This is a genomic window from Streptomyces sp. JH14, assembly GCF_029428675.1.
In the GTDB taxonomy this organism is placed as follows: Bacteria; Actinomycetota; Actinomycetes; order Streptomycetales; family Streptomycetaceae; genus Streptomyces.
Genome location: NZ_JAJNEL010000001.1, coordinates 4240083 through 4297428, shown reverse-complemented (window position 1 = coordinate 4297428; position 57346 = coordinate 4240083). Strand labels below are relative to the sequence as shown.

The window sequence follows — 57346 nt, the reverse complement described above, 5'->3', positions numbered from 1 at the left end:
TCGAAGGCCGAGGCCTCGTTCAGGTCCGGGTACGCGTCGTGCAGCACCTTGGTAATGGCGGCCGTGAGGGTCGTCTTACCGTGGTCAATGTGACCGATGGTGCCGATGTTGACGTGCGGCTTAGTCCGCTCGAACTTCGCCTTCGCCACTGGGTCCTCCTGTGGAGTGGTTCTGTACGCCTTGCTTCATCGGCGCCAGGTGATCTTTGCTGGGATGCCGGGGCCGGGGGCATTCACCGCATTGCTTGCGCTCTGCGGCGAATGCCCCACCAGGCTCCGGTGACAAGCCTAAAGCGTGAGCTCGGGAGAGTTACTCGCCCTTGGCCTTCGCGATGATCTCCTCGGCGACGTTCCGCGGAACCTCGGCGTAGGAGTCGAACTGCATCGAGTAGCTTGCGCGACCCGAGGTCTTGCTGCGGAGGTCTCCGACGTAGCCGAACATCTCCGAGAGGGGCACGAGGCCCTTCACGACGCGAGCGCCGCTGCGCTCCTCCATGGCCTGGATCTGGCCACGGCGGGAGTTGAGGTCGCCGATGACATCGCCCATGTAGTCCTCGGGCGTGGTGACCTCGACGGCCATCATCGGCTCGAGGAGCACGGGGGACGCCTTGCGGGCACCCTCCTTGAACGCCTGCGAACCGGCGATCTTGAAGGCGAGCTCGGACGAGTCGACCTCGTGGTAACCACCGTCGAGAAGGGTGACGCGGACGCCGACCATCTCGTAACCGGCCAGGATGCCGAACTGCATGGCTTCCTGAGCACCCGCGTCCACCGAGGGGATGTACTCACGGGGGATGCGGCCACCGGTGACCTTGTTGACGAACTCGTAGGAGGCGTCGCCACCCTCGATGGGCTCGAGGGCGATCTGCACCTTCGCGAACTGGCCGGTACCACCAGTCTGCTTCTTGTGCGTGTAGTCGATGCGCTCGACGGCCTTGCGGATCGTCTCGCGGTACGCGACCTGCGGCTTGCCGACGTTCGCCTCGACGCGGAACTCGCGCTTCATGCGGTCGACGAGCACCTCGAGGTGAAGCTCGCCCATACCACCGATGATGGTCTGGCCGGTCTCCTCGTCGGAGTGCACCTGGAAGGACGGGTCCTCCTCGGAGAGGCGCTGGATGGCGACACCCAGCTTCTCCTGGTCACCCTTGGACTTGGGCTCGATGGCGACCTGGATGACCGGCGCCGGGAAGTCCATGGACTCCAGGATCACCGGGTTCTTGTCGTCGCACAGCGTCTCACCGGTGGTGGTCTGCTTCAGGCCCATGACGGCGATGATGTCACCGGCGCCCACCGACGCGATCTCCTCACGCTTGTTCGCGTGCATACGGTAGATCTTGCCGATGCGCTCCTTCTTGCCCTTGACCGAGTTCAGCACCGCGGTGCCGGCCTCGAGGCGACCGGAGTAGATCCGGACGAAGGTGAGCTTGCCGAGGTGCGGGTCGCTCGCGATCTTGAACGCCAGGCCGGAGAACGGCTCGTCGTCCGAGGGCTTGCGCTTGACGACAACCTCGGGGTCCTTGACGTCGTGGCCCTCGATGGCCTCGACGTCCAGGGGGGAAGGCAGGTAGCGGACGACCGCGTCGAGCAGGGGCTGGACGCCCTTGTTCTTGAACGCCGTGCCACAGAACACCGGGGTGACGGTGACGGAGCCCGCGCCGCCCTTCGATGCGAGGGTGATCCGGCGGATCGCCTCGTGCAGCTGCTCCTCGGTGGGCTCGACGCCCTCCAGGTACAGCTCCATCATCTGGTCGTCGTTCTCGGAGACGGCCTCGAGCAGCTTGCCGCGCCACTCCTGAGCCGCCTCGATGTGGGTGTCCGGGATGTCGACGGTGTCGTACATCTCGCCCTTGAGGGCCTCTTCCGGCCACACGAAGGCCTTCATCGACACGAGGTCGACGACGCCCCTGAAGTCGGCTTCGGCACCGATGGGGAGCTGCATGACGAGCGGGACCGCACCGAGGCGGTCGACGATCATGTCGACGCAGCGGTGGAACTCGGCACCCGTGCGGTCGAGCTTGTTGACGAAGCAGATACGCGGCACGCCATAGCGGTCCGCCTGACGCCAAACGGTCTCGGACTGCGGCTCGACGCCGGCGACACCGTCGAACACGGTGACAGCGCCGTCGAGGACGCGGAGCGAACGCTCCACCTCGACGGTGAAGTCGACGTGACCCGGGGTGTCGATGATGTTGATGGTGTGGTCAACATCATTGAGCGGCCAGTGACAGGTCGTCGCGGCGGACGTGATCGTGATGCCGCGCTCCTGCTCCTGCTCCATCCAGTCCATCGTGGCAGCGCCGTCGTGGACTTCACCGATCTTGTACGAAACGCCGGTGTAGAACAGGATCCGCTCAGTGGTGGTCGTCTTGCCCGCGTCGATGTGGGCCATGATCCCGATGTTGCGGACCTTGGCCAGGTCAAGCGAAGTGGTGGCCATAAGGCTCAATCTTCTCTCGGTCTCGATGTGGGTAGCGACTACCAGCGGTAGTGCGCGAAGGCCTTGTTGGACTCGGCCATCTTGTGGGTGTCCTCGCGCTTCTTGACGGCAGCGCCAAGACCGTTGGAGGCGTCGAGCAGCTCGTTCATGAGGCGCTCGGTCATCGTCTTCTCGCGGCGGGCGCGGGAGTAACCCACGACCCAGCGCAGCGCGAGGGTGGCGGCGCGACCGGGCTTGACCTCGATCGGCACCTGGTAGGTGGCGCCACCGACACGGCGGGACTTGACCTCGAGCGAGGGCTTGACGTTCTCAAGCGCGCGCTTCAGCGTGATGACCGGGTCGTTGCCGGTCTTCTCGCGGAGGCCTTCCATGGCGCCGTACACGATCCGCTCGGCAGTGGAACGCTTGCCGTTGAGCAGGATCTTGTTGATCAGCGAGGTGACAAGAGGAGAACCGTAGACCGGGTCGATGATGACCGGGCGCTTCGGGGCGGGGCCCTTACGAGGCATTCTTACTTCTCCTTCTTGGCGCCGTAGCGGCTGCGGGCCTGCTTGCGGTTCTTGACACCCTGGGTGTCAAGGGAGCCGCGGATGATCTTGTAACGAACACCCGGCAGGTCCTTCACACGGCCACCACGCACGAGCACGATGGAGTGCTCCTGCAGGTTGTGTCCCTCACCCGGGATGTAGGCCGTGACCTCGATGCCGGAGGTCAGGCGCACACGCGCGACCTTACGGAGTGCCGAGTTCGGCTTCTTCGGGGTGGTCGTGAACACACGCGTGCAGACGCCGCGGCGCTGGGGCGAACCCTCGAGCGCGGGCGTCTTGTTCTTCTCGACCTTGTCCTGCCGGCCCTTCCGGACCAGCTGCTGGATCGTAGGCACTACTTCTCCGGTTTCTGTGTGCCGTTCGTGAAACTAACCTGGAACGTCACCGACCCACGCGGTCGGGTGTGTCGAATGCTGCAGGCTCCTGCCCTAGGGACAGAAGGGGCGCAGATTGCGGTGGCCACTGACGGGCTCGCCATGCGGTTGAGGACACGCACACGAGCCCAGGCACACCCCAGGCACAAGGTCTGAGCGTACCTACCTCACGGACTCCGGTCAAAACAAATGCTGTCCACGGCGACGCGCCGCCTGTGAAATGGCCGACAGTACCGCCGTTCGCGTGCCGGCAGAGGGAACGCCGCAGGGCGGCCACCCCGTACGAAACGGGGTGACCGCCCTGCGGACGGGACATGCGCCTTACTGGTTGTACGGACCGTAGTCGTAGTCCTCCAGCGGAACGGCCTGGCCGGAGCCCGTGCCGAACGGCGAGTAGTCGATGTCGTCGTAGCCGACGGCCGAGTACATCGCGGCCTTGGCCTCCTCGGTCGGCTCGACCCGGATGTTGCGGTAGCGGGACAGACCCGTACCGGCCGGGATGAGCTTACCGATGATGACGTTCTCCTTGAGGCCGATCAGGGAGTCCGACTTGGCGTTGATCGCCGCGTCGGTCAGAACCCTGGTCGTCTCCTGGAAGGACGCCGCCGACAGCCACGACTCGGTGGCGAGCGAGGCCTTGGTGATACCCATCAGCTGCGGACGGCCGGAGGCGGGGTGACCGCCCTCGGTGACCACACGACGGTTCTCGGTCTCGAACTTCGACCGCTCGACGAGCTCGCCCGGCAGCAGCTCCGCGTCGCCGGACTCGATGATCGTCACGCGGCGGAGCATCTGCCGGATGATGATCTCGATGTGCTTGTCGTGGATCGACACACCCTGCGAGTTGTAGACCTTCTGGACCTCGCCGACCAGGTGGACCTGGACCGCGCGCTGACCGAGGATCCGCAGCACGTCGTGCGGGTTGGTGGCACCCACGGTGAGCTTCTGGCCCACCTCGACGTGGTCGCCCTCGCCCACCAGCAGACGGGCACGCTTCGAGATCGGGAACGGCGTCTCATCGCTGCCGTCGTCCGGGGTGACGACGATCTTCTTGGTCTTCTCGGTCTCCTCGATACGGATGCGGCCTGCCGCCTCCGAGATCGGGGCGACACCCTTGGGCGTACGGGCTTCGAAGAGCTCGACGACTCGGGGCAGACCCTGGGTGATGTCGTCACCGGCCACACCACCGGTGTGGAAGGTACGCATCGTCAGCTGGGTACCGGGCTCACCGATGGACTGGGCGGCGATGATGCCGACCGCCTCACCGATGTCGACCAGCTTGCCGGTGGCGAGCGAGCGTCCGTAGCAGAAGGCACAGGTGCCGACCGCGGACTCACAGGTCAGGACCGAACGGGTCTTGACCTCCTCGACGCCGGCGCCCACCAGGGCGTCGATCAGGACGTCACCGAGGTCGACGTTGGCAGGCGCGATGACCTTGCCGTCGACGACGACGTCCTCGGCGAGCATGCGGGCGTAGACCGAGGTCTCGACGTCGTCCGTCTTGCGGAGCACGCCGTCCTCGCCCTTGACCGCGATCTTCAGCTTGAGGCCACGGTCGGTGCCGCAGTCCTCCTCGCGAATGATCACGTCCTGCGAGACGTCCACCAGACGACGGGTCAGGTAACCCGAGTCGGCGGTACGCAGGGCGGTGTCCGCCAGACCCTTACGGGCACCGTGCGTGGAGATGAAGTACTCCAGAACGGTCAGGCCCTCACGGAAGGACGCCTTGATCGGACGCGGGATCGTCTCGTTCTTCGCGTTCGACACCAGACCACGCATACCCGCGATCTGACGCATCTGCATCATGTTTCCTCGGGCACCCGAGTCAACCATCATGAAGATGGGGTTCGTCTTCGGGAAGTTCGCGTTCATCGCCTCGGCAACCTCGTTGGTCGCCTTGGTCCAGATCGCGATGAGCTCCTGCGTGCGCTCGTCCTTGGTGATCAGACCGCGCTCGTACTGCTTCTGGACCTTCTCGTCCTGCGCCTCGTAACCCGCGACGATGGCCTTCTTGGCCTCGGGCACGACGACGTCGGAGATGGCCACGGTCACACCGGAACGCGTCGCCCAGTGGAAACCGGCCGCCTTCAGGTTGTCGAGCGTCGCCGCCACGATGACCTTGGGGTAGCGCTCGGCCAGGTCGTTGACGATCTCGGAGAGCTGCTTCTTGCCCACCGAGTAGTCGACGAACGGGTAGTCCTCGGGCAGCAGCTCGTTGAAGAGCGCGCGGCCCAGGGACGTACGCAGCCGGAACGTGTCGCCCTGCTGGTACTCCTGCTCGCCTTCCTCGGCGACCGGCGGCACCCAGCCACGCGGCGGGATGGTGCCCACCGGGAAGCGGATGTCGACCTTCGCCTGGAGCGACAGCTCCCGGGCGTCGAAGGCCATGATCGCCTCGGCCGTGGAACCGAAGGAACGGCCCTGGCCGACGACCTTGCGCTCCTCCTCGTCCGTGGTGAGGAAGAACAGGCCCAGCACCATGTCCTGGGTCGGCATGGTGACGGGACGACCGTCGGCCGGCTTCAGGATGTTGTTCGAGGACAGCATCAGGATGCGGGCCTCGGCCTGCGCCTCCGCGGAGAGCGGCAGGTGCACGGCCATCTGGTCACCATCGAAGTCCGCGTTGAACGCGGTGCAGACGAGCGGGTGGATCTGGATGGCCTTGCCCTCGACCAGCTGCGGCTCGAAGGCCTGGATGCCGAGGCGGTGCAGGGTCGGTGCACGGTTCAGCAGCACCGGGTGCTCGGCGATGACCTCTTCGAGGACGTCGTACACCACGGTGCGGCCACGCTCGACCATGCGCTTGGCCGACTTGATGTTCTGCGCGTGGTTCAGGTCGACCAGGCGCTTCATCACGAACGGCTTGAAGAGCTCCAGCGCCATGGCCTTGGGCAGACCGCACTGGTGCAGCTTCAGCTGCGGACCGACGACGATCACGGAACGCGCGGAGTAGTCCACACGCTTACCGAGAAGGTTCTGACGGAAACGACCCTGCTTGCCCTTGAGCATGTCGCTCAGGGACTTCAGCGGGCGGTTACCGGGACCGGTGACCGGGCGACCACGGCGGCCGTTGTCGAACAGCGCGTCGACGGCCTCCTGCAGCATCCGCTTCTCGTTGTTCACGATGATCTCGGGGGCACCGAGGTCAAGGAGACGCTTGAGGCGGTTGTTGCGGTTGATCACACGGCGGTACAGGTCGTTCAGGTCGGAGGTCGCGAAGCGGCCACCGTCCAGCTGCACCATCGGACGCAGGTCCGGCGGGATGACCGGCACGCAGTCGAGCACCATGCCCTTGGGCTTGTTGCTGGTCTGCAGGAACGCGGAGACGACCTTGAGGCGCTTGAGCGCACGGGTCTTCTTCTGGCCCTTGCCGGTACGGATGATCTCGCGAAGCCGCTCGGCCTCTTCATCCAGGTCGAAGGACTCCAGGCGCTTCTGGAGCGCGGCGGCGCCCATGCAGCCGTCGAAGTACGTGCCGAAGCGGTCACGCAGCTCGCGGTAGAGCAGCTCGTCGCCCTCGAGGTCCTGGACCTTGAGGTTCTTGAAGCGGTTCCACACCTCGTCGAGACGGTCGATCTCGCGCTGCGCACGGTCACGCAGCTGCTTCATCTCACGCTCGGCACCCTCGCGCACCTTGCGACGCACGTCGGCCTTGGCACCCTCGGCCTCGAGCTCGGCCAGGTCGGTCTCGAGCTTCTTGGCGCGGGCCTCCAGGTCGGAGTCGCGACGGTTCTCGGTCTGCTGACGCTCGACGGAGACGTGAGCCTCCAGCGACGGCAGGTCACGCGTACGGCGCTCCTCGTCCACGAACGTGATCATGTACGCGGCGAAGTAGATGACCTTTTCGAGGTCCTTCGGCGCGAGATCAAGCAGGTAGCCGAGGCGCGACGGGACGCCCTTGAAGTACCAGATGTGGGTGACGGGAGCGGCAAGCTCGATGTGACCCATGCGCTCACGACGCACCTTGGCGCGCGTGACCTCCACGCCACAGCGCTCACAGATGATGCCCTTGAAGCGGACACGCTTGTACTTGCCGCAGTAGCACTCCCAGTCCCGGGTCGGACCGAAGATCTTCTCGCAGAAGAGTCCGTCCTTTTCGGGCTTGAGCGTGCGGTAGTTGATGGTCTCCGGCTTCTTCACTTCGCCGTGCGACCAGGTCCGGATGTCGTCCGCGGTGGCAAGGCCGATCCGCAGCTCGTCGAAGAAGTTGACGTCGAGCACTTGTCGTCAATCCCTCTTTCGGGGGTTCGAGCCCCCTCGCATATGCGAGAAAACGGGGCACTTCAGCAATGGTCTGAACGGGTCCGGGGAGAGCCGGCCGGATCACAGGGATCCGGCCGGCCAACCCGTCAGACCTCTTCGACGCTGCTCGGCTCGCGCCGGGACAGGTCGATTCCGAGCTCCTCCGCCGCGCGGAAGACGTCCTCGTCCGTGTCACGCATCTCGATGGACATGCCGTCCGAGGAGAGCACCTCCACGTTGAGACAGAGCGACTGCATTTCCTTGATGAGCACCTTGAAGGACTCGGGAATGCCGGGCTCGGGGATGTTCTCGCCCTTGACGATGGCCTCGTAGACCTTCACGCGGCCGGTCACGTCGTCGGACTTGATTGTCAGCAGCTCCTGAAGGGCGTAAGCGGCGCCATAAGCCTCGAGCGCCCACACCTCCATCTCGCCGAAGCGCTGTCCACCGAACTGGGCCTTACCACCCAGCGGCTGCTGGGTGATCATGGAGTACGGGCCGGTCGACCGAGCGTGCAGCTTGTCGTCGACGAGGTGGTGGAGCTTGAGGATGTACATGTAGCCGACCGAAACCGGCTCGGGGAACGGCTCACCGGAGCGGCCGTCGAACAGGTTGGCCTTGCCCGAGGGCTGGACCAGCCGGTTGCCGTCGCGGTTCGGGATCGTGGCCTCGAAGAGACCGGAGATCTCGTCCTCGCGCGCACCGTCGAAGACGGGCGTGGCGACGTTGGTGCCGGGGGCGACCTGGTCGGCGCCGATGGTCTGCAGGCGCTTGGCCCACTCGTCACCGAGGCCGGAGACGTCCCAGCCGCGGCTGGCGAGCCAGCCGAGGTGGATCTCCAGGACCTGTCCCGGGTTCATTCGGGACGGGACACCCAGCGGGTTGAGGATGATGTCGACCGGGGTGCCGTCCTCCAGGAACGGCATGTCCTCGATCGGAAGGATCTTCGAGATGACGCCCTTGTTGCCGTGACGGCCGGCGAGCTTGTCACCATCGGTGATCTTGCGCTTCTGCGCGACGTAGACGCGGACCAGCTGGTTCACGCCCGGCGGCAGCTCGTCGCCCTCTTCGCGGTCGAAGACGCGGACGCCGATGACCTTGCCGATCTCACCGTGCGGCACCTTCAGCGAGGTGTCGCGCACCTCGCGCGCCTTCTCACCGAAGATCGCGCGGAGCAGGCGCTCCTCGGGGGTCAGCTCGGTCTCACCCTTGGGCGTGACCTTGCCGACGAGGATGTCACCGGCGACGACCTCGGCACCGATACGGATGATGCCGCGCTCGTCGAGGTCGGCGAGGACCTCTTCGGAGACGTTCGGGATGTCCCGGGTGATCTCCTCCGGGCCGAGCTTGGTGTCACGGGCGTCGACCTCGTGCTCCTCGATGTGGATCGAGGAGAGGACGTCGTCCTGCACGAGGCGCTGCGACAGGATGATCGCGTCCTCGTAGTTGTGACCCTCCCACGGCATGAACGCCACGAGCAGGTTCTTGCCGAGCGCCATCTCACCGTTCTCGGTGGCCGGCCCGTCGGCGAGGACCTGGCCCTCGATGACCCGGTCGCCCTCGGAGACGACGACCTTCTGGTTGACCGAGGTGCCCTGGTTGGAGCGCGAGAACTTGGCGATGCGGTACGTGGTGTACGTGCCGTCGTCGTTGGTGACGGTGATGTAGTCCGCGGAGACCTCCTGGACGACACCGTCCTTCTCGGCCTTCAGGACGTCACCGGCGTCGGTGGCGCAGCGGTACTCCATGCCCGTGCCGACGAGCGGAGCCTCCGACTTGATCAGCGGCACCGCCTGACGCATCATGTTCGCGCCCATGAGGGCACGGTTGGCGTCGTCGTGCTCCAGGAAGGGGATCATCGCGGTGGCGACGGACACCATCTGGCGCGGCGAGACGTCCATGTAGTCGACGTCGTCGCCCGGGATGTAGTCGACCTCTCCGCCACGACGGCGGACCAGGACGCGGGGCTCGGTGAACCGCATGTCCTCGGAGAGCGTCGCGTTCGCCTGGGCGATCACGAAGCGGTCTTCCTCGTCGGCGGTGATGTAGTCGACCTCGTCGGTGACCTGGCCGTCGACGACCTTGCGGTACGGCGTCTCGATGAAGCCGAACGCATTGACACGTCCGTACGAGGCGAGCGAACCGATCAGACCGATGTTCGGGCCTTCAGGGGTCTCGATCGGGCACATGCGTCCGTAGTGGGACGGGTGTACGTCACGGACCTCGAAGCCGGCCCGCTCACGGGAGAGACCACCCGGACCAAGAGCCGACAGACGGCGCTTGTGGGTGAGACCCGACAGCGGGTTGTTCTGGTCCATGAACTGCGACAGCTGGCTGGTGCCGAAGAACTCCTTGATGGAGGCGACGACCGGCCGGATGTTGATCAGGGTCTGCGGCGTGATCGCCTCGACGTCCTGGGTCGTCATGCGCTCGCGCACGACGCGCTCCATACGGGCCAGACCCGTACGGACCTGGTTCTGGATGAGCTCGCCGACGTTGCGCAGACGACGGTTGCCGAAGTGGTCGATGTCGTCGGTCTCGACGACGATCGAACGACCGGACTCACCGACCGTCTCGGTCTCCCCGGCGTGCAGCTTGACCAGGTACTTGATGGTCGCGATGACGTCGTCGGTGGTGAGCACGCCGGCGTCCAGCGGCTCTTCGGCGCCGAGCTTCTTGTTCACCTTGTAGCGGCCGACCTTCGCGAGGTCGTAGCGCTTCGGGTTGAAGTAGAGGTTCTCGAGCAGCGTCTGAGCAGCCTCGCGGGTGGGCGGCTCGCCCGGGCGGAGCTTGCGGTAGATGTCGAGCAGCGCGTCGTCCTGGCCCTGGGTGTGGTCCTTCTCCAGGGTGGCGCGCATGGACTCGTACTCGCCGAACTCCTCGAGGATCTGCTCGGTGGTCCAACCGAGAGCCTTGAGGAGAACGGTCACGGACTGCTTGCGCTTGCGGTCGATGCGGACACCGACCATGTCACGCTTGTCGATCTCCATCTCCAGCCAGGCACCCCGGGACGGGATGATCTTGGCGGAGAAGATGTCCTTGTCGGACGTCTTGTCGATCGAGGAGTCGAAGTAGACACCCGGCGAGCGCACGAGCTGCGACACGACGACACGCTCGGTGCCGTTGATGACGAAGGTGCCCTTGTTGGTCATGAGCGGGAAGTCGCCCATGAAGACCGTCTGGGACTTGATCTCGCCGGTCTCGTTGTTGGTGAACTCGGCCGTGACGAAGAGCGGGGCGGCGAACGTGAAGTCGCGCTCCTTGCACTCGTCGATCGAGTTCTTCGGGGGCTCGAAGCGGTGGTCGCGGAACGTAAGCGACATCGACCCGGAGAAGTCCTCGATCGGTGAAATCTCCTCGAAGATTTCCTCCAGGCCGGACTTGGTGGGGACGTCCTGTCCACTGTCCAGAGCAGCCTCGACGCGAGCCTTCCAGGCGGCATTGCCGAGGAGCCAGTCAAAGCTCTCGGTCTGCAGCGCGAGGAGGTTCGGAACCTCGAGGGGCTCCTTGATCTTTGCAAAAGAGATGCGCAGCGGGGCGGTGCTGGCACCGTTGTTCGTATTCGCGGTCGAGGCGTTGCGCGAGGCGGCCAAGAGGGGGTCCTTCCGAGGGCTCGGACTCACTACGCGCGTACCGGTCCCAAGTTGGACACCATGACGGAAATCCCTGGTCAGGGACTTTCAGCTATCGGTGCTCAAGCGTGGGCATGCCCCTGGTGACGGGCAGGAGGCAGCTAACAGGCAGCGCAAAGGGTCAGTGTAGCCAAACGGCACACTGATGTCCAGTCCGGGTTCTCAGAGACCCTCGAAGCTCGCAACAGCTGTTCTCAACACCTATGAATCGGCCTTGCGCGGATGCGCTCTTCTTTACTGCCCTCTTCGTCATCGATCCATGCCTCGGATCCGGATCGATGTGACGACGCGTCCTGAGAATTGCGCGCCGCGTGCGGTTCGTCAAGGCCCCCCCTGCCAGGACAGGGCCCCGAGACCCCCATCCGACGCCCCTCGGCACCGGCCGCAAGCCTCCGCCAGAGGCGTACGGCGAAGATCACCCTACTCGTCAGCCACGGAAGAGCAAGATGACCGCCTCGGGTACGCCGAAGGGCGACCACCCGGATGGGTGATCGCCCTTCGCGATGTGACGTCCGTGCCTTGCGGTACGGGTGTCCAGACGAGTCAGAGGACTCGCAGGGTCACTTGACCTCGACGGAGGCGCCGGCGCCCTTGAGGGACTCGGCAGCCTTCTCGGCGGCCTCCTTGGCGACCTTCTCGAGGACGGGCTTCGGGGCGCCGTCGACGAGGTCCTTGGCCTCCTTGAGGCCCAGGGAGGTGAGCTCGCGCACAACCTTGATGACCTGGATCTTCTTCTCGCCGGCACCCGTGAGGATGACGTCGAACTCGTCCTGCTCCTCAGCGGCCTCGGCGGGGGCGCCCGGGGCACCCGGGGCGGCAACGGCAACCGCGGCGGCGGCGGTGACGTCGAACTTCTCCTCGAAGGCCTTCACGAACTCGGAGAGCTCGATGAGGGTCATCTCTTCGAACTGCGCGAGCAGGTCGTCCTGGGTGAGCTTCGCCATGATGGGCGATCCTTCCACTAATTCGGCTGGTGCCGGGTGTACATGAAGGCGGGCGTACGTTGGGCCCGCTGCGATCGTCGCCCTAGCGGGTGGCGATCAATGCGCGAGCCGAATTACTCGGCACCGCCCTGCTCGGCGAGCTTGACGCGAAGCGCTTCCGCAGTGCGGACGAACTTCGACGGCAGCGCCTGGAAGAGCGAGGCAGCCTGAGACTGCTTGCCCTTGAAGGCACCGGCCAGCTTGCTGAGCAGAACCTCGCGGGACTCGAGGTCCGCGAGCTTCTTGATCTCATCGGCGGACAGCGCCTTACCGTCAAGGACACCGCCCTTGATGATGAGGTTGGGGTTGTCCTTGGCGAAGTCACGAAGACCCTTCGCCGACTCCACCGGGTCACCGGTGATGAAGGCAACCGCCGTCGGACCTGCGAACAGGTCGTCCAGCGTGTCGATCCCGGCCTCGTTGGCCGCAATCTTGGTCAGCGTGTTCTTCACCACGGCGTACTGGGCGTTCTCACCGAGCGAACGACGCAGCGTCTTGAGCTGCGCCACGGTGAGACCCCGGTACTCGGTCAGCACGGCGGCGTTCGAGCTGCGGAACTGGTCCGCGAGCTCGGCTACCGCGGCAGCCTTGTCGGGCCTTGCCATAGAGCGTCGGCCTCCTTCCGGGTGATGAGGACCGCTCAGAAGGGGCCGGGAAAGACGAAACGCCCCGGCGCAGGCGCCAGGGCGTAGCTCCACCGAACAGAGTCCGGGAGCTTTCCACAGTCACCTGCGCAGGTCGTCCGCACTCAACGGATCCTTCGGTCGCTACCCCCTCTTGCGAGAGCGCAGCAACGACCAGCGGTCTTTGGCTTCTCGAGGAGAATACGCGACCGGGGTCGCGTCGAGCAAATCCGTCCCGGTTCGGGCGGTGCGGGAGGTTTAAGACGCGCCCGCCGTGCTGACCTGCTGCCACTCCAGGAGCTTCTGCCGGCGTCACCGGGGGCGCTCCTCGTGGCCGGCTCGGGCAACGCCGACCGTGCCGAAGCAGGCATCGTGGCGACGCCCGTAGCTCCCCCGGCCGGCCTTCCTCACGTCGCCCGGGACCGGAAACAAGGACGGGCCCCGCACCTGGAGAGGTGCGGGGCCCGTCGAAGTCACACGTGACGCGGCGTTCGTACGAGCACGGGGGCTCAGACGGCGGCCGGGTCCTCCTCGACAAGGAGGTTACGGGTGCGGTTGGCGTCCAGCGGGATGCCGGGGCCCATCGTGGTGGCCAGGGTGGCCTTCTTGATGTAGCGGCCCTTGGCGGCGGACGGCTTCAGACGGAGGATCTCCTCCAGCGCCGCGGCGTAGTTCTCGACCAGCTTCGTGTCATCGAAGGAGACCTTGCCGATGATGAAGTGCAGGTTCGAGTGCTTGTCGACGCGGAACTCGATCTTGCCGCCCTTGATGTCGTTGACAGCCTTCACGACATCGGGGGTGACCGTACCGGTCTTCGGGTTCGGCATCAGACCACGCGGACCGAGCACGCGGCCGAGGCGGCCGACCTTGCCCATGAGGTCCGGAGTGGCGACGACGGCGTCGAAGTCCAGACGGCCCTTCGCCACCTCGTCGATGAGCTCGTCGGCGCCGACGATGTCGGCGCCCGCGGCTTCCGCGGCCGCAGCACGGTCACCGGTCGCGAAGACCAGGACCCGGGCGGTCTTGCCGGTGCCGTGCGGGAGGTTCACGGTGCCACGGACCATCTGGTCGGCCTTGCGAGGGTCTACACCCAGGCAGAACGCGACCTCGACGGTGCCGTCGAACTTGGTGCTGGCGGTGTCCTTGGCGAGACGGACGGCCTCGAGGGGGGCGTAGTTGCGCTCCCGGTCGATCTTGGCGTCCGCAGCGCGGAGGTTCTTGCTGCGCTTCACTGCTGCTCCTGTGGGAGTAACACCATGCGGCTGTCGCCGCGTGGCGGGTGTGGAGGCGTGGTGCGGGCCAGCGCTTGGCCCTACCACTGGGGGACTACGGGGCTGGTCAGCCCTCGACCGTGATGCCCATGGAACGGGCGGTGCCGGCGATGATCTTCGACGCGGCGTCCAGGTCGTTGGCGTTCAGGTCGGGCAGCTTGACCGTGGCGATCTCGCGGACCTGGGCGCTCGTGAGCTTCGCGACCTTGGTCTTGTGCGGCTCGCCGGAGCCCTTGTCCACACCTGCGGCCTTGAGGATCAGCTTGGCAGCCGGCGGGGTCTTCGTCACGAAGGTGAAGGAGCGGTCCTCATAGACCGTGATCTCCACCGGCACGACCATGCCACGCTGCGACTCGGTCGCGGCGTTGTAGGCCTTGCAGAACTCCATGATGTTGACGCCGTGCTGGCCGAGCGCGGGGCCGACCGGCGGGGCCGGGTTCGCCGCACCGGCGTTGATCTGGAGCTTGATAAGCCCCGTGACCTTCTTCTTCTTGGGAGGCATTGCTCTCTCCGGGTCCTAGTGAGAGTTTTTCGCCGTCATCCGGATCATCCGGATGCAGGCATACCGCACAACGATAACGGGTATAGCTGTGCGACCAAAAACCGAGCAGGTCAGAGGGGCTTTACAGCCCCTCTGACCTGCTCGGTAGGCATGTGTCCAGAAGTCGGTGAAAACCGTCAGTTCTTCTGGATCTGGTCGAAGCTGAGCTCGACCGGGGTCTCGCGACCGAAGATCTCGACGAGGCCCTTGACCTTCTTCGAGTCGGGGTTGATCTCGTTGATCGTCGCCTGCAGCGTCGCGAACGGGCCGTCGGTGACGGTGACCGAGTCGCCCACCTCGAAGTCCAGCACCTGGACCTCGACCTTGCGGGCCGGAACCGGCTTGCCCTCGGCCTCGGCGGCCTCGCGGGCGGCCTTCTCCTCGGCCTCCGGGGCGAGCATCTTGACGATCTCGTCCAGAGTCAGCGGGTACGGGTCGTAGGCGTTGCCCACGAAGCCGGTGACACCCGGCGTGTTGCGGACGACACCCCAGGATTCGTTCGTCAGGTCCATGCGCACCAGGACGTAACCCGGGAGCTTGTTCTGACGGACGTTCTTCCGCTCGCCGTTCTTGATCTGGACGATCTCTTCCTCGGGCACTTCGGCCTGGTAGATGAAGTCCTCGACATTGAGCGAAACGGCGCGCTGTTCCAGGTTGGCTTTCACGCGCTTCTCGTAGCCGGCGTACGTGTGGATGACGTACCACTCGCCGGGGAGACCGCGGAGCTCGTCGCGCAGAGCGGTGACGGCGTCGACCGGAGCGGCCGGCTCGGCCTCTTCCGCGGTCTCGTCGTCGTCCTCGGCGGACTCCTCCTCGACGGACTCCTCCTCGGAGTCGGCCGCAGGGGCCTCGTCCTCGTCGTCCTCGACGTTCACAGCGGCCTGCTCGGCGGGCTCGCCCGCGGCGTCGGCGTCGGCAGCTTCGGCCTGGTCCGACTCCACAGCGTCCGCCGCCTCGACGATCTCGAGCTCGTCCTCGGCGGACTCGAAGGCGCCCGCCGTCGGCTCGACGGCGTCGTTCAGGTTCGGGTCAGACACGGTGGCTGCTTCTTCCTGGATACAAATGGGTGGAACATGCGAAAGGGGCGCCCATGAGGCGCCCTCCGCCGGATCATCCGAAGACGTACTTGATGACCCGCTGGAATCCGAAGTCAATCACGGTCACAAGACCAATCATGACGACCACGAAGACAATGACCACGGACGTGTACGTCGTCAGCTGATTGCGAGTCGGCCAGACAACCTTGCGCAACTCGGCGATGATCTGGCGGTAGAACAGCGCGAGCCGGCCCATGGGGCCCTTCTTTCCGCGCTTGCCGCCCTTCCGAGTCTTCTTCTTCGACTCGGGCACTTCATCCTCGGCATCAGGCATGTCGATGGAGCCCACGGCGTCCGTCACGCTTCTCACCTGATTCCGGGTCATGGCCGCGCCGCGCCCGGTGGATCCGTCGCACGGCGGTGCATTGAAGTACGTACATGCGCACACATCCTGGCGAAGGAGTGTGTAGCAGGGCCGGAGGGACTTGAACCCCCAACCGCTGGTTTTGGAGACCAGTGCTCTACCAATTGAGCTACGACCCTTTGTGGTTTCCACCAACCTACCGCATCTTCCCCGATGCCTCGGGTGCAGGAACGGTGCGGCTGGTGAAGGCCAACGACAGGTGAGTGTACGTGCTCAGCGCCCCGGCGTCGAACAGATAGCTCCGGACAACTCCTGTCCGCTTCTTGTCCGCATCGTGTCCGAGTGCTGTCCGGTCCCTGAAACCCCTGTGCCGACGGGGATCGAGGTCTGGGACCATGGGCCTCATGAGCGCTGCAACTTCTCCCTCCGAGCGCCGGGTCTCCGCCCGCATCGGTGCAATCTCCGAGTCCGCCACCCTCGCCGTGGACGCCAAGGCCAAGGCCCTCAAGGCCGCCGGCCGTCCGGTGATCGGCTTCGGTGCCGGCGAGCCCGACTTCCCGACGCCCGGCTACATCGTCGACGCCGCCGTCGAGGCCTGCCGCAACCCGAAGTACCACCGCTACACCCCGGCGGGCGGGCTCCCCGAGCTCAAGGCCGCCATCGCGGAGAAGACGCTGCGCGACTCCGGCTACCAGGTCGACGCCTCCCAGATCCTGGTGACCAACGGCGGCAAGCAGGCCATCTACGAGGCGTTCGCCGCGATCCTCGACCCGGGCGACGAGGTCATCGTCCCCGCGCCGTACTGGACCACCTACCCCGAGTCGATCCGTCTCGCCGGCGGCGTCCCGGTGGACGTCGTGGCCGACGAGACCACCGGCTACCGCGTCTCCGTCGAGCAGCTGGAGGCGGCGCGCACCGAGCGTACGAAGGTCGTGCTGTTCGTCTCCCCGTCGAACCCGACCGGTGCGGTCTACAGCGAGGCCGACGCCAGGGCCATCGGCGAGTGGGCCGTCGAGCACGGACTGTGGGTGCTCACCGACGAGATCTACGAGCACCTGGTCTACGGCAGCGCGACGTTCACCTCGCTGCCCGCGCTCGTGCCCGAGCTCCGCGAGAAGTGCATCGTGGTCAACGGCGTCGCCAAGACGTACGCGATGACCGGCTGGCGTGTGGGCTGGCTGATCGGCCCCAAGGACGTCGTCAAGGCCGCGACCAACCTGCAGTCGCACGCCACGTCCAACGTCTCGAACGTCGCCCAGGTCGCCGCGCTGGCCGCCGTCTCCGGGAACCTGGACGCGGTCGCCGAGATGCGGACCGCCTTCGACCGCCGCCGGCAGACCATCGTGCGGATGCTCAACGAGATCGACGGCGTGCTGTGCCCGGAGCCCGAGGGCGCGTTCTACGCGTACCCGTCGGTGAAGGCGCTGCTCGGCAAGGAGATCCGCGGCACCCGCCCGGCCACCTCGGTCGAGCTGGCGGCGCTGATCCTGGACGAGGCCGAGGTCGCGGTCGTTCCGGGCGAGGCCTTCGGCACGCCGGGCTACCTCCGGCTGTCGTACGCCCTGGGCGACGAGGACCTCGTCGAGGGCGTGTCGCGGATCCAGAAGCTGCTGGGCGAGGCGAAGGACTGACCTCCGCCCTCCTTGCGCACAGGTGCCCCCGGCCGAGGCCGGGGGCACCTTTTTTGCGCCTGCCCTCCTCCAGACTGCCGTTCGAGCTCGCGTTCGATGGTCAACCCGATGGGGAAACCGGCTATCGCGACGGCACGCGGGTGCGGCAGGATCTTGGGATGGAGCGTGATGTTCGGCTGTTGCCCAAGGCCCACCTGCATTTGCATTTCACCGGGTCGATGCGGCCCACGACGCTGCTCGAACTCGCCGACAAGTACGGCGTACGGCTGCCCGAGGCGCTGACCGGCGGCGAGCCGCCCAGACTGCGGGCGACGGACGAGCGCGGCTGGTTCCGCTTCCAGCGGCTCTACGACATCGCCAGGTCCTGTCTGCGGGAGCCCGACGACATCCGGCGGCTGGTGCGCGAGACGGCCCAGGAGGACGTCGCGGACGGCTCCGGCTGGCTGGAGATCCAGGTCGACCCCACCTCGTACGCCCCGCTGCTCGGCGGACTCATCCCGGCGATCGAGATCATCCTGGACGCGGTGGACACCGCAGCGCGCGAGACGGGGCTCGGGATCCGTGTGGTGATCGCGGCGAACCGGATGAAGCACCCGCTGGACGCGCGGACGCTGGCCCGGCTCGCGGTGCGGTACGCGGACCGGGGCGTCGTCGGCTTCGGGCTCTCCAACGACGAGCGGCGCGGGATGGCACGCGACTTCGACCGGGCCTTCGCCATCGCGAGGGAGGGCGGCCTGCTGGCGGCCCCGCACGGCGGGGAGCTGGCCGGCCCGTCGAGCGTGCGGGACTGCCTGGACGATCTCGACGCGGCCAGGATCGGACACGGGGTGCGGGCCGCCGAGGACCCGCGGCTGCTGCGCAGGCTGGCGGAGCGCGGGGTGACCTGCGAGGTGTGCCCGGCGTCGAACGTGGCGCTGGGCGTCTACGAGAAGCCGTCGGACGTACCCCTGCGCACTCTGTTCGAAGCCGGGGTGCCGATGGCACTCGGCGCGGACGATCCGCTGCTCTTCGGATCCCGGCTGGCCGCGCAGTACGAGCTCGTACGGCGCCACCACGCGTTCACGGACGAGGAGCTGGCGGAGCTGGCGCGGCAGTCAGTCCGGGGGTCGGCGGCGTCCTCCGACGTACGGGAGCGGCTGCTGGTGGGGATCGACGACTGGCTGGCGAAGCCGGCCGGCGGCGAGGCCGCTCCCGTCGGCTCAGGCCTGCGTGCCGATCCCCTGCAGCACCGTGCGCGCAACGGACGCGGCGAACTCGTCGAGTGACTGCGGAGGGCGGCCCTCCGCCGTCGCGTCGTAGGCGAACGCACGCTGGGCGCAGGCGCCGAGCAGCAGCGACGCGGCCGCGTAGGTGTCGGCGCCCGACCGCAGGCGGCCGGCCACCTGTTCGCTGCGGAGATAGCCGGCGAGGCCCCGGATCGGCATGTGCGGACCTGTACCCAGCTCGCGCATGGCCGCGTCGTGGCGGTTCTTGAGCCGCGGTTCGGCGTAGAGCGAGGCGGCGATCGGGAAGCTCTGGGCGTAGAAGAGCGCGGCCTGGCGGGCGACCTCGGTGAGATTCTCCTCGACGGTCCGCTCCCCCGCCCCCGGGTCGGCGGTCAGCCGCTGCAGCAGCGGGTTGAGCTTGGGCAGCCGCTCCTTGAGCACGGCCACGAAGAGCTCCTCCTTGCTGGAGAAGTGCTTGTAGAGCGCCGCCTCCGAACAGCCCGCGGCCCGGGCGATCTCCTTGGTGGTCGCCCGGGCCAGGCCGATGGTGAGCATCAGCTGGTGGGCGGCGTCGATGATGCGGACGCGGGCCGGCTTCTGCTCCATGTGCACTCCGTGAGGCTTGACGCGTGGTGAGTATCCGCTCACTCTAGGGGTGAGTGAATACTTACCCACCCCAGGAGGGTGCGCAATGAGACTCACGGTGTTCGGCGCGACAGGCGGCATCGGCCAGGAGATCGTCCGGCAGGCAGTGGTCGCGGGCCACGACGTGACGGCGGTGGTCCGCGATCCGGCGCGGCTGCCGGTTCCCCTCTCCGGCCTCACGGTTCACACGGTGGCGCGGATCGACGATCCGGAGGCGCTGCGCGAGGCGGTCGCCGGGCGGGACGCGGTGCTTTCGGGGCTCGGCTCACGCAGCCGCAGGGCCGGCGGGATCGCCGAACGGCTCACCGGTGCGGTGATCCGGGCGATGGAGGCCGAGGGGGCACGGCGGCTGCTCGTGGTGAGCGCGGCCCCGGTCGCGCCGAAGCCCGCGGACGACCCGCTGCTGGACCGGATGATGCTGAAGGCGATCGGCGCGATCCTCAAGGAGGTCTACGCCGACCTGACGCTGATGGAGGCCGCGCTGGCCCGCAGCGCCACCGACTGGACGTCGGTACGGCCGCCGAAGCTCACCAACGGGCCGCTGACGGGGTCGTACCGGACGGTCCACGGCAGCAATCCGCGCAGCGGCCGGTCCATCTCGCGGGCCGATGTGGCGCACGCGATGCTGGCGCTGATCGACGATCCGGCTGCGGTGAAGCAGGGCGTGGGCGTGGCGTACTGACGCCGGCGCCCCGTGCCGGTGCCCGGACGGCCCGTGCGGCGGACCTCAGAGGCTGACGCCGACCGTCACGGGTTCATTGACGAGCGTGACCCCGAAGGCGTCGTGGACCCCCGCGACGACCTCGCGGGCGAGCGCGAGCAGATCCTCGGTGGTCGCCTCGCCGCGGTTGGTGAGGGCCAGCGTGTGCTTGGTGGAGATGCGGGCGGGGCCGGTTCCGTACCCCTTGGTGAATCCGGCCTTGTCGATGAGCCAGGCCGCCGAGGTCTTGGTGTGTTCCCCGCCCGCGGGGAAGGCGGGGGGCGTCACCTCGGGGCCGAGCCGGTCCTGGACGCGGGCGAGGAACGCTTCGAACTGCGCGCCGTCGAGGATCGGGTTGGTGAAGAAGGAGCCCGCCGACCAGGTGTCGTGGTCCTCCGGATCCAGCACCATGCCCTTGCCGGCGCGGAGCCGGAGCACGGTCTCGCGGGCGGCCGCCGCGGGCACCCGGTCGCCCTGCTCGACGCCCATGGCGCGGGCCGTTTCGGGGTACTTCAGAGGCGCGGAGAGCCCACCTGCGTCTTCCAGTGCAAACCGGACACGCAGCACCACGAAGCGGTCGGGTTCGGCCTTGAAGCGACTGTGCCGGTACGAGAATGCGCACTCGGCGTTCGGAATGGTGACCGTTTCACGGGTGTACCGGTCGTAGACGACGACCTCCGTGATGGTCGACGCCACCTCCTGGCCGTATGCACCGACGTTCTGGATCGGTGTCGCGCCCGCGGAGCCGGGGATTCCGGCCAGACACTCGATGCCGGCGAGACCGGCCTCGACGGTCCGGGCCACGGCGTCCGTCCAGACCTCACCGGCAGCCAGCTCCAGCGTCGTGCCGGCCAGCTCGAAGCCCTTGGTCGCGATGCGCAGGGCGGTGCCCTCGAAGCCCTTGTCGCCGATGACCAGATTGCTGCCGCCGCCGATGACGAGAAGCGGGGTGCCGCTGTCGTCGGCCTCGCGCACGGCCGCGACCACCTCGGCGTCGGTCGTCGCCGTCAGGAGACGGGCCGCGGGGCCGCCGAGCCGGAAGGTGGTCAGGGGGGCGAGGGGGGCATCGTGGAGTTCCTGCACGGGGACAAGAGTACGGTCCGTGGCCCCGCCGCTCGGGCGGGGCCACGGACCGCATGCGTACCGGGCCATGGATCAGGCGGCGACCGGGGCCCGCCCCTCGGCCGGCTCCACGCCCCCCTCCGGGTCGACCGCGGGCGCCGGTGCGGTGCGGCGTCCCGGGATCAGCAGGGCCGTGACCGCGGCGAGCGCCACCACCCCGGCGCCGATCCAGACCGCAGGAACGGTCCCGTCCGTGAAGGACTGCGCGGAGCCGTAACCGCCCCGAGCGGAGAAGACCGTGGCCAGCACCGCGACACCGAGGGTGCCGCCGACCTCACGCAGGGAGTTGTTGGCGCCGGAGGCGATGCCCTGCTCGGCGGGGCGGACGCTGGACATCACCAGGCTGGCGGCCGGCGCGAAGTAGAGCGCCATACCGATGCCGCCGATCACCAGGGCGGGCAGCTGGGCGGTGTACGAGGCGTCGGGGGCGATGACCATGGCGAAGAGCGCCAGTCCGACGGCCTGCAGCGCGAGACCGGTGACGACGACCGGACGGCCGCCGAACCGGTCGGAGAGATACCCGGCGACCGGGGCGACCAGCATCGGCATGCCCGTCCAGGGCAGCATCCGCAGCCCGGCCTGGGTCGGCGAGTAGCCCAGCACGCCCTGGAGGTACTGGCTGAGCAGGAAGATCGAGCCGAACATCCCGAGGAACATCAGCAGGCCGGCCATGTTGATCCCGAAGAAGCCGCGGCTGCGGAAGAGCCGCATGGGCAGCATCGGATTCTTCGCGTGAAAGCCGTGGTGGACGAAGCCGCCGATCAGTGCGGTACCGGCGATCAGCCCGGTGAGGACCGTGGGGCTGGTCCAGCCGTCGGCGTTGGCGTTGACCAGCCCGTAGACGATGCCGAAGAGGCCACCGCTGACGAGCAGGGTGCCGGGGATGTCGAGCCGGGCGTTCGGGGCGTACGACTCCGTCAGGCGCAGCCGGGCCAGCGGCAGCAGGGCCAGACCGATCGGCACGTTCAGCCAGAAGATCCACTGCCAGGAGAGGTGCTCGGTGAGACTGCCGCCGATCAGCGGCCCGCTGGCGACGGCAAGTCCGGTGACGGCGCTGAAGATGCCCAGTGCCATGCCGCGGCGGGCGGCGGGCACGGCGGCCGTGAGCAGCGTGAGCGTCAGCGGCATCATGATCGCCGCACCGACTCCCTGGACGGCCCGGAAGGCGATCAGCTCATTGATCCCGGACGACAGGGCCGCGGCGGCGGAGGCGCCCGTGAAGACGGCCAGGCCGGCGAGGAAGAGCCGCCGCCGGCCGAACCGGTCGCCGAGGGCGGCTCCGGACATCAGCAGGACGGCGAAGGTCAGGGTGTACGCGTTCACCGTCCATTCGAGCTCCGCCAGTTCGCCGCCGAGGCTCTTGCGGATGGAGGGCAGGGCGGTGGTGACGACGAGATTGTCGAGCGCCGCCATGAAACCGGCGGCGCTGGTGATGACGAGGGCCCAGATCGCTCCTGAGCGGCCTGTGCTGTGCTGGTTCACTGCTCCCCCTGAGGGTTAGTTATCAATTACTAACTTTGATGGGCAGAAAACCGGGCCGAACCCGGGTCGCACTGTTCAGACGGCCGGCCGCGCCGAGGCGTAGACACCGCCCCAGACCCGATGGCCGGCCGGGAAGCCGAGCGAGGCCAGGGTGTTGATGAGCATGCCGTACGCGAGGAACGTCGTGGTCTCACCGACATCGGCGCCGAGCGCGAGGTGGATCTCGTCCCACATCTGCAGCCAGCCGGCCCGCGTCGACTCGCCGAACTCGTGATCCCCGGCGGCCTCGGCCGCGGCGACCGCGGCGTACGTCTGCATCTGGAACAGCAGCTTGTCGGGGTCGTCGACGATGAGACGCTGATACGCCGCCGCCATGGCCTGGAGCGCCTCCTCGCCCTCCAGTCCCTCACCGGCCTCGGCGAAGACCTTCCGGACATCCGCCAGACAACGGTCGGAGGCGGCGAGGAACATGGCCTGCTTGCTCGGGAAGAGGCGGAAGAGATACGGCTGCGAAACACCGACCCGCTTGGCGATCACCTCGGTGGAGGTGGCGTTGTACCCCCCGCGGGCGAACTCGGTGATCGCCGCGAGGATGACACTCTCGCGCCGCTCTTCTGCACTCATCCTGACCATGCAGCTAAGTTAGTACTCAATCACTAACTTGGTCAAGCGCTGTACGGCGGCGTCACGGAAGCGACACAGGAGGCCGACGCGTAAGGGGCACCCACCCTGGGTGGATGCCCCTTACGCGCAGACCTCTGCAGTGGCTCAGGCGAGCTGCACGACGGCGCGGGACATGCCCAGCACCTTCTTGCCCTCACTCATCGCCGTCAGGTCCACCCGCACCTGGTTGTCGTCCAGCAGGGCGGCGACCTTGGCGCTGACCTCGACCAGCGCCCCCTTGTCGTCGTTCGGCACGACGACCGGCTTGGTGAACCGCACCCCGTACTCGACCACCGCACCCGGGTCCCCGGCCCAGTCCGTGACCACCCGGATCGCCTCGGCCATGGTGAACATGCCGTGCGCGATCACGTCCGGCAGCCCGACCTCACGCGCGAACTTCTCGTTCCAGTGGATCGGGTTGAAGTCACCGGAGGCCCCCGCGTACTGCACGAGCGTCGCCCGGGTCACCGGGAAGGACTGCGCCGGCAGCTCCGTACCGACCTCGACCGACTTGTACGCAACCTTCGCCGTCATCACGCCTCCTCGGCGGCGCGCGCCACCAGCTTCGTCCACGCGGTCACGACATGCTCGCCGGCCTCGTCGTGGACCTCGCCACGGACGTCGAGAATGTCGTTGCCCGCCAGGGACTTGATGCCCTCGATCGTCGAAGTGACCGTCAGCCGGTCCCCCGCGCGCACCGGACGCACGTACGCGAACTTCTGGTCACCGTGCACCACACGGCTGTAGTCCAGACCGAGCTGCGGGTCCTGCACCACCTGTCCGGCGGCCTTGAAGGTGATCGAGAAGACGAAGGTCGGCGGCGCGATCACATCGGAATGCCCCAGCGCACGGGCGGCCTCCGGGTCCACGTATGCCGGATTGGAGTCGCCCACGGCCTCGGCGAACTCACGGATCTTCTCCCGGCCGACCTCGTACGGCGCGGTGGGCGGATAGGTCCGCCCCACGAAGGACTGGTCGAGCGCCATGGGCTCGCTACCTCCTGATGGAAAGACGAATGGGCCGAAGAGCGGCCCTGCACAGAACAGCCCTGTACAACGACACGAGGCCGCCCCCAGTGGGGACGGCCTCGTGTACGAGCCTGATTCAGCGGGTTTCGCGGTGCGCAGTGTGCGAGTTGCAGCGCGGGCAGTGCTTCTTCATCTCAAGACGGTCCGGGTTGTTACGCCGGTTCTTCTTGGTGATGTAGTTCCGCTCCTTGCACTCCACGCAGGCCAGCGTGATCTTCGGGCGGACGTCGGTGGCAGCCACGTGAGTGCTCCTTGGACGGACGGATGGACGGATGAACGCAAAAAAGAGTAGCCGATCGAAGGACCGACCCCACAATCGGCTACCGTAAGTAGCGGTGACCGGACTTGAACCGGTGACACAGCGATTATGAGCCGCTTGCTCTACCGACTGAGCTACACCGCTTTGATGACGGATCCCCCCGCCGTGAGGCGGGGTTCTCCGATCACCAGAGCCCCAATACGGAATCGAACCGTAGACCTTCTCCTTACCATGGAGACGCTCTACCGACTGAGCTATTGGGGCGAGCGATGAAGACATTACACGGTCTCTCGCCGATCGCCCAAATCCGTTTCGCAGCCCCCCGTCCCGGCATGGATCCACCCCGCCCCGATCCCCGGACCGACGGCTCGCCCATGACCGGCCGAAGACCCCACAGGCCGCCTGATCAGCGACTTGATCCGCTCCCCGGCCACCCCCGCGCAGCCATTGCCCCGGCCGCCCGCACACGCCCCGTGCACCTCGTCGACCGCACTGGGCCACACCGGTACGACTATTTCGCTCCTGCCCGGACCGGCACGACCGCACCCCTAGGCTCGACTCACTCTGCGTGATCTTGTAACCCCGACCAGGAGCGCAATGCCCGACAGCCAGCCGCGGCAGCCGGACGACCCCGCCGCCGAAGCCACCGCGCTCGTGCTGTGCGGCGCCCGCCTCACCGACGGACGCATCGTGGACGTACGGCTGGGAGGCGGCCGCATCGAGGCCGTCGGCACCGCGGGCAGTCTCACCTCACCCGGCGCCCGCGTGGACCTCCGCGGCTACCTGCTGCTCCCCGCCCCTGCCGAACCCCACACGCACAGCGACACCGCCCTCACCGCGGACCACGCCGGCCCGGGACCCGCCTCCCACCATCCCGACGCCATCCAGCGCCGCGCCACCGAGGCCGCCCTCCTGCAACTCGGCCACGGCGCCACCGCGCTGCGCTCCCACGTCCGGATCGGCGACGCGACGGGACTCGCGCCGCTCGAGGCCGTCCTCCAGGCAAGCCGCTCCCTGCACGGCCTCACCGACCTCACCCCCGTCGCCGTACCCCGCCTGCTCACCGGCATCGCAGGCGCCGACGGCCTCGCCATGCTCCGCGACGCCGTGAAAATGGGGGCCGCCGTCGTCGGCGGCTGCCCCGACCTCGACCCCGACCCCGCCGGGTACGCCGAAGCCGTCCTGGACATCGCCGCCGCACACGGCTGCCCGGTCGATCTGCACACGGACGGTGACGATCCGGCCCGCCTGACCCGGCTCGCCGCTATGGCGGCCGGACTGCGGCACGCAGTCTCCATCGGCCCGTGCGCCGGCCTCTCCCACCTGCCGCCGCAGACCACGATCCGCGCCGCCGATCAGCTCGCCGCCGCCGAAGTGACCGTGGTCTGTCTCCCGCAGGGCGGCTGCAGCGGGACGGAACGCCGCGGCACCGCACCGGTACGGCTCCTTCGCGCGGCCGGAGTGCGGGTCGCGGCCGGCAGCGGAGCACTGCGCGACGTCGCGAACCCGGTGGGCCGCGGCGACCCGCTGGAAGCCGCCTACCTTCTCGCGTCGCAGAGCGGACTTCCGGCCGAGGCCGCCTACGGCACGGTGTCCTCCGCCGCCAGGGAGGTCATGGGGCTGCCCGAGGTCCGGGTCGAGGCAGGCTTCCCTGCCGAACTTCTCGCCGTACGCGGCGAACAGCTCCCGGGCGTGCTCTCGCTCGCCTACAGCCGCATCGTCGTGCACCGCGGGCGAGTGGTGGCGCGGACCAGCGCCGTACGTGAGTACTGCGACTCGGAGACCGTCGTGGCCCTCGACCTGCCACGTCAGGGACGACCGGATTCCGGGCCCGGCGGCGGGCCTTGAGCATGGCGGCGCAGTCCGGCGTACGGTCGTGACCATGCGCATTGTCATCGCAGGTGGACATGGTCAGATCGCGCTGCGGCTGGAGCGGCTGCTCGCTGCGCGCGGAGATGAGGCCACAGGCATCATCCGCAATCCGGAACAGGGCGACGACCTCCGGGCGGCCGGCGCCGAACCGGTCGTCCTGGACCTCGAATCGGCCTCCGTGGAACAGACCGCAGAGGTCCTGCGCGGCGCCGACGCGGCCGTCTTCGCAGCCGGTGCGGGCCCGAACAGCGGCAAGGAACGCAAGGACACGGTGGACCGCGCCGCGGCAGTGCTGTTCGCCGACGCGGCGGAACGGGCCGGCGTACGGCGGTACGTCGTGGTTTCGGCCATGGGTGCCGATCCGGACCACCCGGGCGACGAGGTCTTCGACGCGTACCTGCGGGCCAAGGGTGCCGCCGACGCGTACGTACGCTCCAGGCCCGGTCTCGACTGGACGATCCTGCGCCCCGGGATGCTGACGAACGACGCGGGCACCGGACAGGTCCTGATGGCCGTGTCGACGGGGCGCGGCCCGGTGGCGCGCGACGATGTGGCGGCGGCGCTGCTGGAGTTGCTGGACACCCCGGCGACGGCAGGTCTGACGCTGGAACTGATCTCCGGCAACGTGCCGGTGGCGGTGGCGGTGAAGGACGTCGCGGGGAACTGACGGCACGGGCGGGGCGACGGCGGCGGGGAGGCGCGGGACCGACGGGGCGAGGGACCGGTCCGGGCCCCTCTCCTCGGCCCGGACCGGTCCCTCCGCCCGCCCCTCGCCAACTGCGGGGAGCACGAAGTTCGTTGGGTCGAACGAGTGAGCATCGCCTCGCGTGTCGTTGTCACAGCGGGAGGCCCGTACCGGCCGCGCCGCCCCACCGGACCGTGCTGCGCGCCACCGGATCCCACAGGTCCGGCGTGGCAGCGTGCAACGCCCGGTGCGCGCGGGGCAGGTGCGAACTCGGACAGCGGAGCGGCCCCGGCGGTTCACGTGCAGGAGGCCCGGAAAACGACTGAGCCCCCCGACCGGACATGCGGGTCGGGGGCTCAGTTCGAGTGGCGGCGCCAGGGTCTGGGCAGGCCAGGCCGGCAGACTTCACCTTCTGCGACCTGCACGGTTCCTTGGAGCCCGGTGCTGCCGGGGGACACCCGGAGGCCCCCCGGGTGTCCCCCGAGCCGCCCCTCCCCGGACAGGAAGGGGCCGCCCCAGGCATGCGCCGTCGACTCCCCCCGGGCTGACGCCCGCAGGCGTCAGGGGCGGTCGGTCATCGCAGGGAGCGGAAGCCCGTGCGGACCTCGTTCACGAAGAGCTCCGGCTGCTCCCAGGCGGCGAAGTGGCCGCCCTTGGGGAGCTTGTTGTAGTGGACGAGGTTGGGGTAGGCCTGCTCGGTCCAGCTCTTGGGGGCCTGGTAGAGCTCGTCGGGGAAGGCGCTGGCGGCGACCGGGAGCTTGACGTTGTTGATACCGAAGAACGAGGTCGTGTTCTCCGCGTAGAGACGGGCTGCGGAGATCGCCGTGTCGGTCAGCCAGAACAGCGTGATGTTGTCCAGGACGTCGTCGCGGGACAGGCCCTCGGTCACTCCGTCGAAGGCCCGGGAGATCATGGCCAGGCTCTTCGCGTCGTGGTCGAGCAGGAAGGCCGCCAGGCCGACCGGGGAATCCGCCAGCCCGGTCAGCGACTGCGGGCGGTCACCCATCATGTACGCGTAGTAGACGTGCTTGTAGACGAAGCCCAGCTGCTCGACCGCCGCCTTCTCCTCGTCGGAAAGCGACAGCCCCTCGGGCAGCGGCTCGCCCTTGGCGAGCGCGGCGTCGATGTCGGCCGGAATCACCTTCGGCATGTTGGTGTGGATGCCGACCAGCCCCTCGGGCTCCTGCGCGCCCATCAGGTCAGTGACGATCGCACCCCAGTCGCCGCCCTGCGCCACGTACTTGGTGTAACCCAGGCGCTTCATCAGCTCACCCCACGCACGCGCGATGCGCTCGGGGCCCCAACCCTTCTCGGTCGGCTTGCCGGAGAAGCCGTAGCCGGGCATCGACGGGATGATCACGTGGAAGGCGTCCGAGGCGCTCCCGCCGTGGGCCGTCGGGTTGGTGAGCGGCTCGATGATCTTCAGCTGCTCGACGACCGAACCCGGCCACCCGTGCGTCACGATCACCGGCAGCGCGTTCTCGTGCTTCGAGCGGACGTGGAGGAAGTGGATGTCCAGCCCGTCGATCTCGGTGATGAACTGCGGGTAGGAGTTCAGCTTCGCCTCGACCTTGCGCCAGTCGTACTCCTTGGCCCAGTACCGCGCCAGCTTCTGCATCGTGGCGAGCTGGGTGCCCTGGGACTGGTCTGCGACGGTCTCCTTCTCGGGGAAACGCGTGGCCTTGATGCGCGCACGCAGGTCCTCGAGGTCTGCCTCGGGGAACTCGAACGTGAACGGCCGGATCGCCGTCGACGCGGAAGTGTCAGACATGTCGAAATTCTCCTTGCTGTGTCAGCGGCTCCGTGCCGCGGGCTCTTCCACACTGAATGGGGGCGGCGCGCGTCGCCCCGGGGGAACTCCCGGGGATGACCCCGTGGCCGGACCCCGGGGCCGGCCCGAGGCCGCCGAACTCCGAAAAGCACCCGAAGGGGAATAAAGTCATATGAAGGGTTAAATCGACGCATCAGGGAGATCGGTCCATGGGCGTGCCTGCCATCGATGCACGGGTGCCTCTACGCGGCCGGGGCCGGGAGATGGCCGCATTGGACCGGGTCCTGGCCACGGCGCGGGCGGACAGCAGCGCGGTGCTGGTGCTTCGCGGAGCCGCCGGTATCGGCAAGACCGCGTTGCTGGACTATGCAGCCGGCCGTGCGGACGGGTTCCGCACCGTCGCCGTCGCGGGCATCGAGTCGGAGATGGAGCTCCCGTTCGCGAGCCTGCACCAGATGTGCGCTCCCCTGCTGGGCCGGCTCGGCGAGCTGCCGGTGCCCCAGCGCGACGCGTTGTCCGTCACCTTCGGACTGCGGGAGGGCGGGCCGCCGCAGCGCTTCCTGGTGGGCCTGGCGGTGCTGAGCCTGCTGGCCCGCGCCGCCGTGGATCAGCCCGTGGCCTGCCTCGTCGACGATGCGCAGTGGCTCGATGAAGGGTCGTTGCAGGTGCTGGCGTTCGTCGCGAGGCGGCTGGTGGCCGAACCGGTGGCTTTGATCTTTGCCCGGCGGGATTGCGCCGAGGGCCGCGAGCTGGCAGGTCTGCCGGAACTGATCGTCAAGGGTCTGCGGGACCCCGAGGCGCGTGCCCTGCTGGCGTCGGCCGTCCGCGTGCCCTTCGATCCGCTGGTTCGGGAGCGGATCGTGGCCGAGGCGCACGGCAATCCGATGGCCCTGCTACAGCTGCCGCGCGCGCTCGCGCCCGCCGAACTGGCGGGCGGCTTCGGGTTCCCCACCGGAGGCCCTGTGGCCGGCAGCATCGAGACCGTCCTCCACCAGCGGTTCCAGATGCTGCCGGAGGAGAGCCGGCGGCTCCTGATGACCGGTGCGGCCGAGCCGACCGGTGACGTGGGCCTGCTGTGGCGCGCGGCCGGCTTGCAGGGGATCCCCGCGGCCTCGGCCGCCGCGGCGGCCGAGGCCGCGGGCCTCGTCGAGTTCGGCGCGAAAGTGAGATTCCACCATCCCCTGGTGCGCTCGGCCGTGTACCAGAGGACGTCCGCACCGCAGCGCCGGGCGGCGCACCAGGCGCTGGCGGAGGCCACCGATCCGCACCTCGACCCCGACCGCAGGGCCTGGCACCGCGCCCACGCCGCCGCCCGGCCCCAGGAGAGCGTCGCCTTCGACCTGGAGCGCTCGGCGTGCCGGGCCCGGGGCAGGGGAGGTGCTGCCGCGGCGGCGGCGTTCCTGCGGCGGGCGGCCGAGCTGACGCCCGATCCCGCGCGCCGCGTCACCCGGGCGCTGGCCGCCGCCCAGGCCACGATCGATGCCGGCGGGGTCGACCAGGCCCACAGCATGCTCGCGATGGCGGAGACCGGCCCCCTCGACGACCTGCAGCGAGCCCGTCTGGAGCGGCTGCGCGCCCGGCTGGTGTTCTCCCAGGTACGCGGCGGTGGCGCGCCCGGCCTCCTGCTCGACGCCGCACAACGGCTGGCGCCACTGGACGCCTCCCTCGCCCGCGACACCCTGCTGGAAGCGTTCGGCGCGGCGATGTTCGCCGGTCGGCTGAGTGAAGGACCCGGGCTGCGAGAGGTGGCGGAGGCGGCCCGCGCCGGACCGCCTCCGTTGCCCACGCCGAGGATGGTGGACATTCTCCTGGACGGCGTGACCAGCCTGATCATCGACGGTCACGCCGCCGGCGTCGGCGCTCTCCGGCACGCGCTGCAGCTCGTCCGGCAGGAGCAGGGATCCGGTACGACGGATGAGGACCGGCGCTGGATGTGGCTGGCGTGCCGGATGACACCGGATCCTCTCGCGCCGGAGATGTGGAACGACGCCGCGTGGCAGGAACTGGCGACCGGCGCCGTGGGCATCGCCCGTGAGTCGGGGGCGCTCGCCGTTCTCCCGATGGCGCTGACGTACCAGGCGTGCTTCCACGTACACGCCGGCGAATTCGACACCGCGGCGGCTCTGATCGACGAGGCCACGGCGATCTCGGAGGCGGTGGGCGGCGTACCCATGATGTACACGTCACTCATCCTCAGCGCCTGGCGGGGAGAGGAGGCCCAGGCCCTGGGCCTCATCGAGGCCACCGCCGAAGAAGTACGCGCCCGGGGTGAGGGGCGCGCTCTCGCCTTCGCCGAATACGCGACCGCGCTGCTGCACAACGGCCTGGGCCACTACGACGCCGCGCTGGCAGCCGCGACGCGTGCATGCCAGTACGAGGATCTGGGCATCTTCGGGTGGGCACTGGTCGAACTGATCGAGGCGGCTGCCCGCAGCGGGCAGCCGGAGGCCGCCGCGGCGGCGCTGGACGAGCTCACCGCTCGCACCGGTACGAGCGGCACCGACTGGGCCCTGGGGACCGAGGCCTGCTCGCGCGCGCTGTTGAGCGATGACCAGGCCGCCGACGCGCTCTACCGGGAGGCGATCGAGCGTCTCGAACGCTGCCGGGTCACCGTCTACCTGGCCCGCGCCCGCCTGTTGTACGGCGAGTGGCTGCGCCGCCGGGGCCGCCGCCAGGACAGCCGCACCCAATTGCGCACCGCCTACGAGACGTTCAGCCGGATCGGAGCCGACGGGTTCGCCGAACGCGCCCGCAGGGAGCTTCTGGCGACCGGAGAGACCGCGCGCAAACGGACGGTTGACACGCTCACCGAACTCACCGGCCAGGAAACCCAGATCGCCGGGCTGGCCCGAGACGGGCACACCAATCCGGAGATCGCCGCCCAGCTGTTCATCAGTCCACGCACCGTGGAATGGCACCTCGGCAACGTGTTCACCAAGCTCGGAGTCAGCTCCCGCAGGCAACTGCGCTCGGCGTTGCCCCCTCCGAACCCCGCCGGATCTGCCCCAACTGCCTTACGGACAGCGGGTACCGCGCCCCACCGTCACTCGGCATGAGCGTTCCCTGCGCCTCCTCCACTGCCTGACGCGAAGGAGACCTCTCTACTGACGCCGCCGGCCAAGGACACAGAACTCGTTGCCTTCGGGGTCTGCCAGGACGACCCACGATTGATCACCCTGGCCGATATCAACACGCTGTGCGCCATGAGCCACCAGACGAGCCACCTCGGCGTCCTGGTCATCAGGCCTGAAGTCGAGATGCAGTCGGCTCTTGGCTATCTTGCTCTCATCAAGCCGGACGAACTCCAACCCCGGCAGGCGATCCGGCTCCGGGCGGATCTCGAACTCCTCGTCGGAGGAGTGGACACACGACCCAGCCAAGAGCGTCGGCCCACCACCGCCCCAGGGCCACCGGATCTTCCGAGTGAACAATTACCTGTTCCCATTCCAAGGTCATCCGGCGAGCTTTGACCTGCCGGGGCTTCGGATGACAGGCACTCAGGCCTCCGCCATCGGGCTGAACCCGAGCGCCTTCCCCGCGCGCATCCACCACCACCTGCAGGTTCGGCACACACCAGCGTTCAGACGAACCCGCTGGCTTCCAACTGGGCGGCGGCGTATGGCCCCGACGGATACGCGACGCGCCGGCAGCTCCGCGCGATGGGACTGCGGCCGACGGTCAGCGCGTCGCCGCCGAACCTCCGCGGCCTGACGCGAAGGAGACCGGGGTCATGCGCGTACGTCGGCTGCAGAGAACGGCAAGACGGTGCACAGCGATGGGTTCAAACAATTCCCGTGCATTCCAAGGAACCGTTTTCATCCCAGCAGCACACCACGTATTCATCTTCAAGTAGCCCGGTATCGCAGCCGGGTTCGACCCGGGGGATATTCGGGGAGCGCGGCAACGATTCCCGGGCCTGCGCTGTCCCCGCCGAGCCGAGCAGCAGCGAGGCGAGCACGGCAACTACCGTCAGCACTGCGATCGAGATGGACGCCGATATTCTTGATCGTTGGCGAACGCTCGTTGATGGCTTCATTGCAAGACCCTGCCTTTCGCGCGCTGCTGCATGCGAGATGCGGGCTCGTGAGCACTTTCCGGGCCTCAGGTACACGTGAGGCGTCCGCCATCAGCAGCGGAGGTGCGGGGGGCGTCCCTTCGGACACGCGTCTATCGGCGCCACGTGAGCGCGCGCGTCCTTGATGGCTCGGCGTGATGCATGCCCAGCCGGTGAACCAACCCTCGGATCGCGATCAGTTCAGGTCACGCAACCATCGTGGCACCGCTCCCATGCAGTCGCATCCCCTGACCATCGACGGCCACCGCCTTGCGGGCGTACGACCACCGTCTCCGGCGCCGCCCGCCCGGACAACTCCCGCAGCTCATCGGATACCAAGCGCCCAGCGAGACTCGTCGTACCGGCACCACGCGCCCGGCCGTCAAAGAAGACGACGTCTCTGTTCGGCGACGGTACCTGCGGATGTCGTTGCAGGGTGCATAGGGTCGTCGGCATGGCACTGCGACCTGTTCAGGTGAACATAAAGGCTCTTGATGACTCGGCGATCGGCCGGTTCTGGGCGGAAGCGCTCGGCTGGGGTCTTTCCAGCGAGGCACCCGGCGTGACCAACGTCGAACCCGGCGGCGGCTTCGTCTGGCCGGACCCGGTCGCCGTCTGCATCGACGTCGTGACCGTCCCGGAACCCAAGACGACGACGAAGAACCGTGTGCACCTCGATCTCGCCACCACCTCTGCGGCCCATCAGGCGGAATTGGTCACGCGCCTCCAGGCTCTCGGTGCAACACCCGCCCACGTGGGCCAGGGCGACGTGCCGTGGACGGTCCTCGCCGACCCGGAGGGCAACGAGTTCTGCGTGCTGGAGCCCCGGGAGATCTACCGGGACACCGGGCCGATCGCCGCGGTGGTGGTCGACTGCGCGGATCCGCGGGCCATGGCCCGATTCTGGGACGAGGCGATCGACTGGACCCTGCACGAGGTGACCGACGAGCGTGCGGTGCTGCGCTCCGCCAAGGGGGTCGGCCCGTATCTCGAGTTCCTCCGCACGCCGGACGGGAAGACCGTGCCGGACCGCGCCCATCTCGACCTGCTGCCGTACCCCGGTGACGACAAAGCGGCGGAGGTGGCCCGGCTGCGGGCCCTCGGCGCCACCGACCTCGACCTCGGCCAGGGCGACGTCCCGTGGACGTGCCTGACCGACCCCGAGGGCCACGAGCTCTGCGTCCTCGGCTCGTCCTGATCCGGAGCCCTGACGACACCCCGACACGTGAGCCTTGCGTGCTCATCGTCATGCCCCCGGACGACTCGGGCTGCGGCGTCTCCGTCGATTCGGAGGGCGAGAGCATGCGTGTCGGGGTGAGATCAGCTCGCTCGCCCACCCCGGCGGCCCCGAGCGGGCGCCGAACGATCGGCCCGGCCGGCTCCGGGCTGTCGGTTCCCGGCGCTGTCGCACGACGGCGCTCTCGGAACCACACTGGTCGATGGGGCGCCCCGCCTGGGGCGCGTGCCACGACGGAAGGACCGAGCCATGCCCACGGACACACATCCCGGCCCGCTGCGGGTTCTGGTTTTCGGCGCGGCGCTGCGGGCCGATTCGACCAACGCCCGTCTCGCCGCCCTCGTGGCACGCCTCATCTCCGACACCGGTGCCACCGTTGACCTCGCCCCTATGCGCGACTTCGACATGCCCTTGTACGACGGCGACATGGAGACCACCGAAGGACTGCCGCAAGGCGCACTCGCCCTGCGCGACCGGCTCGATCAGAGCGATGCCTTCGTCATCTCCTCACCGGAGTACAACGCCTCCGTGCCGGGCGTGCTGAAGAACGCGATCGACTGGGTCTCCCGTATCCGGCCGCAGCCGTTCAAGACCAAGCACGCGATGCTCGTCTCCGCCTCACCGTCCCTGATCGGCGGCAACCGCGGGCTGTGGACCCTGAGGATTCCCCTGGAGCACCTGGGCACCCGCGTCTACCCGGACATGTTCAGCCTGGCCAATAGCTACCAGGCCTTCGCCGAGGACGGAACGTTGACCGACCTGGGGCTGCAGCAACGTCTCACCGAGACCGTGACGGGGTTCCTCAGCCTCGTCGAAGCCGACATGCGCTACGTCTGCCTGGAACGCCGGTGGTACGAGTTCCTGGGAGACCGCACCGAGGCAGCCATCACCCAACGGGCCGAGGCGTGACGCCGGGATGCCATAAGGCCGCGTCCGCCGGTCTGTGCTCCGAGCCCTTGGCAGTCGGCATCGGCGAGGATCTCGACTGCTGGTCCGTCGACCAGGAGCTTGACCAGCCCCAACTCGCGGACGTGGGTGATGTCCGCGCAGTCGAGGAGCACGCTCAGGGATCTACCCCGAGTGCAACACTCGTCGGACCGCCGAGTGCAACACTCGGACTGGAGTGCCGACATAGTCCCCGGTCGACGACATCGCCCCGGAGGTGGAGTTGCCGTAGTACGTCCACCGCCACATCCCCGGCCCGGTGGCCTTCACCGTGGTCTTGAGTGCCCCTGTCGCACTCGACGTCGCAGTCTTGACCGTCTTGTACGAGGAGGCGCCCGACGCCTTGAACTGCAGGCTGACGGTACGGCCCGCGTACCCCTGGTACGTGTGGGTGTCCCAGTTCGCCCGTGTGACCCGCCCGGACACGGTGATCGTCTTCCCTACCGCAACCGGCTCCGGCGAGGCGTCGACGGTGACGCGTGTGGCCCGCTTGACCTGCACCGGGAGATTCACGTCGTCAATGTCCTGGGCGTCGCCGGGGAGAAAGACCCGCGCAGCAGTTCGCCAGGTGCCTGCGTCCTCGTTCCCGAAGTCAAAGTCCCGCGGGTCGATGTACAGCCATTCGTCGAAGTCGCAGATTCCATTCACCCTGTCCACGACCTTGCAGTCGCTGGTCATGATGCTGCTCTGCAGGGTCTCCGCATTGTCCGTCTTCCCCCGGTAGGGGAACACCGTCGGCCCGTACTCGTATCTGAGTTTGGTCGTCATCCGGAGAACTGCATGCACCTCAACCTCCTCCTGGACCCCGATCACGATCGGCTTCCCACCATTCACCGAGACCCTGGTGAAGGAGACCCCACCCTCCGCCGCCCCAGCCGGCACCGCCGCCACCCCTGTGAACACGAGCGCAGCCCCACCGGCGACCACCGCTTCCCACATCGTCTTGCCCATCTTCGAGCTCGCCCCTTCCCCTGCAGCCTGGACCGAACGCGTAGCGCACCGGCCAGAGGCCTATCCTCTCGGCTGACTGTGGGACAAGAGAGGGCTGCACGCGGTTGTACGCGGTGCGGCAACGATTGGATCACCACGACATCAACCGGACGCGGCCCTAAGCCGAAACGGCATCAGCTAACTTGATCTTTAACCTGTGCGGCGTGGACGCGGGGTCGTCGACTTCTTCGTCCGTCGTTTTGCGGGGCCCGGTTTGCCGACTGTGTGCACGTCATAGCGTGGAGTGGGCCGGGTGTTCTTGCGACCGGATGGCCGTCCGGGGCCGGGGCGGGAGGATTTCGGTGCTCCGGCAGGACAGGCCGCCTTGGGGCGGAGGTGCCGAAAATCGCGGCGGACGCGGGCGGGAGTGAGCCTGTCGGACGGGCTCGGTTTCTCCCATGGCCGTCGGAGGTCGGCCGCCAGTGGGCGGGCGAGCCGGAGTTGGGTGAATACGGCGAGGATCAGCCAGGTCCAGCGGTCGGCGGCTTCGGGGGTGCGGATCTTCGGGCAGGTCCAGCCCAGGGTCTGCTTGAACAGTCGGAAGGTGTGCTCAATGTCGAAACGCCGCAGGAACGCCTGCCAGAGCAGATCGACTTCCGTCTCGGTGGCGTCGAGACCTGACCACCACAGCCAGACCGGCTTCGGTGTCGCCCCGCTGGGCAGGTGCTCGACCTGCAAGCGGATCACGGTGCCCTCGATGACCGGCAAGGCGCCCAGCTGAGCCGTCCAGGCCGAGCGGTGGGGCAGTCTCGGGTGGAGCCGGCCCCAGGCCCGTGCGGTGGCGGTGCCGTAGAGACGGGTCTCGGTCACCGTGTGCTCGTCGGGCGTGCCCCAGGTTTTGGGGTCACCGAACACGAACTCGTCCCCGTGACGAGGCGGGCGCCCCCGGACACCGGGCTCCCGCGTCGGCACTGCTCGGCGCAGGACACGGTCCGAGCGCATCCGGCCCAGCACCTGCACCGGCAGATCCTTCAGCAGGAAGGCCAGCCGGGGCACGTCGTAGCCGGCGTCCACCACGATCAGGACCTCCGGGTCGCCGTCTTTCCACTGCCCGGCTGCCATCAGCCGCTCGACGAGTTCGCGCATCTGCCCGGACGTGACGGTTGCAGCATCATCTCCCGGGGCCAGACGCAGCGCGTCCAGCGGCGCCGTCCAGGAACTGCGGCCCGTTTCCAGCGCGCAGATCACCGAGTACGGCCAGCCGGGAACGGGGATGTGCTGGTCCTTGCCCCGCCCGTAGGTGTGACACAGGATCCGCTGCGGTGAGGTGTGGGCGCTGGGCCGCAGCCAGCAGGTGATGTCGGCGGCCAGGACCAGCCGGCCGTCCGCCGCCCGCGGCAGCGGCACCGCGGCCAGGGCCCGCCGCAGCCGGGCGATATCCACCCGGCCTGCGGCCAGGGCGTCGTAGAGCCCACCGTGCCCGCGACGGTGTTCGCCCACCAGCGACAGCTCCACCAGCGACCGGACCGGGCCATCCGCACACAGCACGGCATCGGCCAGCTCGAACAACGCATCCGCACGCCTGGTCAGACAGGAGTAGAACTCACCCCGGAAGCGTGACAGTTCCCCAAACGGATCCTGCCGGACAACATGATGCGACAGACTCATCCCCACGGCCTTCGTGCTGAGCGTTGTGTGTTCCTTGGTCGGATCACATGCTCAGCCGAAGGCCGCCCGTACGTACGCCAGTTACCGATCCGAGCGATCAAGTACGAACCGTCGTTCGGACCCCAAGGTTAAAGATCAAGCTAAGGGCTGTCCCGTAATCCCTGGTGGATCAGCGCGCGGCGTCAGATGTGGTGCATCGCAAGCCGGAGGAGCGTTCTCATACCGGTCGTATTCGGGCGTTCCGACAACGCAGCGAGGTGCCACAGCTGTCGTCGTGCGCCCGCCAGGGATTACGGGACAGCCCTTAGGCAGTCCGCCCAACTGACGCTTCGTCATCGGGCGGGAGTCGGGCTGATCGAGGAGCGAGGGCCCTCGCTCCTGACGTGAGTCACCGAGTAACTGCTGTGAAACCGCCCCCAGTAGCGCCGCCTGGCCGACAGATTTACGGCGGGCGCCACCCAGTGACGCTTCGGTTGGGATTGGGCCGGGACGCGATGTCGGGCGGCAAGCAGAATCACGGGGCGTCAGTGGCGCACAACGGGACGCAGGAGAGCCGCGAGAGGTGGGCGCAAGAGGCCTACTCGGTACTGCTCGGTGTGGCGCGCACCTACCACGCGGTCATCACCTACAAGGAACCAGGAACGGAGGTTCAAGAGCGGTCCGGCATCCACACCCGGGCGCCCTTGCAGTACTGGATTGGCTGGGTCCTGGGGAAGGTGGTCCGCGAAGCCCACAGACGAGGTGATCCGCCACTGACGGCTCTGGTCGTGCACAGCGGCGGCACGGTGGGCGAGGGCTACAAGGAAGTTCTTGAGGCGTCTACAACCAGCTGCGGATGTGGGCCGTCGACGGCACGTGGGAGCGGCTGTTCACCGCGCTGATGGCCCAGGCCGACGGGGACCTGGCTCGGGCGGTGCCGGTGGATCCACGATCGCGCGGGCCCACCAACATGCGGCCGGGGCCCACAAAGGGGCGAGCCCGACCATGGCCACCTGGCGTCGGGCCAGGACAAACCGCAGTCGCTGACGGCACCAGCCGTCCGTTGCACACGTACGGCGCTCAGCCACGCGCGCCCCTCGTCAGGAGCTCGTAGCCTTGGTTCATGGCGGAAGCCACATCCGACAGCGGGCCGGACAACAGCCACAAAAAGGGGGACGTCTCCGGGCGAACCCTTTCCGGCGGCTCGGCGCTCACGGCCCCCGCGACCGAGAGCGGCGCCGGAGCCATCCAGCTCCCCGTATGGACCAAAGCCCTCGGCTGGTGCGGTGTCGCTGGGCTGATCTACCTGCTGATCTGTGCCGTGAGCATCATCAGTCGCGGCTTCGCGGGGCTGGGCAGCGACGCGGCGCACACCATGTTCGCCTTCGCCGCGCACCCGTGGGTCGGGCTGAGCGTCGGCGTCCTCGGTACGGTCCTGATCCAGTCGTCGACCACGACGACGGCCATCGCTGTCACCGCCGTAGGGTCGGGCGCGTTGCCCATCCAGGGCGCGATCCCCATCATTCTGGGCGCGAACGTCGGCACCACCGTGACGACGAGCCTGGTCGCACTGACCTTCATCGGCGACCGCACAGAGTTCCGCAGGGCGCTGGGCGCCTCGACCGTCCATGACTTCTACAACTGGCTCGCGCTGCTGATCTTCTTCCCGATCGAGCTGATCTGGCATCCGCTGAAGCACATCAGCGGGACGTTGACCAATGCGCTGTACGGCACGGACTGGCTGCCGAATCCGGCCCACTTCAACTTCATCCGGGCGGCCACCGGACCGGTGGAACACGGAGTGATCCACGCGACCTCGCACGTCAGCAGCACACTCGGCCCGCTGTTCACCATCGTGATCGGCGCCGCGCTGATCCTGGTCGCCGTCCGCTACCTGGGAAAGCTGCTCAAACTGCTCATGGTCGGCAGGGCCCGCGACATTCTGATCAAGGCTGTCGGCCGCAACGCCTACCTCGCCATGGCGTCAGGCATGGGGGTAACCGTCGTCACCCAGTCCTCGACCATCACCACGTCCGTGCTGGTCCCCTTCGCCGGAGCAGGCATCCTGACACCGGCGCAGGTGTATCCCGTCGTCATCGGCTCCAACCTCGGCACAACGTTCACAGTGGTCTTCGCGGCGTTCGCAGGCGTCGGACAGGACGCGAAGATCGGCCTGCAGGCAGCCTTCGTGCATCTGATCTACAACCTCTTCGCGATCGTCGTGATCTACGTGCTACCGCTCCTGCGCCCCGTGCCGCTGTTCTGCGCCGAGAACCTCGCCCGCATCGCCTCCGAGCGCCGGTGGGTCCTCGCCGTCTACCTCGGCACCGTCTTCATCGCACTGCCCGCCCTGGTCATCGTGCTGGTGGGCGTGCTCTGATACGGCGTCCGACGGCGGAACCCGTGAGGACTCAGTGCCCCTCTGCGAGCAGCGCGCTGCCGCCTGACCCGAAGCAATGCACGCACCCGAGGGTCCGTCGATACGGCGGGCCCTCGGCCTGTTCCTGGAGAGTCGCGCCCCTTACGTACGACGTGCGCCTCTACGCGATCGAGGTGCGCCCGGACCACCCCAAGCTCTATCGGGTGCGCCGGGTGGTCGGGCAGCGCAAGCATTCCAAGAGCTACAAGCTCAAGGCTCAGGCCGACGGGCGCCGTTCGGAGCTGATGGCGGCCGTTCGGCGCGGTGAGCAGTCCGACGACGACAAGGGCCTACCCACCTCCGAACTACGGGCCCTGCAAGGCTCGATCACTGCTGTGTCAGCAGGTCAGCGAGGTTTTCCCGTCCTGTGGCAGCGCCAGGGTTCGAACCTGGGTGGGCTGAGCCGGCAGATTTGCAGTCCGCGCGACTCAACCAGCGCGACCAGTAGGAATCGGAACGGGCATATAACACGCCCCACGCCCACCCCACAGAGCCACTGCTTCGGCTTGTCACCCGCTGTCCAGCCGATGGGGCGACGGCTTGAGCTTGTAAGGCGAAGGTCGTCAGCTCACCAGACGCGGCCAGATCAACGACGCGCGGTCGACATGCGGCAGCGGATGGGGGACGTGGCGGCCGGCTACATCGGCCCCATCGAAGTGGATTTGTTCAACGAGGAGTTGTGGGCACGGCACAGACGGGAGGTGCCGGCGGAGACAACACAACAGTTCGTAGAACACGTGATTCAATGACCAGATGGTGGAGGACGGTACATTCCTGGGACCGTTGGAACTGGCCGGCGGTCATTGGGGAGTCGGGGACGCCACGCGACCGGACACCCATTGGGTGGAGTTCCGCCCGGACGGGCTCTACCAATGCGAGCCGGCCTCCGAGGGACCGTTGATCCCGTGGTCCAGGATCATGACTGGCGTCTGGATCACCTGGGGCAAGCACTCCTGGAACACAAACAGCAGGGGCAAGTACACGCTGAAGGGAATGGTCGCCGGGCGCGACGGCGGCTGGATGCACATGACGCTGCGCCACCCGTACGAGGACTACCAGCTGCGCTTCGACCAGCACGCGCGCCCGTACCGGGCGGTGGACGCCCTCCGGCTGGAGTTTCTGCTGCGGCAGCTCATCGACGAGGGAAAGCCATATCTCCTCGGCGACCCGGAATGGGTGGGCCGTGCCGTGGCGTACCTGGCCGGCGGGAAGAACAGCTGGATTACCCAGCGTGGGCTGCGGCGGGTGGCGGCGGAGGCCGTGGCAGCGGCCGGCCCCGGCAGCCCCTGACGGCTCGCCGTCGCCATCGGCGCTTTTGAACAGGTCAGCAAGGCCCCACACGTGCTTCGAGAAGCCTGACCTGCAGATTCAGAGCCCGCACCCCACGCGCAGGGTGACCTGGGCAAACACGCGGAGCGCATGCGCCCGCCCCACCGATGCCCCAAAGCCCTTATCACCGGCGATAGTCGCGGACGCGCCGCGCGTCTAGGTGCTGCAGGACGTATCCGTCCACCAGACCCCCCGTCGGGGTACGCCCGTGCCAGGATCTGTTGGGCCTCCCGACCCCACCCGAAACGCCCGTTCGGGGGTGTCCGCACGTACTCCGACACACGTCCTAGAGGTGTTCGTGGGGGCCGATGGCGAGGATGGCGACGTCGTCGTGGAGCTGCCGGGTGTGGCGGGGCAGGTCGGTGTTGAGGAAGTCGACGACGTCGGCGGGGCCAGGGGCGGGTTGGCCGCCGAACCGGTGGCGGAGCCGACTGAGGAGGGGGTAGAAGGCCCCGGCAGCATTGCGGGCCTCGACGATGCCGTCGGTGACCAGCAACAGCACGTCGCCGTGGGTGAAGCGGTGGGTATGGGCGCCGGGGCGTTCGCCGTCCAGAGTGCTCAGGCCGAGCGGGAGGGCGGGCGGCCCGGTCAGCGCGGTCACCTCGCCTCGTGAGATCAGGATGGGATCGATGTGCCCATGGTTGATGATCGTGATCTGGTGGGCGAGAGCGTCGTATTCGACCAGGGCGGCGGTGACGAAGAGTTCGTCGTCGGAGATCTCTTCGGCCTCGTGGATCAGGCGGCGTTCCATCCGGACCGCGACGGCCGCCAGGTCGCCGAGGTCGTACGCGGCCTCACGGAAGGCACCGAGAATGTCGGCGACGATGCATACGGCTTGAAGTCCTTTGCCGCGCACGTCGCCGATGATGGCGCGCTCGCCGGCCTTGGTGGCGCGGATGTCGTAGAGGTCGCCGCCGACCATGGTGCCGACTTCGCTGGGCTTGTAGAGGCCGGCGACCAGCACGTGCCCGACCTGGCGCGGCAGGGGGCGCAGCAGGGTGCGCATCATGGCTTCGGCCACCGAGTTGGCGCGGATCAGATGGTGTTCTTGGCGCTGGCGGCGGGTGGCCAGTGCGATGGCGGTGATGCCGACCAGGGCGGTGGCGATGTAGACGGCGATGTGGTGGTCGTCGAACAGATGGTGGTGGCCGCTGGCCAGGATGGCTTCCAGCACGATGGCGACGACGGTGGACGCGGCGACAAGGAGAGGGCCGAGAGCGTAGGCGGCGAGGGCGGGCAGGACGATCAGCAGGAAACCGACTGCCCAGTTGGAGGACCACAGGACACTAAGGACGATGACGAGCGCGATCCAGGCTGCCGGCAGCCAGCGCATCCACGTCGGCGCAGACGGCGCCTCGAGGTCGTTGCTGACCTCTGTCGGGGCCGGCCGTCCACCGTCCCCTCCCCGGCGGTGGCCATCCCGCCTCACCACTGGTCCCCTGGCTGCGGTGGCAGCAGGTAGAGGTTGGTCGGCACCGGATGCGCAAGCGCCGTCGCCACATTGCACGACACCTTGTACCGCTGGGCCGGCGTCCGTCCCGAGACCATCGGGCCCAACCGGCGATCACGACGGATGCGCTCAAAGGTCCACTCACGCGAGCTGTACACACGGGCTCCCGACACGGCCGTGACCAAGACATACAGCCTGTCGCTGCCAGACGGTCCAACCTGCCCATTACGCCAACAGCGGTATGTCACACCCCATCAGACAGGTGGCTGCCGCCTTGCGGATCCATGTGGGGCAGCGGGCTGTCTCTCCGGCAATGGGCACAACGCGGTGGGTGGTGGTCGATACCCGGACCTACGGTCTGCAGACGGAGGTGGTGGCCTACTTCGCTTCGCTGCGCGCCCGGGGCTGCTCGCCGAACACCGAGCGTGTTTACGCCGGACGAGTCGCCCTGTATGCGCGGGGCGTGGGAATCGCCTGAGGCCGCCAGCGACCTCGGTGGTGAGGCAGCGGCCGTCGAGTTTGGCGAGCCTCGCGACACGCATGTTCCATGCAGGTGGAAGAGGGGCTGGACCCCGCGACGGTGCCTGACCCTCGACAGGCGCTCGCGCTGCTCGATGCCGTGCGGACGCAAAGCGCCAGGGGCCGCCGCTCGGTGGCGTTCTTCGGGTCTACGCCAAGTGTCTGGATGGTGCCGCGGCGACGGCGAACGCCCGGATCGAAGAGACGCTGCGGGGCGGAAGGTAGCCGGCTGAACGCTGCCCCACACAAGCTGGTCACCACGCGAGATCTGACGCGACAAGATGAGACAAAAGCCCCATAACGAACTTTCAAGCCTGCCCAAAGCGAAAGGGTCTGTGACCAACGTTTCCGCTGGTCACAGACCCTTCTGTTCGTGTGGCGGCGCCAGGGTTCGAACCTGGGTAGGCTGAGCCGGCAGATTTACAGTCTGCTCCCTTTGGCCACTCGGGCACACCGCCTCGAACGACGCCTCGGAAGTCCGTTTGAGGATCTCCTTGGCGACGACGTAAACAATACCTGATGACCTAGGGTGCTCCGCCACCTCATTGAGCCGTGCCCCGGGCGGTCGGCGGTGGCTAGGCTTTGCTCCGTACCCCACCGCATACGACGCAAGGAGCCACACGTCATGGCCGACTCCAGTTTCGACATCGTCTCGAAGGTCGAGCGGCAGGAGGTCGACAACGCCCTCAACCAGGCCGCCAAGGAGATCTCGCAGCGCTACGACTTCAAGGGCACGGGCGCCTCGATCTCCTGGTCCGGCGAGAAGATCCTGATGGAGGCGAACGGCGAGGAGCGCGTGAAGGCGATCCTCGACATCTTCCAGTCCAAGCTGATCAAGCGGGGCATCTCGCTGAAGTCGCTGGACGCGGGCGAGCCGCAACTGTCCGGCAAGGAGTACAAGATCTTCGCCACGATCGAGGAAGGCATCTCCCAGGAGAACGCCAAGAAGGTGGCGAAGATCATTCGCGATGAGGGCCCGAAGGGCGTCAAGGCGCAGGTCCAGGGCGACGAGCTGCGGGTCAGCTCGAAGAGCCGGGACGATCTGCAGGCCGTGCAGGCGCTGCTGAAGGGCCAGGACTTCGACTTCGCCGTGCAGTTCGTGAACTACCGGTAGGTTTTCCGGCCGTCCGCCCCGCACCCCGGATGTGAGGTCCGAATACCGCCGGTCGTGTGGGGCGGGCCAGGCGCAGACTTGTCCGTACAGGACGACGAAATCAGGCGATTCGAGCGATTCATTCGGCTCGGTGATGCGTCGCCGGTACGGAGAAGAGAGGGACCCCCGATGACCTTGTACGCGACGGTGGACAGCCCGTTGGGCCAACTGCTGCTGGTCGGCGAGGAATCAACCGCCGGCGCCGACGGGGCGGCGGCCGGTGTGGCGCTCGCCTCGCTCTCCTTGCCGGGTCAGAAGGGTGCCGCGGTCGTCCAGGAGGGCTGGATCCCCGCGCCGGAGTCCTACGCGGGGATCGCGGACCAGTTGCGGGCGTACTTCGAGGGCCGGCTGACTCGGTTCGACATCCCGTACGTGGAGGGGCAGGGCACGGAGTTCCAGCGCCGGGTCTGGGGCGCGCTGGACGCCATTCCGTACGGGGAGACGGTGTCGTACGGACAGATCGCCGAGCGGATCGGTACGCCGGGGGCAGGGGTGCGGGCCGTGGGCACGGCGATCGGGCGCAATCCGCTGCTGGTGGTGCGCCCGTGCCACCGGGTGATCGGTGCGGACGGGGCGTTGCGGGGCTATGCGGGCGGTCTGGAGCGCAAGGAGCGGCTCCTGGGACTGGAAGGCGCCCTGCTGGGCCGCTGAGGGGCGGCGTACTGCACGGGCGCGCTCTGAAAAGGCTGTCTGTACCGAAGGGCGGTGTCGCGCATGATCGGGCTCTTCCCCAGACCGCGGGCCGTTGTCGCACCGGGTGCGGTCCATGTGCCGGATTGGCTGTCGGTGGACCGTCAGCGGGATCTGGTCGAGGCATGCCGGGAGTGGGCGCAGGGGCCCGTGCCGCTGCGGCACACGGTGCTGCCGGGTGGTGGGGTGATGTCCGTGCAGTCGGTGAGTGTCGGCTGGCACTGGCAGCCGTATCGCTATGCGCGTACGGCGGACGACGTGAACGGCGCCCGGGTCGCCGACTTTCCGGAGTGGCTGGCGGAGTTGGGGCGGGCGGCACTGATCGAGGCATACGGGGACGCCTACCCGGTCGGGTCGTATGCGCCGGATGCCGCGGCGGTCAATTTCTATGACGGTGCGGCAAGGATGGGCATGCATCAGGACAAGGAGGAGCGGTCCCCTGCCCCGATCGTGTCGCTGAGCGTCGGTGATACGTGCGTCTTCCGTTTCGGCAATACGGAGGGCCGTGGACGGCCGTACACGGATGTGGAGCTGGCCTCGGGCGATCTGTTCGTGTTCGGCGGGGCGTCACGCTTTGCGTTTCATGGTGTGCCGAAGGTCCGCCCGGGGACGGCCGATCCTGCGACGGGTCTGAGCCGTGGCCGGCTCAATGTGACGTTGCGTGAGACCGGGCTGGGCGGTCCGGGTGCGGGCGGACGTCAGTGACGTTCCCGCGAGTTGCCGAAGAGCAGCCGGTAGACGATGAGCAGGACCAGTGAGCCGCCGATGGCGGAGATCCACGTCGCGGTGTCGTAGAAGTCGTTCGAGATGGGCCGGTCGAGGAAGCGCGACGATATCCAGCCGCCGATGAAGGCGCCGATGATGCCGATGACGGTGGTGCCGATCAACCCACCCGGGTCGCGGCCGGGAAGCAGGACCTTCGCGATCGCTCCGGCCAGCAGTCCGAGAATGATCCAACCGATGATGCTCATGTCGTGGAACCTGCCCTTCGCCTGGTTATGTAATCCAGGACGCCGCACGGGTCCGGGCGGTTGCCGATCGGACAGAAGGAGCGGCAGGTCACAGGCGGTTCATATGCGGGCGTTGTAGTCCGGCCAGGGTTGCATCTCCAGCGCTTCGTCGTCGGGGTCCTCTCCGTACCAGCCCGTTCCGTCGAGCCAGGTGCGCAGCCAGCCGGCGAGATCGAGTTGGTCGATGTACCAGGCGTGGTGCGGGTCGTCGGCGTTGGGTTCGTAGAGGAGGACGGTGGTGCGGTCGTTGCGGCAGTCCACGCAGCTGTACATGCCGCAGCCGAGGCTGCATATCGGCAGTACGCCTTTCGGCCATGGCCACTGCCCGTCCTCGCTCGCGGGCCGGCGGTGGGCGAGGTACTGGGCGATCACGGACTGCTCCCCGTCGGGGGCGGGTCCGCCGGTGAGGTGCAGCAGTCCGTATTCCGGGCCGAAGCCGCCGTTGGCGATGCGCGTGTAGAGGGCGGCGAGCAGGGGCGGCAGGGGGAATCCGAGGGCCGCCTCGGCATGGGTGACGTCCTCGGTGGACAGCGCTGCCGGAAGGGGGTACTTCTCCCGGTGCGGGGCGGCGTGCGCCCTCTTCTCGACGGCTGTCAGCAACTGCTCCGTGTCGTCCATGGGTTCATGGTGGACGACGGCACTGACAGCGCGCCGGTGGAGGACCTGCGGAGCGGTCTGCGGCGACGCGGGCCCGGCTTCGCTCCCCCGGTCTCCTCTGTGCCCGGTCCGTGCCGCGTCACCGTCCGGCGAAGGGCTGGTCCGTGCTGACGATCTGCTTGCCCAGGGGCATCAGGGAAACCGGGATCAGCTTGAAGTTGGCGATGCCGAGGGGGATCCCGATGATGGTGAGGCAGAGGGCGATGCCGGTGGTGATGTGGCCGAGGGCGAGCCACCAGCCGGCAAGGATGAGCCAGAGGATGTTGCCGATGAAGGAGGGTGCGCCGGCGTCCGGGCGGTCGACGACGGTGTGGCCGAACGGCCAGAGGGCGTAGACGCCGATACGGAAGGCCGCGAGGCCGAACGGGATGCCGATGATGGTGATGCAGAGCAGGATGCCTGCGGCTATGTAGGCGAGGAACATCCAGAAGCCGCACAGCACCAGCCATATGACGTTCAGGACTGTCTTCATGGGCGACGACCTGCCATCTGCTCGAGTCGGGCGATGCGCTCCGCCATCGGCGGGTGTGTGGCGAACATTCTCGACAGGCCCTGGCCGCGGCGGAACGGGTTCGCGATCATCATGTGGCTCGCGGTTTCGATCTTCGGTTCGGGCGGCAGGGGGAGCTGCTGCGTTCCGGCGTCGAGTTTGCGCAGGGCGCTGGCGAGGGCCAGTGGGTCGCCCGTCAGCTGCGCGCCCGAGGCGTCTGCCTCGTATTCGCGGGAGCGGCTGACGGCGAGTTGGATGACGGTGGCGGCGAGGGGGCCCAGGATCATGATCAGCAGCATGCCGAGGATGCCGGGGCCTTCGTCGTCGTTGGACCGGCCCACCGGGATCAGCCAGGCGAAGTTCACCAGGAACATGACGACGGAGGCGAGCGCTCCGGCCACCGAGGCGATCAGGATGTCGCGGTTGTAGACATGGCTGAGCTCGTGGCCGAGGACACCGCGCAGTTCGCGTTCGTCCAGGATCTGCAGGATGCCTTCGGTGCAGCACACCGCGGCGTTGCGGGGGTTGCGTCCGGTGGCGAAGGCGTTGGGTGCCGGGGTCGGGGAGATGTAGAGCCGCGGCATGGGCTGTCGGGCCGCGGTGGAGAGCTCGCGGACGATGCGGTAGAGGTGCGGCGCCTCGAATTCGCTGACCGGGCGGGCGCGCATGGCTCTCAGCGCCATCTTGTCGCTGTTCCAGTACGCGTAGGCGTTCGTACCGAGTGCCACGAGCACGGCGACGATCAGGCCGGTGCGCCCGAAGAAGCTGCCGATGACGATGATGAGTGCTGAAAGTCCCCCGAGGAGTACGGCGGTTCTCAGCCCGTTGTGCCGGCGGTGCACGGTACGCCCTCCAAGTGGTGCAGCAGGGGAACCCTTTGCTGGTGATGCTCCACTCCCCAGTGGAGCCTCCTGTACTGGTCAACGCCAGGCGAGGAGCGCTAGTTCCCTTGTGCGCGCAGCCGGGGGCAGGCCTTGTACGGCGGCCTGTCCGGCTTCGCGGGCCGGAGCAGGCACTGGGCCGTACGGGTGGAAGGACCGGTTCGGTCAGCGCTGGGCGGGGATGCCGGCGAGCGCGAGTGCCTGGGGGTCGGGCTCGATCTCACTGGTGCAGTGGGCGCAGCGGGAGGCGATGGCCGGGATCTCCGTGTAGCAGCGCGGGCAGTCGCGCAGGGCGGCCTTGATGTCGACCTTCTGGTCCTTGCCGGCCGTGAAGCGGTTCTGGACCTTGGTCATCGGGACGACGACGCAGAAGTAGAGCACCGCGGCGGTGATCAGGAAGGCGATGGCGGCCGCGAGGAACTTCCCGTACGGGAAGATGGCGCCTTCGACGGAGAACTGTGCGGCGCTGAAGTCGCCGACGGATCCGGTGGCGAGCCCGATCAGCGGTGTGATGAAGGCGGTGCTGAATCCGGCGACGACTGCGGTGAACGCGGCTCCGACGGCGAGTCCGACAGCCATGGAGATGACGTTTCCGCGCAGGATGAAGTCCTTGAACCCGTTCAGCACTGCCCTGGCTCCTCTTCTGTGTGTACGTATGCGTGACGTGCGGGCACGACCCTGCCCTGTGGGGCACGCCCGGGGCAAACGGATCTTGGGCGTGGCCGGCGGCGCGGTCAGAAGAGGGTGACTCCGGCGAACCTGAGCACCAGCTGCGGGGCGCCGGAGAGCACGATGCCGACGGCGGCGGTGAGCGCGATCGCGGCGGTGAGGGACACCGGCGCCGCCATGGGGACGCTCAGGGTCCGGGCCGGACCCGCCGCGCCGGCCAGGGCCGCCGCCTCCTCGGGCTCCCCCGGTCCGCGGAACAGCGCCGCCGTCCACTGCAGGTAGTAGTACAGCGCGATCACGACGTTCACGGCCATGACGACGGCGAGCCAGCCGAGTCCGGCGTCCACCGCCGAGGAGAAGACCGTGACCTTGGCGAAGAGGCCGATGATGCCCGGCGGGAGGCCGGCCAGGCAGAGCAGGAAGAAGCCCATGGCGAGGGCGGCGAGGGGGCGGGTGGCGTAGAGGCCGCGGTAGTCGGAGAGACGGTTGTCCGGCTTCGTCCGGGCGACGAGGGCGGCCACCGCGAAGGCGCCGAGGTTCACGACGCCGTACATCAGGGCGTACGCGACGGTGGAGCCGATCTGCTCGTCGCCGGTGTAGGCGGCGGAGGCGATCGGTACGAGGAGGTAGCCGGCCTGGGCGACGGACGACCAGGCGAGCAGGCGTACGGCGCTGCGTGCGCGGGTGGCCGTCTGGCGCAGGGCGGCGACGTTCCCGATGGTCATGGTGAGTGCGGCGACGACGGCGAGGGCGGGTCCCCAGACGTCGGCGTACGACGGGAAGCCGATCACGGTGACGAGGATGAGGCCGGAGAAGCCGACTGCCTTGCCGACGACCGAGAGGTAGGCGGCGACCGGCAGGGGGGCGCCGACGTAGGTGTCGGGGACCCAGAAGTGGAAGGGTGCCGCGGCGGTCTTGAAGGCGAAGCCGACGAGGGTGAGCGCGACGCCGGTCATGGCGAGGGTGGCGAGCGGGCCGGCGACGTCGTCGAGGCGGGTGGCGAGCTCCGTGAGGTGGAGGGTGCCGGTGGTCGCGTAGACGAAGCTGACGCCGAGGAGCATGACGGCGGTGGCGACGACGGAGGACAGGAAGAACTTGAGGGCCGCTTCCGAGGAGCGCCGGTCGTCGCGCTTGATGCCGACGAGTGCGAAGGCCGGCAGGGAGGCGACTTCGAGGGCGACGACGAGGGTGGCGAGGTCGCGGGCGGCGGGCAGGAGCGCGGCCCCGGCTGCGGACGACAGCAGCAGGAACCAGAACTCGCCCGCGGGGAGCCGGCGGGTGTCGCCGAAGGAGAGGAGCGCGGTGAGCAGGGCGCCGCCGAGGACCAGGACCTGGATGATCAGGGCGAAGTGGTCGGCGGTGTAGCTGCAGGCCTGGTCGGCGCCGGTCGCTGTGGTGAGGCAGAAAGTGGCGTGGTTGCCGTCGCGCAGCGGGACGAGGAGGGCGAGGGAGGCGACGAGTCCGGCGATGGTCGCCCAGCCGAGCAGCGGCTTGCGTTCCTCGGGGAGGAACAGGTCGGCGACCAGGATGGCCAGGGCGACCGTCGCGACGACCACGGGGGGTGCGATGGCGAGCCAGTCGACGGACTGGACGAGGCTGGTGGTGCTGTCGGCCGCGATGGTCACGACTTGCCTCCTGCGAGGAGCTTCTGCACGGCCGGGTCGGTGAGGCCGAGGAGGGCGGCGGGCCAGAGGCCGGCGAGGACGGTGAGGGCGGCGAGCGGGGTCCAGGCGGCGAATTCGTACGGCTGGATGTCCGGGATCGGGTGCGGTTCCTCGCGCTTGTCGCCCATGCAGACGCGGCGGACGAGGATGAGCATGTACGCGGCGGTGAGCAGGGTGCCGAACGCCCCGATCGACATGAAGGTGAGGAAGGCGGGGCGGCTGAGGCCCTGGGCCGGGTCGAAGGCGCCGAACAGGGTGAGCATCTCGCCCCAGAATCCGGCGAGGCCGGGCAGGCCGAGCGAGGCGACGGCGGCGAAGGCAAGGAGGCCGCCGAGGCGGGGGGCCCGGCCGTAGAGCGCGGCTCCGGTGGCGCCGGAGAGAGTGTCGAGGTCGGCGGTGCCGTACCGGTCCTTGACTGCTCCGACCAGGAAGAACAGCAGGCCGGTGATGAGGCCGTGGGCGATGTTGGCGAAGAGGGCGCCGTTGACGCCGGTGGGGGTCATGGTCGCGATGCCGAGCAGGACGAAGCCCATGTGGCCGACGGAGGAGTACGCGATCAGGCGCTTCAGGTCGCCCTTGGAACCGGGGCGGGCCAGCGCCAGGCAGGCGAGGGATCCGTAGATGATCCCGGCGACGGCGAAGGCGGCGAGGTACGGCGCGAAGGTGTGCATTCCGTCGGGGGTGACGGGGAGCAGGATGCGGACGAATCCGTAGGTGCCCATCTTGAGCAGGACACCCGCGAGAAGCACCGAACCGACGGTGGGCGCTGCGGTGTGGGCGTCGGGCAGCCAGCTGTGAAGCGGCCACATCGGGGTCTTGACGGCGAGTCCGACGCCGATCGCGAGAACGGCGATGACCTGCACGGACGAGGTGAGCCCGCGGCCGTTGTCAGTGGCGAGTGCCACCATGTCGAAGGTGCCGCTGTTCAGCCCGATGAGGAGCAGACCCAGCAGCATGATCACGGAGCCGAGCAGTGTGTAGAGGATGAATTTCCAGGCGGCGGCCTGCCTCTGTGCGCCACCCCAGCGGGCGATGAGGAAGTACATCGGGATGAGGACCATCTCGAACGCCAGGAAGAACAGCAGCAGGTCGAGGACGGCGAAGGTGGCGAGGGTGCCGGACTCGAGGACGAGAAGGAGTGCGACGAAGGCCTTAGGGGAGGGGCCGTCGGGCATTTTGACGTAGCTGTAGACCGCGCAGAGGAAGGTCAGCAGCGCGGTCAGCACGAGAAGGGGGAGCGAGATGCCGTCGATGCCGAGGTGGATGCGGACGTCGAGCGCCGGAATCCAGCTGATGTCGGTGGTGGCCTGCATCTTCGACGGGTGGTCGTGGTCGAAGCCGAGGGCCAGCACGATCGCGGCGACGAGGATCGCACCGGTGGCGGTGACGCCGTGGCGGAGCACGGCCTGGTCGGGGCTCTTTCCCTTCAGTCCGGGCGGGGCCGGCAAAAGGGCGGCGACAGCTCCGACGAGCGGGGCGACGACGATGAACGCGAGAAGGAACTGCATCACGGATTCGCTGATATCGATCACGGCTCACGACCCGGCGTTGACGTTGGCAAAAACGACGGCGGCGATCGCCAGGACAAGGGAACCGGCGAGCAGTGCGCTGAGGTAGGTCTGCACATTGCCGGTCTGGGCACGTCGGACGGCGGTGCCGAGCCAGCGTGCGCCGGTGCCGGAGCCGCGTACGTAGGTGTCGACGACCTCGCGGTCCAGGAAGCGGACGAGGCTCGCCGCGGCCCGGACGGGGCGGACGAACACCTTCGCGTAGAGGGCGTCCAGGTGGAAACCGGTGGCGGCGTGGCGGTGCAGCGGGCCGAGCAGCAGACGGCCCGGGTCGGCCGGGTCTGGGGTACCCGGGGTGTCGCCGTAGCCGGCGGTGTGGTGGGTCATGGCCTCGGCCTCGACGAGTGCGGGTTCGGCGTCGGGGTGGGCGATGACGGCGCCGACGGAGATGCGGCCGGCGAGGGCCGTGGTGTGGCGCCAGGCTCCGTAGGTGACCAGGCCGCCGACTAGGGCGACGCCCGTGGAGAGGACGGCGGTGGTCACGGACGGGGTGAGGCTGTGGCCGTCGAACCAGTCGGTGATCACGCCGACGGTCAGTCCGAAGCCGATGGTGGGGACGGCGAGGACCCACAGCACGGCGGTCATCGCGACGGGCTGCCTGCCGTGGTCGGGGGCCTCGGCACCGCGGCCGCGGAAGGCGAGGAGCCAGAGGCGGGTGGCGTACGCGGCGGTGAGGACGGCGGCGAGCAGACCGGCGACGAGGACGGTCCAGCCGGCGGCGGCCGGGGCGACGTGCCGTTCCCCGAGTGCGGTGTGTTCGGCGGCGACGAGGACGGCTTCCTTGGAGAAGAAGCCGGCGAACGGCGGGATGGCGGCAAGGGCGAGGAGGGCGACGGTCATCGTCCAGTAGGCGTCCGGGATGCGCTTCCCCAGTCCGCCCATGCGTGACATGGCGGACAGGGAGTTGGTTCCGGCGGCGTGGATGACGACGCCGGCCGCGAGGAAGAGAACGGCCTTGAACGCACCGTGCGAAAGGAGGTGGAAGACGGCGGCCCCGCGGTCGCCGACGGCCAGTGCCCCGGACATGTAGCCGAGCTGGCCGATCGTCGAGTAGGCGAGGACGCGCTTGATGTCGTCCTGGGCGAGCGCTGCCAGTCCCGAGCCGATCATCGTGACCGCCGCCATCACGGCGAGGACGACGAGGGCGGCGCCGGACTCGGCGAAGACGGGCAGGAGCCGGGCCACGAAGTAGATACCGGCGGCGACCATCGTCGCCGCGTGGATCAGCGCGGAGACGGGGGTCGGGCCGGCCATCGCGTCGGGCAGCCAGGTGTGGAGCGGGAACTGTGCGGACTTGCCGGCGACACCCGCGAGGAGCAGCAGGGCGATGACGGTGGGGTGGTCCAGGCCGCCGTTGGCGACGGCGCCGAGGATGCCGGTGATCCGGAAGGTGCCGGTGTCGGCGGCGAGCGCGAACAGCCCGATCAGGAAGGGGACGTCGCCGAGCTTGGTGACCAGGAAGGCCTTGAGGGAGGCGGCGCGTGCTTCGGGCGTCTCCCAGTAGTGGCCGACGAGGAAGTACGAGCAGATGCCCATGACTTCCCAGCCGACCATCAGCACCATCAGGTCGCCGGAGTAGACGACGAGAAGCATCGCGGCGGTGAAGAGGGAGACGAGGGCCGCGTACGAGGGGTAGCGGGGGTCGTCGCGCAGGTAGGCGGTCGAGTAGATCTGCACGCAGGTCGCGACGAGTCCGACCAGGACGGCGACGAGGACGGCGAAGCCGTCGAGGTGCAGGGCGAGGTCGACCGGGACGGAGCCGGTGGGGGTGAGCCGGGTCGCGGCGTCGATGGCTGGTCCACCGCCCTGGCGTGCGGCGACGACGACGGCGAGTGCGGCTGCGACGAGCGTGGGGAGGACGGCGAGGGGGCGCACGTAGCCGGGGGCGGTACGGCCGAGTAGCAGACCGGCTGCGGCGCCGAGGAACGGAAGGAGGGGAACGAGGACGGCGAGGGTCGTGGTGGTCACGCGGTGGCCTCTGCCTTCTTTGCCTTCCCTGCCGGAGCAGTGGCCTGGTCTTCGGTGCCGGTGTCGGGCCCGTCGCCGGGGAGCTCTTCGGCGGCGTCGGTCTCGGCGGTGTCGCGGAGGCGGTCGACGGCCGAGCTGCCGCGGTTGCGGTAGACGGCGAGAACGATTGCCAGGCCGATGCCGGTCTCCGCCGCCGCGATGGCGATGGTGAAGAGGGTGAGGGCCTGGCCGGAGTGCAGGGCGTCGCGGAGCCAGACGTCGAAGGCGACCAGGTTGAGGTTGACGGCGTTGAGCATCAGCTCGACGGACATCAGGACCAGGATCGCGTTGCGGCGGGCGAGGACTCCGTACAGCCCGGTGCAGAAGAGGAGGGCGGCGAGCACGGCGGGATAGGCGAGGTGCATCAGCTCTGCTCCTTACTGCGCTTGCGGGACAGGACGATCGCGCCGACGAGGGCGGCGAGGAGCAGGACGGAGAGTGCTTCGAAGGGCAGGACCCAGTGCCGGAAGAGGAACGCGCCGGTGACCTCGGTGGAGCCCTGGGCCGGTCCGTCCAGGTCGATCCAGGTGGCGCGGAAGGCGTCCACGACGACCCAGACGAGCGCGGCCGCGGCGGCGACCGCCACGCCGAGAGCCACCCAGCGGTTGCCGGAGTCGGCGTCCGGGGAGCGGCCGATGGGGGCCTTGGTGAGCATCAGCCCGAAGAGAAGGAGGACGACCACGGAACCGACGTAGATCAGTACCTGCACCCAGGCGATGAACTCCGCGGTGAGCAGGAGGTACTCGACGGCGAGGCCACCGAGCGCGACGACCAGCCAGAGGGCGGCGTGCACCAGCTGCTTGGTCGTGACGGTGACGAGGGCCGCGCCGAGGGTGGCGATGCCGACCAGGACGAAGGCGATCTCGACACCGGTCGGGGAGAGGAAGCCGGGGTGGGCCGTGGCGGCCGTCGTGGCTGCGGTGGCCACGGTGACTGCGGGGGTCACTCCTCCCCCTTTTCTTCCTGGGCCGGCTGGGCTGCTTGCTGGGTCTGCGGGGCGTCCTGGGCCTCTTCTGCCTGCTGGGCCGCCTGGGCGCGCTGGGCTTCGAGTTTCTCCGCCGTCTTGCGGGCGGCGGCGATCTCCTTCGGCTCCTCCGCCCCCGGGTCGAGCGCGGGCGGTTCGGGCACCGTCCACATCCACTCGCGGAGCTTGTCCCGCTCATGGGTGAGGTCGTGGATGTCCGTCTCCGCGTACTCGAACTCCGGCGACCAGAACAGCGCGTCGAAAGGACAGACCTCGATGCAGATGCCGCAGTACATGCAGAGCGAGAAGTCGATCGCGAAGCGGTCCAGGACGTTGCGGCTGCGTTCGCGGCCGCCCGGGGCCGCGGCGGGCACCGTCTCCTTGTGGGAGTCGATGTAGATGCACCAGTCGGGGCACTCACGGGCGCAGAGCATGCAGACCGTGCAGTTCTCCTCGAACAGCCCGATGACGCCGCGGGAGCGCGGCGGAAGTTCGGGCTGGACGTCCGGGTACTGCGCGGTGACCGTCTTCTTCGTCATCGTCCGCAGGGTGACGGCCAGGCCCTTGGCCAGGCCGGAGCCGGGGATCGGAGACATCAGCTGATCGCCACCTTCACGATGCCGGTGAGCGCGATCTGCGCGAGAGCGAGCGGGATGAGCGTGGTCCAGGCGAGCTTCTGCAGCTGGTCCTCGCGGAGGCGGGGATAGCTCACCCGCAGCCAGATGATGACGAAGGCGAGGACCGCGGTCTTGAGGAGCGTCCAGACCCAGCCGAGTCCGTCGGCGCCGAGCGGTCCGTGCCAGCCGCCGAGGAAGAGGACGGTGGTCAGTCCGCACAGGACGACGATGCCCGCGTACTCGGCGAGCAGGAACAGGGCGAAGCGCAGACCGGTGTACTCGGTGTACGCGCCGAAGATGATCTCCGAGTCGGCGATCGGCATGTCGAACGGCGGGCGTTGCAGCTCGGCGAGGCCGGCCACGAAGAAGACCAGGGCGCCGACGATCTGCCAGGGCAGCCACCACCACTCGAAGGCATTGACGATGCCGGGGAGGGAGACGGTGCCGGCGGCCATCGCGACGGAGGCGGCGGCGAGCAGCATCGGCAGTTCGTACGCGAGGAGCTGGGCGGCGGTGCGGAGCCCGCCGAGGAGGGAGAACTTGTTGGCCGATGCCCAGCCCGCCATCAGCGAGCCGAGCACGCCGACGCCCATGACGGCGAGCACGAAGAAGATGCCGGCGTCGACCACCTGCCCGACGGCGCCCTCGCTCGGACCGATCGGGATGGCGACGAGGACGAGGAGGTACGGGAGGAGGGCGACGGCGGGTGCGAGCTGGAAGATGCGGCGGTCGGCGTCGGCCGGGACGATGTCTTCCTTCTGGGCGAACTTCACCCCGTCGGCGACGAGCTGGGCCCAGCCGTGGAAGCCGCCCGCGTACATGGGGCCGAGGCGGCCCTGCATGTGCGCCATCACCTTGTGCTCGGTCTGGCCCACGACGAGGGGGACGACCATGAACACCGCGAAGACGATGATGAGCCGGAGGGCGACGTCGAGTACGTCGTTCACGCGGTATCGCCTCCGGCGGGGTGATCGGGTGTGTCGGGCTGGTCGGGGGGTTCGGGCCGGTTCCGGTCCCGGTCCCGGGTGTCCCCCGGGGTGTCCGTGGGGGGTGCGGTGTCGGGGGTGTCCGGGGTGGGGCGCGGTGCCTCTCCCCTGCCCTCCCTTTCCCGGACCGGCGGCTCCGCCTCCGGGCCCCCGCTCCCCGAAGGACGGGGGCACTGAGAGGTGCCCGGTTCGGGGCCAGAGGTGTCGGAGGGGGTGCCGGAGTCGGTGGAGGGGGTGTCGGCGGGCGCGTCGAAAGCAGGGCGCGCGTGGTGCCAGGGCGCGTCCGGACTACGGCGCTGCGGCGCCGCCTGCGTCGGCGCGGACTCGTCGGCCTCCGGGGTCG

Annotated in this window: 51 protein-coding genes, 4 tRNA genes and 3 pseudogenes (2 of these 58 only partly in view); 16 read left to right on the top strand and 42 right to left on the bottom strand. The window is 68.4% G+C overall.

Annotated elements, in window-relative coordinates:
* The 13 genes from tuf to LRD69_RS19365 all read right to left on the bottom strand — a co-directional run.
* On the bottom strand, positions 1-149 hold the 5' portion of the coding sequence (tuf, locus tag LRD69_RS19425; protein ID WP_037688003.1) for an elongation factor Tu. 1045 nt of this gene lie to the left of the window's left edge; the window shows 149 of its 1194 coding nt (coding positions 1-149); its start codon is at positions 147-149; its stop codon lies off the left edge, out of view.
* Positions 150-309: 160 nt separating this feature from the next.
* On the bottom strand, positions 310-2439 hold the full coding sequence (gene fusA / locus LRD69_RS19420; RefSeq protein WP_277327845.1) for an elongation factor G: 2130 nt from the start codon (positions 2437-2439) through the stop codon (positions 310-312).
* Between the two features lie 38 nt (positions 2440-2477).
* Positions 2478-2948: a 30S ribosomal protein S7 gene (rpsG, locus tag LRD69_RS19415; protein WP_030977935.1), complete on the bottom strand. Its 471-nt coding sequence runs from the start codon at positions 2946-2948 to the stop codon at positions 2478-2480.
* A 2-nt stretch (positions 2949-2950) separates the two neighbouring features.
* Positions 2951-3322 (bottom strand): 30S ribosomal protein S12, encoded by a 372-nt coding sequence (rpsL, locus tag LRD69_RS19410; RefSeq protein ID WP_003948652.1) that lies wholly within the window; start codon positions 3320-3322, stop codon positions 2951-2953.
* 360 nt (positions 3323-3682) lie between these two features.
* Positions 3683-7582, bottom strand: a complete 3900-nt coding sequence (locus LRD69_RS19405; RefSeq protein ID WP_277327844.1) for a DNA-directed RNA polymerase subunit beta' — start codon at positions 7580-7582, stop codon at positions 3683-3685.
* A gap of 128 nt (positions 7583-7710) precedes the next feature.
* Positions 7711-11196 carry a DNA-directed RNA polymerase subunit beta gene (rpoB, locus tag LRD69_RS19400; RefSeq protein ID WP_277327843.1) on the bottom strand — a complete coding sequence of 1162 codons (3486 nt, stop codon included), beginning with the start codon at positions 11194-11196 and terminating at the stop codon, positions 7711-7713.
* Positions 11197-11795: 599 nt separating this feature from the next.
* Positions 11796-12179 (bottom strand): 50S ribosomal protein L7/L12, encoded by a 384-nt coding sequence (gene rplL / locus LRD69_RS19395; protein ID WP_277327842.1) that lies wholly within the window; start codon positions 12177-12179, stop codon positions 11796-11798.
* A 113-nt stretch (positions 12180-12292) separates the two neighbouring features.
* Positions 12293-12823 carry a 50S ribosomal protein L10 gene (gene rplJ, locus LRD69_RS19390; protein WP_277327841.1) on the bottom strand — a complete coding sequence of 177 codons (531 nt, stop codon included), beginning with the start codon at positions 12821-12823 and terminating at the stop codon, positions 12293-12295.
* Between the two features lie 527 nt (positions 12824-13350).
* A complete protein-coding gene (rplA, locus tag LRD69_RS19385) occupies positions 13351-14073 on the bottom strand; it encodes a 50S ribosomal protein L1 (RefSeq protein WP_030914102.1) in 723 nt (240 codons plus the stop codon).
* A gap of 106 nt (positions 14074-14179) precedes the next feature.
* Positions 14180-14614 (bottom strand): 50S ribosomal protein L11, encoded by a 435-nt coding sequence (rplK, locus tag LRD69_RS19380; protein ID WP_030914099.1) that lies wholly within the window; start codon positions 14612-14614, stop codon positions 14180-14182.
* 176 nt (positions 14615-14790) lie between these two features.
* A complete protein-coding gene (gene nusG / locus LRD69_RS19375) occupies positions 14791-15690 on the bottom strand; it encodes a transcription termination/antitermination protein NusG (RefSeq protein WP_277327840.1) in 900 nt (299 codons plus the stop codon).
* 73 nt (positions 15691-15763) lie between these two features.
* Positions 15764-16051, bottom strand: a complete 288-nt coding sequence (gene secE / locus LRD69_RS19370) for a preprotein translocase subunit SecE (RefSeq protein ID WP_277327839.1) — start codon at positions 16049-16051, stop codon at positions 15764-15766.
* Between the two features lie 109 nt (positions 16052-16160).
* Positions 16161-16233, bottom strand: a tRNA-Trp gene (locus LRD69_RS19365).
* Positions 16234-16458: 225 nt separating this feature from the next.
* Between LRD69_RS19365 and LRD69_RS19360 the strand changes: the two genes are divergently transcribed.
* Both LRD69_RS19360 and LRD69_RS19355 read left to right on the top strand, forming a co-directional pair.
* Positions 16459-17685: a pyridoxal phosphate-dependent aminotransferase gene (locus LRD69_RS19360; protein ID WP_277327838.1), complete on the top strand. Its 1227-nt coding sequence runs from the start codon at positions 16459-16461 to the stop codon at positions 17683-17685.
* 158 nt (positions 17686-17843) lie between these two features.
* Complete coding sequence (locus tag LRD69_RS19355) at positions 17844-18950, top strand: adenosine deaminase (protein ID WP_277327837.1); 1107 nt, start codon at positions 17844-17846, stop codon at positions 18948-18950.
* On the opposite strand, the gene LRD69_RS19350 is transcribed toward LRD69_RS19355, so the two are convergent.
* Complete coding sequence (locus LRD69_RS19350) at positions 18885-19496, bottom strand: TetR/AcrR family transcriptional regulator (protein WP_277327836.1); 612 nt, start codon at positions 19494-19496, stop codon at positions 18885-18887. The genes LRD69_RS19355 and LRD69_RS19350 overlap by 66 nt on opposite strands.
* 85 nt (positions 19497-19581) lie before the next feature.
* Here LRD69_RS19350 and LRD69_RS19345 point away from each other — a divergent pair, with 85 nt between their 5' ends.
* Positions 19582-20217, top strand: a complete 636-nt coding sequence (locus LRD69_RS19345) for an NAD(P)H-binding protein (RefSeq protein WP_277327835.1) — start codon at positions 19582-19584, stop codon at positions 20215-20217.
* A 45-nt stretch (positions 20218-20262) separates the two neighbouring features.
* On the opposite strand, the gene LRD69_RS19340 is transcribed toward LRD69_RS19345, so the two are convergent.
* The 8 genes from LRD69_RS19340 to LRD69_RS19305 all read right to left on the bottom strand — a co-directional run bounded on the left by LRD69_RS19340 (position 20263) and on the right by LRD69_RS19305 (position 25053).
* Positions 20263-21318, bottom strand: coding sequence for a UDP-N-acetylmuramate dehydrogenase (locus LRD69_RS19340; RefSeq protein WP_277327834.1), 1056 nt, complete (start codon positions 21316-21318; stop codon positions 20263-20265).
* A gap of 72 nt (positions 21319-21390) precedes the next feature.
* Complete coding sequence (locus LRD69_RS19335; protein WP_277327833.1) at positions 21391-22839, bottom strand: MFS transporter; 1449 nt, start codon at positions 22837-22839, stop codon at positions 21391-21393.
* A 75-nt stretch (positions 22840-22914) separates the two neighbouring features.
* Positions 22915-23463, bottom strand: coding sequence for a TetR/AcrR family transcriptional regulator (locus tag LRD69_RS19330; RefSeq protein WP_277327832.1), 549 nt, complete (start codon positions 23461-23463; stop codon positions 22915-22917).
* Positions 23464-23607: 144 nt separating this feature from the next.
* Positions 23608-24036 (bottom strand): MaoC family dehydratase, encoded by a 429-nt coding sequence (locus LRD69_RS19325; RefSeq protein ID WP_277327831.1) that lies wholly within the window; start codon positions 24034-24036, stop codon positions 23608-23610.
* The gene (locus tag LRD69_RS19320; protein ID WP_277327830.1) at positions 24036-24488 is read right to left on the bottom strand and encodes a MaoC family dehydratase N-terminal domain-containing protein; all 453 of its coding nucleotides are present in this window, start codon (positions 24486-24488) and stop codon (positions 24036-24038) included. Before LRD69_RS19320 ends, LRD69_RS19325 begins: the two co-directional genes overlap by 1 nt.
* A gap of 118 nt (positions 24489-24606) precedes the next feature.
* Positions 24607-24771: a 50S ribosomal protein L33 gene (gene rpmG / locus LRD69_RS19315; RefSeq protein ID WP_003956487.1), complete on the bottom strand. Its 165-nt coding sequence runs from the start codon at positions 24769-24771 to the stop codon at positions 24607-24609.
* An 89-nt stretch (positions 24772-24860) separates the two neighbouring features.
* A tRNA-Met gene (locus tag LRD69_RS19310) sits at positions 24861-24933 on the bottom strand.
* Between the two features lie 47 nt (positions 24934-24980).
* A tRNA-Thr gene (locus tag LRD69_RS19305) sits at positions 24981-25053 on the bottom strand.
* A 333-nt stretch (positions 25054-25386) separates the two neighbouring features.
* Between LRD69_RS19305 and LRD69_RS19300 the strand changes: the two genes are divergently transcribed.
* Together LRD69_RS19300 and LRD69_RS19295 are read left to right on the top strand one after the other, a co-directional pair.
* Entirely contained in the window at positions 25387-26637 is a 1251-nt protein-coding gene (locus tag LRD69_RS19300) for an amidohydrolase family protein (RefSeq protein WP_277327829.1), read from the top strand.
* 34 nt (positions 26638-26671) lie between these two features.
* Positions 26672-27328 carry an SDR family oxidoreductase gene (locus LRD69_RS19295; RefSeq protein ID WP_277327828.1) on the top strand — a complete coding sequence of 219 codons (657 nt, stop codon included), beginning with the start codon at positions 26672-26674 and terminating at the stop codon, positions 27326-27328.
* Between the two features lie 592 nt (positions 27329-27920).
* Here the strand turns inward: LRD69_RS19295 and LRD69_RS19290 are convergent.
* Positions 27921-29117 (bottom strand): epoxide hydrolase family protein, encoded by a 1197-nt coding sequence (locus LRD69_RS19290; protein ID WP_277327827.1) that lies wholly within the window; start codon positions 29115-29117, stop codon positions 27921-27923.
* A gap of 209 nt (positions 29118-29326) precedes the next feature.
* Here LRD69_RS19290 and LRD69_RS19285 point away from each other — a divergent pair, with 209 nt between their 5' ends.
* On the top strand, positions 29327-32173 hold the full coding sequence (locus LRD69_RS19285) for a LuxR family transcriptional regulator (protein ID WP_277327826.1): 2847 nt from the start codon (positions 29327-29329) through the stop codon (positions 32171-32173).
* 45 nt (positions 32174-32218) lie between these two features.
* Here LRD69_RS19285 and LRD69_RS19280 read toward each other — a convergent pair.
* Together LRD69_RS19280 and LRD69_RS19275 are read right to left on the bottom strand one after the other, a co-directional pair.
* Positions 32219-32573: pseudogene (locus LRD69_RS19280) on the bottom strand (VOC family protein).
* A gap of 325 nt (positions 32574-32898) precedes the next feature.
* Positions 32899-33153 carry a hypothetical protein gene (locus LRD69_RS19275; RefSeq protein WP_277327825.1) on the bottom strand — a complete coding sequence of 85 codons (255 nt, stop codon included), beginning with the start codon at positions 33151-33153 and terminating at the stop codon, positions 32899-32901.
* 472 nt (positions 33154-33625) lie between these two features.
* On the opposite strand from LRD69_RS19275, the gene LRD69_RS19270 reads away from it, so the two are divergent.
* Together LRD69_RS19270 and LRD69_RS19265 are read left to right on the top strand one after the other, a co-directional pair.
* Positions 33626-34369 carry a VOC family protein gene (locus LRD69_RS19270; protein ID WP_277327824.1) on the top strand — a complete coding sequence of 248 codons (744 nt, stop codon included), beginning with the start codon at positions 33626-33628 and terminating at the stop codon, positions 34367-34369.
* A 288-nt stretch (positions 34370-34657) separates the two neighbouring features.
* On the top strand, positions 34658-35317 hold the full coding sequence (locus tag LRD69_RS19265) for an NAD(P)H-dependent oxidoreductase (RefSeq protein ID WP_277327823.1): 660 nt from the start codon (positions 34658-34660) through the stop codon (positions 35315-35317).
* Positions 35318-35479: 162 nt separating this feature from the next.
* Here the strand turns inward: LRD69_RS19265 and LRD69_RS19260 are convergent, their stop codons facing one another.
* A complete protein-coding gene (locus LRD69_RS19260; RefSeq protein ID WP_277327822.1) occupies positions 35480-36304 on the bottom strand; it encodes a hypothetical protein in 825 nt (274 codons plus the stop codon).
* Between the two features lie 189 nt (positions 36305-36493).
* A complete protein-coding gene (locus tag LRD69_RS19255) occupies positions 36494-37951 on the bottom strand; it encodes an NF041680 family putative transposase (RefSeq protein WP_277327821.1) in 1458 nt (485 codons plus the stop codon).
* A 1102-nt stretch (positions 37952-39053) separates the two neighbouring features.
* Between LRD69_RS19255 and LRD69_RS19250 the strand changes: the two genes are divergently transcribed.
* From LRD69_RS19250 to LRD69_RS19240, 4 genes and pseudogenes are all read left to right on the top strand, one after another.
* The gene (locus LRD69_RS19250; RefSeq protein WP_277327820.1) at positions 39054-40310 is read left to right on the top strand and encodes a Na/Pi symporter; all 1257 of its coding nucleotides are present in this window, start codon (positions 39054-39056) and stop codon (positions 40308-40310) included.
* A 152-nt stretch (positions 40311-40462) separates the two neighbouring features.
* Positions 40463-40681: pseudogene (locus tag LRD69_RS31060) on the top strand (site-specific integrase); the annotation flags it as partial.
* 244 nt (positions 40682-40925) lie between these two features.
* Positions 40926-41098: pseudogene (locus LRD69_RS19245) on the top strand (sugar phosphate isomerase/epimerase); the annotation flags it as partial.
* 4 nt (positions 41099-41102) lie between these two features.
* Positions 41103-41639 carry a hypothetical protein gene (locus tag LRD69_RS19240; protein ID WP_277327819.1) on the top strand — a complete coding sequence of 179 codons (537 nt, stop codon included), beginning with the start codon at positions 41103-41105 and terminating at the stop codon, positions 41637-41639.
* Positions 41640-41964: 325 nt separating this feature from the next.
* Here the strand turns inward: LRD69_RS19240 and LRD69_RS19235 are convergent, their stop codons facing one another.
* The gene (locus tag LRD69_RS19235; protein ID WP_277327818.1) at positions 41965-43011 is read right to left on the bottom strand and encodes a PP2C family protein-serine/threonine phosphatase; all 1047 of its coding nucleotides are present in this window, start codon (positions 43009-43011) and stop codon (positions 41965-41967) included.
* A 448-nt stretch (positions 43012-43459) separates the two neighbouring features.
* Here LRD69_RS19235 and LRD69_RS19230 point away from each other — a divergent pair, with 448 nt between their 5' ends.
* A complete protein-coding gene (locus LRD69_RS19230) occupies positions 43460-43606 on the top strand; it encodes a hypothetical protein (protein WP_277327817.1) in 147 nt (48 codons plus the stop codon).
* Positions 43607-44023: 417 nt separating this feature from the next.
* Here the strand turns inward: LRD69_RS19230 and LRD69_RS19225 are convergent.
* Positions 44024-44105 (bottom strand) — tRNA-Tyr (locus LRD69_RS19225).
* Between the two features lie 167 nt (positions 44106-44272).
* Between LRD69_RS19225 and LRD69_RS19220 the strand changes: the two genes are divergently transcribed.
* The 3 genes from LRD69_RS19220 (at position 44273) to LRD69_RS19210 (ending at position 46195) form a co-directional block, all read left to right on the top strand.
* Positions 44273-44761: a YajQ family cyclic di-GMP-binding protein gene (locus LRD69_RS19220; protein ID WP_030926258.1), complete on the top strand. Its 489-nt coding sequence runs from the start codon at positions 44273-44275 to the stop codon at positions 44759-44761.
* A 168-nt stretch (positions 44762-44929) separates the two neighbouring features.
* The gene (locus LRD69_RS19215) at positions 44930-45451 is read left to right on the top strand and encodes a methylated-DNA--[protein]-cysteine S-methyltransferase (RefSeq protein WP_277327816.1); all 522 of its coding nucleotides are present in this window, start codon (positions 44930-44932) and stop codon (positions 45449-45451) included.
* Between the two features lie 63 nt (positions 45452-45514).
* On the top strand, positions 45515-46195 hold the full coding sequence (locus LRD69_RS19210; protein WP_277329791.1) for an alpha-ketoglutarate-dependent dioxygenase AlkB: 681 nt from the start codon (positions 45515-45517) through the stop codon (positions 46193-46195).
* Here the strand turns inward: LRD69_RS19210 and LRD69_RS19205 are convergent.
* From LRD69_RS19205 to LRD69_RS19145, 13 genes are all read right to left on the bottom strand, one after another.
* Complete coding sequence (locus LRD69_RS19205; protein WP_277327815.1) at positions 46189-46461, bottom strand: GlsB/YeaQ/YmgE family stress response membrane protein; 273 nt, start codon at positions 46459-46461, stop codon at positions 46189-46191. The two genes, LRD69_RS19210 and LRD69_RS19205, sit on opposite strands and share 7 nt — an antisense overlap.
* Before the next feature lie 99 nt (positions 46462-46560).
* A complete protein-coding gene (locus tag LRD69_RS19200; protein WP_277327814.1) occupies positions 46561-47118 on the bottom strand; it encodes an SMI1/KNR4 family protein in 558 nt (185 codons plus the stop codon).
* A 118-nt stretch (positions 47119-47236) separates the two neighbouring features.
* On the bottom strand, positions 47237-47629 hold the full coding sequence (locus LRD69_RS19195; RefSeq protein ID WP_277327813.1) for a YccF domain-containing protein: 393 nt from the start codon (positions 47627-47629) through the stop codon (positions 47237-47239).
* The gene (gene htpX, locus LRD69_RS19190; RefSeq protein WP_277327812.1) at positions 47626-48489 is read right to left on the bottom strand and encodes a zinc metalloprotease HtpX; all 864 of its coding nucleotides are present in this window, start codon (positions 48487-48489) and stop codon (positions 47626-47628) included. The genes LRD69_RS19195 and htpX overlap by 4 nt, the downstream gene beginning before the upstream one ends.
* A 204-nt stretch (positions 48490-48693) precedes the next feature.
* Complete coding sequence (locus LRD69_RS19185) at positions 48694-49155, bottom strand: MscL family protein (protein WP_277327811.1); 462 nt, start codon at positions 49153-49155, stop codon at positions 48694-48696.
* A 107-nt stretch (positions 49156-49262) separates the two neighbouring features.
* Positions 49263-50822 carry an NADH-quinone oxidoreductase subunit N gene (locus LRD69_RS19180; RefSeq protein ID WP_277327810.1) on the bottom strand — a complete coding sequence of 520 codons (1560 nt, stop codon included), beginning with the start codon at positions 50820-50822 and terminating at the stop codon, positions 49263-49265.
* A complete protein-coding gene (locus LRD69_RS19175; RefSeq protein ID WP_277329790.1) occupies positions 50819-52369 on the bottom strand; it encodes an NADH-quinone oxidoreductase subunit M in 1551 nt (516 codons plus the stop codon). Before LRD69_RS19175 ends, LRD69_RS19180 begins: the two co-directional genes overlap by 4 nt.
* A 27-nt stretch (positions 52370-52396) precedes the next feature.
* A complete protein-coding gene (locus LRD69_RS19170; protein ID WP_277327809.1) occupies positions 52397-54397 on the bottom strand; it encodes an NADH-quinone oxidoreductase subunit L in 2001 nt (666 codons plus the stop codon).
* The gene (gene nuoK / locus LRD69_RS19165; protein ID WP_277327808.1) at positions 54394-54801 is read right to left on the bottom strand and encodes an NADH-quinone oxidoreductase subunit NuoK; all 408 of its coding nucleotides are present in this window, start codon (positions 54799-54801) and stop codon (positions 54394-54396) included. The genes LRD69_RS19170 and nuoK overlap by 4 nt, the downstream gene beginning before the upstream one ends.
* The gene (locus LRD69_RS19160; protein ID WP_277327807.1) at positions 54801-55382 is read right to left on the bottom strand and encodes an NADH-quinone oxidoreductase subunit J; all 582 of its coding nucleotides are present in this window, start codon (positions 55380-55382) and stop codon (positions 54801-54803) included. Before LRD69_RS19160 ends, nuoK begins: the two co-directional genes overlap by 1 nt.
* Entirely contained in the window at positions 55379-55996 is a 618-nt protein-coding gene (locus tag LRD69_RS19155) for an NADH-quinone oxidoreductase subunit I (RefSeq protein WP_277327806.1), read from the bottom strand. Before LRD69_RS19155 ends, LRD69_RS19160 begins: the two co-directional genes overlap by 4 nt.
* Complete coding sequence (locus tag LRD69_RS19150) at positions 55996-56964, bottom strand: complex I subunit 1 family protein (RefSeq protein ID WP_277327805.1); 969 nt, start codon at positions 56962-56964, stop codon at positions 55996-55998. Before LRD69_RS19150 ends, LRD69_RS19155 begins: the two co-directional genes overlap by 1 nt.
* A protein-coding gene (locus LRD69_RS19145) for an NADH-quinone oxidoreductase subunit C (protein ID WP_277329789.1) crosses the window boundary here: on the bottom strand, positions 56961-57346 show its 3' portion. 961 nt of this gene lie beyond the right edge of the window; 386 of the gene's 1347 nt are visible here — the last part of the coding sequence; its start codon lies beyond the right edge, outside the window — the gene reads right to left on this strand; its stop codon occupies positions 56961-56963. Before LRD69_RS19145 ends, LRD69_RS19150 begins: the two co-directional genes overlap by 4 nt.

Bases quoted from the DNA above. Each gene is read 5' to 3' on its own strand.
- LRD69_RS19205 (WP_277327815.1), bottom strand. From the start codon at position 46,461: ATGAGCATCATCGGTTGGATCATTCTCGGACTGCTGGCCGGAGCGATC.
- LRD69_RS19260 (WP_277327822.1), bottom strand. From the start codon at position 36,304: ATGGGCAAGACGATGTGGGAAGCGGTGGTCGCCGGTGGGGCTGCGCTC.
- LRD69_RS19320 (WP_277327830.1), bottom strand. From the start codon at position 24,488: ATGGCGCTCGACCAGTCCTTCGTGGGGCGGACCTATCCGCCCACCGCG.
- LRD69_RS19275 (WP_277327825.1), bottom strand. From the start codon at position 33,153: ATGAAGCCATCAACGAGCGTTCGCCAACGATCAAGAATATCGGCGTCC.
- fusA (WP_277327845.1), bottom strand. From the start codon at position 2,439: ATGGCCACCACTTCGCTTGACCTGGCCAAGGTCCGCAACATCGGGATC.
- LRD69_RS19265 (WP_277327823.1), top strand. From the start codon at position 34,658: ATGCCCACGGACACACATCCCGGCCCGCTGCGGGTTCTGGTTTTCGGC.
- LRD69_RS19220 (WP_030926258.1), top strand. From the start codon at position 44,273: ATGGCCGACTCCAGTTTCGACATCGTCTCGAAGGTCGAGCGGCAGGAG.
- LRD69_RS19175 (WP_277329790.1), bottom strand. From the start codon at position 52,369: ATGCAGTTCCTTCTCGCGTTCATCGTCGTCGCCCCGCTCGTCGGAGCT.
- nuoK (WP_277327808.1), bottom strand. From the start codon at position 54,801: ATGCACCTCGCCTATCCCGCCGTGCTCGCCGCCCTCCTCTTCTGCACC.
- LRD69_RS19350 (WP_277327836.1), bottom strand. From the start codon at position 19,496: ATGGAGCAGAAGCCGGCCCGCGTCCGCATCATCGACGCCGCCCACCAG.
- LRD69_RS19270 (WP_277327824.1), top strand. From the start codon at position 33,626: ATGGCACTGCGACCTGTTCAGGTGAACATAAAGGCTCTTGATGACTCG.
- rplJ (WP_277327841.1), bottom strand. From the start codon at position 12,823: ATGGCAAGGCCCGACAAGGCTGCCGCGGTAGCCGAGCTCGCGGACCAG.
- LRD69_RS19155 (WP_277327806.1), bottom strand. From the start codon at position 55,996: ATGTCTCCGATCCCCGGCTCCGGCCTGGCCAAGGGCCTGGCCGTCACC.
- LRD69_RS19250 (WP_277327820.1), top strand. From the start codon at position 39,054: ATGGCGGAAGCCACATCCGACAGCGGGCCGGACAACAGCCACAAAAAG.
- LRD69_RS19295 (WP_277327828.1), top strand. From the start codon at position 26,672: ATGCGCATTGTCATCGCAGGTGGACATGGTCAGATCGCGCTGCGGCTG.
- rplK (WP_030914099.1), bottom strand. From the start codon at position 14,614: ATGCCTCCCAAGAAGAAGAAGGTCACGGGGCTTATCAAGCTCCAGATC.
- LRD69_RS19300 (WP_277327829.1), top strand. From the start codon at position 25,387: ATGCCCGACAGCCAGCCGCGGCAGCCGGACGACCCCGCCGCCGAAGCC.
- LRD69_RS19345 (WP_277327835.1), top strand. From the start codon at position 19,582: ATGAGACTCACGGTGTTCGGCGCGACAGGCGGCATCGGCCAGGAGATC.
- LRD69_RS19200 (WP_277327814.1), bottom strand. From the start codon at position 47,118: ATGGACGACACGGAGCAGTTGCTGACAGCCGTCGAGAAGAGGGCGCAC.
- rpsG (WP_030977935.1), bottom strand. From the start codon at position 2,948: ATGCCTCGTAAGGGCCCCGCCCCGAAGCGCCCGGTCATCATCGACCCG.
- LRD69_RS19215 (WP_277327816.1), top strand. From the start codon at position 44,930: ATGACCTTGTACGCGACGGTGGACAGCCCGTTGGGCCAACTGCTGCTG.
- LRD69_RS19330 (WP_277327832.1), bottom strand. From the start codon at position 23,463: ATGAGTGCAGAAGAGCGGCGCGAGAGTGTCATCCTCGCGGCGATCACC.
- LRD69_RS19360 (WP_277327838.1), top strand. From the start codon at position 16,459: ATGAGCGCTGCAACTTCTCCCTCCGAGCGCCGGGTCTCCGCCCGCATC.
- LRD69_RS19355 (WP_277327837.1), top strand. From the start codon at position 17,844: ATGGAGCGTGATGTTCGGCTGTTGCCCAAGGCCCACCTGCATTTGCAT.
- LRD69_RS19255 (WP_277327821.1), bottom strand. From the start codon at position 37,951: ATGAGTCTGTCGCATCATGTTGTCCGGCAGGATCCGTTTGGGGAACTG.
- LRD69_RS19325 (WP_277327831.1), bottom strand. From the start codon at position 24,036: ATGACGGCGAAGGTTGCGTACAAGTCGGTCGAGGTCGGTACGGAGCTG.
- LRD69_RS19240 (WP_277327819.1), top strand. From the start codon at position 41,103: ATGGTGGAGGACGGTACATTCCTGGGACCGTTGGAACTGGCCGGCGGT.
- LRD69_RS19235 (WP_277327818.1), bottom strand. From the start codon at position 43,011: ATGCGCTGGCTGCCGGCAGCCTGGATCGCGCTCGTCATCGTCCTTAGT.
- LRD69_RS19210 (WP_277329791.1), top strand. From the start codon at position 45,515: ATGATCGGGCTCTTCCCCAGACCGCGGGCCGTTGTCGCACCGGGTGCG.
- rplL (WP_277327842.1), bottom strand. From the start codon at position 12,179: ATGGCGAAGCTCACCCAGGACGACCTGCTCGCGCAGTTCGAAGAGATG.
- LRD69_RS19285 (WP_277327826.1), top strand. From the start codon at position 29,327: ATGGGCGTGCCTGCCATCGATGCACGGGTGCCTCTACGCGGCCGGGGC.
- LRD69_RS19195 (WP_277327813.1), bottom strand. From the start codon at position 47,629: ATGAAGACAGTCCTGAACGTCATATGGCTGGTGCTGTGCGGCTTCTGG.
- LRD69_RS19290 (WP_277327827.1), bottom strand. From the start codon at position 29,117: ATGTCTGACACTTCCGCGTCGACGGCGATCCGGCCGTTCACGTTCGAG.